Here is a 56,079-nt window from a genome sequence, read left to right on the forward strand (position 1 = left end):
GCGAGATCACGCCGCTGGTGAAGATGGTGCGGCCGCATGTTGCCGTCATCACCACGATCGAGCCGGTGCATTTGGAATTCTTCGCCGGCATCGAGGCGATCGCCGACGCCAAGGCGGAGATCTTCGCAGGCCTCGAGCCCGACGGCGCGGTCGTGCTCAACCGCGACAACGGGCAATTCGCGAGGCTGCAGAAGCAGGCGAAGAAGGCCGGCATCTCGCGTATCGTCTCGTTCGGCAGCGATAAGCGCGCCGAAGCGCGGCTGCTCGACCTCTCGCTGCATGCGACCTGCTCGGCGGTGCATGCCGATATTCTGGATCACGACATCACCTACAAGATCGGCATGCCTGGCCGGCACATGGCGATGAACTCGCTCGCGGTGCTGGCGGGGGCATCGCTGCTCGGCGCCGATATCGCGCGCGCGGCGCTGTCGCTGTCGCAGCTCGAGGCGCCGACAGGCCGCGGCTTCCGCCGCACGCTCGAGGTCGGCCATGGCGAGGCGACGCTGATCGACGAGAGCTACAACGCCAACCCGGCCTCGATGGGGGCCGCGCTCAACGTGCTCGGCCAGGCCCCGACCGGGGCGCATGGCCGGCGCATCGCCGTGCTCGGCGACATGCTCGAACTCGGGCCGACCGGGCCCGAGCTGCACCGCGGCCTCAACGAGGCCGTGACCGCCAACCGCATCGACCTCGTATATTGTTGTGGTCCGCTGATGCGGAATTTGTGGGATGCCCTTTCCACCGGCAAGCGGGGAGGCTATGCCGAGAGTTCGGCGGCGCTCGAGGCGCAGGCAGTCGGCGCGGTCCGTGCCGGTGACGTGATCATGGTGAAGGGCTCGCTGGGATCGAAGATGAAGCTCATTGTCAGCGCGCTGGAAAAGCGCTTCCCCGACAAGGCCGCGCACGAAGAAGCGGTATAGGACCCTTTGAATGTTCTACTGGTTGATCGAGCTGTCCAACACCGTTCCGGGGTTTGGGGCATTCCGTAGCGCCCTGAACGTGTTCCGCTACATCACCTTCCGCACCGGCGGTGCGATGGTGACCGGTGCGCTGTTCGTGTTCCTGTTCGGGCCGTGGATCATCGATCACTTGAGGCTGCGGCAGGGCAAGGGCCAGCCGATCCGCACCGACGGGCCGCAGTCGCATCTGATTTCCAAGAAGGGCACGCCCACGATGGGCGGGCTGATGATCCTGTCCGGGCTCGTGGTGTCGACGCTGCTCTGGGCCAACCCGCTCAACCCCTATGTCTGGATCGTGCTGGCGGTGACGCTCGGCTTCGGCTTCGTCGGCTTCTATGACGATTATTTGAAGGTCACAAAGCAGTCACACAGCGGCTTCGCCGGCAAGCTCCGCCTGCTGATCGAGGCGGTGATCGGACTCGCCGCCACCTACGCGCTGGTCCGGCTCGGGCGCGACGTGTCCTCGACCTCGCTCGTGATTCCATTCTTCAAGGACCTCGTGATCAACTTCGGCTGGTTCTTCGTGATCTTCGGTGCGTTCGTCATGGTCGGCGCCGGCAATGCGGTGAACCTGACCGACGGCCTCGACGGTCTTGCGATCGTGCCTGTCATGATCGCGGCGGCAAGCTTCGGCATGATCTCCTATCTCACCGGCAACGCGGTGTTCTCGGAATATCTGCAGATCAATTACGTCGCCGGCACCGGCGAACTGGCGGTGCTGTGCGGCGCGGTACTTGGCGCGGGCCTGGGCTTCCTCTGGTTCAACGCGCCGCCGGCCTCGATCTTCATGGGTGACACCGGCTCGCTCGCGCTCGGCGGCATGTTGGGGGCCACCGCGGTCGCGGTGAAGCACGAGATCGTGCTCGCGGTGATCGGCGGCTTGTTCGTGCTGGAGGCGGTCTCGGTGATCGTGCAGGTCACCTCGTTCAAACTCACGGGAAAACGCGTGTTCCGGATGGCGCCGCTGCACCATCATTTCGAGCAGAAGGGCTGGACCGAGCCGCAGATCGTGATCCGGTTCTGGATCATCTCGGTGATGCTGGCGCTGGCCGGCCTCTCCACCCTCAAGCTGCGCTGAGCGTCGTCATGATCCCGGTCACCTCCTTCGCAGGCAAGACGGTCGCGGTGTTCGGGCTCGGCGGCTCGGGTCTCGCGAGCTGCCACGCGCTGAAGGCCGGTGGCGCCGAGGTGATCGCGGCCGACGACAATGCCGATAACGTCGCCAGGGCGGCGCAGGCCGGCTTCACCACCGCCGATCTGCGCGCTGTGTCGTGGGCGAATTTCGCCGCGCTGATCCTGACCCCCGGCGCGCCGCTGACCCATCCGGCGCCGCACTGGAGCGTGCTGAAGGCGCGCGAGGCCGGCGTCGAGGTGATCGGCGACGTCGAATTGTTCTCCCGCGAGCGGCGGCGTCATGCGCCGAACGCGCCGTTCGTCGCCATCACCGGCACCAACGGCAAATCGACCACCACGGCGTTGATCGCGCATCTGATGAAGGTTGCCGGTTACGACACCCAGATGGGCGGCAACATCGGCACCGCGATCCTGTCGCTGGAGCCGCCGCGGATGGGCCGCGTCCATGTCATCGAGATGTCGTCCTACCAGATCGATCTCGCGCCGTCGCTCGATCCCTCGGTCGGCATCCTGATCAACATCAGCGAAGACCACATCGATCGCCACGGCACGCTGGAGCACTACGCCGCGGTGAAGGAGCGGCTGGTTGCCGGCGTGCAGCAGGGCGGCACCGCGATCACCGGCGTCGACGACATCTGGTGCCGCAACATCGCCGACCGGCTCGATCGCGCCGGCAAGCGCGTGGTGCGCATCTCGGTGAGGAACCCGCTGCCAGACGGCCTCTATGTCGAGCACGAGACCATCGTGCGTGCCTCGGGTGCGGCGCGCAGCGAGATCGCGCGTCTCGGCGGCATCGGCTCGCTGCGCGGCCTGCATAATGCGCAGAACGCCGCCTGCGCCTCGGCCTGCGCGCTCGCGATCGGCGTCGCCACCGACGTGCTGCAGAACGGCTTGCGCAGCTTCCCGGGTCTGGCGCATCGGATGGAGCAGGTCGGCCGTCGCGGCAACGTGCTGTTCGTCAACGACTCCAAGGGCACCAACGCGGATGCGGCCGCGCACGCGCTGTCGTCCTTCGCCGACATCTACTGGATCGCCGGCGGCAAGCCGAAGGCCGGCGGCATCACCAGTTTGACCGAATACTTTCCGCGCATCCGTAAGGCCTATCTGATCGGCGAGGCGGCGGCCGAATTCTCCGGCACGCTCGGTGACCGCGTGGCGCACGAGATGTCCGGCACACTCGACGTCGCGATATCAAGCGCCGCGCGCGATGCCGAGGCGTCGGGACTGAGTGAGGCCGTCGTGCTGCTGTCGCCGGCCTGCGCCTCGTTCGACCAGTACCGCAATTTCGAAATCCGCGGCACTGCCTTCCGCGACATTGTCCAGGCGCTGCCCGGCGTCAAGCCGGTGGTGTGACGACCGCCAACTCCTGGGATGGGTTTTGCTGCACTCGACCCCATCCGCAGCCAGAGCCGTGCCGCATTCTCAGCGTCGTCCCTGCGAAAGCAGGGACCCATAACCACGATCGGTTGTTGGTGGGCGGTGCTAGGACGACGAGTCCCTTCAACAATATCCGCCGCGGAGTATGGGTCCCTGCTTTCGCAGGGACGACAGCTGCGCGTGGGATCCGCGAGCCTGCCCGCACCTCCCTCAAAAGTTACCCATCCCGTTAACCCCTTGGAAACCATCCTGCGCCACGAATGGACGTTATCTCTGCCATCTGGGGACGCCCATGCTCGCCCGTGACCAACGCACCCCGTTCTCGGACTGGTGGTGGACCGTCGACAAGTTGCTGCTTGTCGCGATCGCCGCGTTGATGCTGGCCGGCGTGATCCTGTCGCTGGCGGCGAGCCCGCCGGTCGCGACCCGGATCGGGCTCGATCCGTTCCACTTCTTCAACCGCCACGTCATGTTCCTGGTGCCGTCGCTGGTCGTGCTGATCGGGGTGTCGTTCATGACGCCGCGGCAGATCCGGCGCACCGCGCTGATCGTGTTCGCGGTGTCGATCGCGCTGATCGTGCTCACGCTCCTGCTCGGGCCCGAGGTCAAGGGCTCGCGGCGCTGGATCACGCTGCTCGGCGTCAACATCCAGGCCTCTGAAGCCGCCAAGCCCTCCTTCGTGATCGTGGCGGCCTGGCTGTTTGCGGAATCGACCAAGCGGCCGGAGATGCCGGCGACCTCGATGGCGCTGGTACTCTTGATGATGCTGGTTACGCTCCTGGTGATGGAGCCCGACTTCGGTCAGACCATGCTGATCCTCACCGTGTGGGGCGCATTGTTCTTCATCGCGGGCATGCGGATGATCTGGGTGTTCGGGCTCGCCGGCGCCGCCGGCGCGGGCCTGTTCGGCGCCTATCTGCTGGTGCCGCACGTCGCCGGCCGCATCAAGCGCTTCATGAATCCCGCTTCCGGCGACACCTTCCAGGTCGACACCGCGATGGAGGCATTCTGGAACGGCGGCTGGTTCGGGCTCGGTCCGGGCGAGGGCATCGCCAAGCGCAGCCTGCCGGACAGCCACACCGACTTCGTGTTTGCGGTGGCGGCGGAGGAATTCGGCATCATCCTCTGTTTGATGCTGGTCGCGCTGTTCGGCTTCATCGTGATCCGCACGCTGACGCGCGCCTATGCCACCGAGGACATGTTCTCGCGCTTTGCGGCATCGGGGCTTGCGATCCTGTTCGGTGTGCAGGCGACGATCAACATGGCGGTCAATCTGCAACTGATCCCGGCCAAGGGCATGACGCTGCCGTTCATCTCCTATGGCGGTTCCTCGTTCGTCTCGCTCGCCTATGGCGTCGGCATGATGCTGGCGCTGACGCGGCAGCGGCCGCGGACCGAGATCGAATCGATGGAGGGCGCCAGCGCGCAGCGCGCCTACGCGTAGGTGACCCTTGTTGTCATTGCGAGGAGCGAAGCGACGACTTGTCCGCCGAAGCCTTGGCGAAGGCGGAAGCAATCCATCCATCCGTTTCGCGGCGTTATGGATTGCTTCGCTTCGCTCGCAATGACGATGTAAAAGGCGACCATGGACAACCCGCCCCTGATTCTGCTGGCGGCCGGCGGCACCGGCGGCCATTTGTTCCCCGCCGAAGCGCTCGCCGTGGAATTGATCAGGCGTGGCCTGCGGGTGCGGCTTGCGACCGACGGTCGCGCGCTGCGCTACTCCGGCCTGTTTGGCAAAGAGAGCATCGAACTCGTGCCGAGCGCGACCGTGCGCAGCCGCAACCCGATCTCGCTGGCGCGGACCGTGCTGATGCTCGGCTACGGGACGCTGGTTGCCGCCAATGTGGTGCGCCGGCTGAAGCCTGCGGCCGTGGTCGGTTTCGGCGGTTACCCGACCTTGCCGCCGCTCGTGGCGGCGCGGATGCTCGGCGTTCCCGGGATCATCCATGATGCCAATGCGGTGCTCGGCCGCGCCAACCGCTTCCTCTCCGGCCGCGTCGACGCGATCGCGACCTCGCTGCCCGGCGTGCTCGATCGCGACCCCGCGCTCGCCGGCAAGGCCACCACGGTCGGCACGCCGATGCGCCCGGCGATCCTCGCAGCGGCAGCGGTGAAATACACGGCGCCCGAGGTGAACGGACCGCTGCGCCTGCTCGTCGTCGGCGGCAGCCAGGGTGCACGGGTGATGAGCGACATCGTGCCGCCGGCGATCGAGCAGCTCGATCCCGCGCTGTGGAGCCGCCTGATCATCACCCAGCAGGTGCGCGAAGAGGATATGGACCGGGTCCGCGCGGTCTACGACCGGCTCAAGATCAATGCCGAGCTCGCACCGTTCTTCGCCGACCTGCCGGCGCGCCTGGCCTCGAGCCAGCTCGTGATCTCGCGCTCCGGCGCCGGCACCGTCGCCGAGCTCGCCGCGATCGGCCGGCCCTCGATCCTGGTGCCGCTGCCGGGCGCGATCGATCAGGACCAGTTCGCCAATGCCGGCGTGCTGTCGCAGGCGGGCGGCGCGCTGCGCATCGCGCAGAGCGACTTCACGCCGGAACGGCTCGCCGCCGAGATCTCCGCCTTCGCCGCCGCGCCCCAGAAATTGACCGCGATGGCGGAAGCCGCGCGCAGTGTCGGCAGGCTCGATGCCGCCGAGCGGCTCGCCGATCTGGTGATGAAGACGGCACGGCTGTGAGAATGTCGCATGACAGTAGATGTCACCGAGATAGAAACAATTCTGGGTCCACTCCGGGGATTTGATTCTGACACGACGCGCATGATCTCGTTGGATTCAATCGGAGGTCCCTGGGGCAGGCATCCCGATCGTGCGCGTGCCGAGGCTGCCCTGAGGTGGGCGAGTTCGATGGGCCCGCCTATCGCGAGGTGGCTCGACATTGAGCCGGATTTAGAAATTCCCCGACAAATGCGGGTGGCCGCATTCGTCGCCTTCATGACGCATGTGCCTGTACTGGCTGATGGATATCCGTGGTGTCTCATCGATCATCAGGCTGCAGGACACGCCTGCAAGCATCTTAGGTTTGTCGGGCATCGGATTTTGCTGAAGCCGGGGATAGAAGCCAAGTTCACTGAAATTGCGAAAGGCTATTACGATTCCCAGCTTGGTTGGGATATTCCATCCCTTTCAGAGCTGGTCAGATACAGATCGCAACTCCAAGAGATCGGACTTGATTGCGACGGATATGGAACCTTCCGGTACCTTATGGAGGGACTGTATCCGATTGACTTGTCCCAGTCGGTGATTGATCAGATATGCCTTAACCCCTTCCCACTGGAACACCTCCTGGGAAGCCCACGGCCATATGGAAGCATCGAACATTATGCCATTCTTGTATTCATTGCCGCGAACAGCGACTGAACTGCTCCAAGAGGAACGGCAATCATGAGACTGCCGCGCGAGATCGGACCCATTCACTTCGTCGGGATCGGCGGCATCGGCATGAGCGGCATCGCCGAGGTGCTGATCAATCTCGGTTACACCGTGCAAGGCTCCGACGCGTCGGATAATTACAACCTCGATCGGTTGCGCAAGAAGGGTGCAAAAATCTCCGTCGGCCACGCCGCCGAGAATGTCGATGGCGCCGATGTGGTCGTGGTCTCGACCGCGATCAAGCGCGACAATCCCGAATTGATGGCGGCGCGCGCGCGGCGCATTCCGGTGGTGCGGCGCGCCGAGATGCTGGCGGAATTGATGCGGCTGAAGAGCTGCGTCGCGATCGCCGGCACCCATGGCAAGACCACCACGACGACGATGGTGGCGACCTTGCTCGACGCCGGCGGGCTCGATCCGACGGTCATCAATGGCGGCATTATCAATGCCTACGGCTCCAATGCGCGGCTCGGCGCCGGCGACTGGATGGTGGTCGAGGCCGACGAGAGCGACGGCACCTTCCTCAAGCTGCCGTCCGACGTCGTCATCGTCACCAATATCGATCCCGAGCATCTCGATCACTTCAAGACCTTCGAGGCGATCCAGGATGCGTTCCGCAATTTCGTCGAGAACGTTCCGTTCTACGGCTTTGCCGTGATGTGTACCGATCACCCGGTGGTGCAAAGCCTCGTCGGCAAGATCGAGGATCGCCGCATCATCACCTACGGGCAGAACCCGCAGGCCGATGCGCAGCTCCTGGATCTGACGCCGATGGGCGGCGGCTCGAAATTCAAGGTCGCGATCCGCGATCGCAAGACCGGCGCGAAGCACGAGATCGCTGACATCATGCTGCCGATGCCGGGGCGCCACAACGCGTCCAATGCGACGGCGGCGATCGCGGTCGCGCATCAGCTCGGCGTGTCCGACGACGTCATCCGCCAGGCCATGGCCGGCTTCGGCGGCGTCAAGCGGCGCTTCACCAAGACCGGCGAGACCAATGGCATCACCGTGATCGACGACTACGGCCATCATCCGGTCGAGATCGCAGCGGTGCTGAAGGCGGCGCGGGAATCCACCAACGGCAAGATCGTCGCCGTGGTGCAGCCGCATCGCTACACCCGCCTGCAGTCGTTGTTCGAGGAATTCTGCACCTGCTTCAACGACGCCGATGCGGTCGTGGTCGCCGAGGTCTATCCGGCTGGCGAGGCGCCGATTGCCGGCATCGACCGCGATCATTTCGCCGCCGGCCTGCGCGCTCACGGCCATCGCAACGTGGTTCCGCTGCCGAACGCGGGTGAGCTTGCGAAGATCGTTCACGGCCTTGCCAAGTCCGGCGACCTCGTCGTCTGCCTCGGCGCCGGCAACATCACGCAATGGGCCTACGCACTGCCCGCCGAATTGAAGGCGCTGGGGTGATGATGGTCGTCGCCCTTCACGAACACCGCCCGTGCGGCTCACCCCTCTCCCTAACCCTCCCCCGCAAGGGGGGAGGGAACCCGTCCGCTAGTGCGTCCCTGACTTGCGCAAAGAGTCAGAGCGCAGCTGTGGCGCGATGTGAGGTGAGCACGCTCGTCAGGCTCCCTCCCCCCTTGTGGGGGAGGGGTGGGGAGAGGGGTAAGCCCCGGGCGATCGCGGAAAACGCAATGCGACGTTCTCTCAATCAAGTTCGCCGATCGACCAGCGCATCATGACCTTCCCTGACATCACGCCCGACCTGAAAGCCGCGATGCCGGAGCTGCGCGGGCGGCTGCTGGCCAATCAGTCGCTGGCGGAGCTGACCTGGTTTCGCGTCGGCGGCCCGGCGCAGGTGCTGTTCACACCGGCGGATGAAGACGATCTTGCTTACTTCCTGAAGCGGTTGCCGCAGGAGCTGCTGGTCTATGCCGTCGGCGTCGGCTCCAATCTGATCGTGCGCGACGGCGGCATGCCGGGTGTCGTGATCCGGCTGGCGCCGCGTGCCTTCGGCGAGACCAGTGCGGACGGTGATGTCGTCACCGCCGGCGCCGCCGCACTCGACAAGCGCGTCGCGGAGACGGCCGCGGCGGCAAACATTGGCGGCATGGAATTCTTCTTTGGCATCCCCGGCACGGTCGGTGGCGCGCTGCGCATGAATGCCGGCGCCAACGGCGGCGAGACCAAGGACGTGCTGATCGAGGCCACCGGCGTCAGTCGCGATGGCACCAGGCACACGTTCGGCAATGCCGACATGAAGTTCGTGTATCGCAACAGCGGCGTCGATCCGTCGGTTATCTTCACCTCGGCGCGCTTCCGCGGCAGGATTGCCGATGCGGATGCGATCCGCGCCCGCATGAACGAGGTGCAGACTCATCGCGAGACCGCGCAGCCGATCCGCGAAAAGACCGGCGGCTCGACCTTCAAGAATCCGCCCGGCAACAGCGCCTGGAAGCTGATCGACGCCGCAGGCTGCCGCGGTCTCAAGGTCGGCGGCGCGCAGGTGTCGGAGATGCACTGCAATTTCCTGATCAACACCGGCAACGCCACCGGCCATGACATCGAGAGCCTCGGTGAGACGGTGCGTGAACGGGTGAAGCAGACCAGCGGAATTGAGCTGCACTGGGAAATCAAGCGGATCGGGAACAGCTGATGCAGGTGACCATTCTGTTCGGCGGCACCAACAAGGAGCGGCTGGTTTCAGTTGCGAGCGCGCAGGCGCTGCACCGCGCGCTGCCCGACGCGGAGCTCTGGTTCTGGGACGTCGACGACACCGTGCATGCGGTGACGTCCGAACAGCTGCTCGGTCACACGCGGCCGTTCGAGGTCGACTTCAAGCCTGATAGTCCCGGCATCGCGCTCGACCAGGCGCTCGACAAAGCGGGCGCCGAGCAGCGCGTGCTCGTGCTCGGTCTGCACGGCGGCCGCGCCGAGAATGGCGAATTGCAGGCGATGTGCGAAATGCGCGGCGTCGCGTTCACCGGCTCCGGCTCGGCGTCGTCGCATCTGGCCTTCGACAAGCCGTCGGCCAAGCGCTTCGCCGCGATCGCCGGCATCAACGCACCGCAGGGGATCGCAGTCGAACAGATCGATGAGGCATTCGCGAAGTACGGCAAGCTGATCGCGAAGCCCGCCAAGGACGGATCGAGCTACGGGCTGATCTTCGTCAACGCCAAGCAGGACCTCGTCGCCGTCCGCAATGCCGCGAAGCATGAAGACTATCTGATCGAGCCGTTCGTGTCGGGCGTCGAGGCGACCTGCGGCGTGCTCGAGCAATCCGACGGCAGCGTGTTCGCGCTGCCGCCGATCGAGATCGTGCCGGCGGAGGGAGGCTTCGACTACACAGCCAAATACCTGCTGAAATCGACCCAGGAGATCTGTCCCGGTCGTTTCGCGCCGGAGGTCAGCGCCGCGATCATGGACCATGCTCTGCGGGCGCATCGGGCATTGTCCTGCACCGGCTACTCGCGCAGCGATTTCATCGTGTCGGCCAATGGCCCGGTCTACCTCGAAACCAACACGCTGCCTGGGCTCACCGCGGCGTCACTGTACCCTAAGGCCTTGAAAGCACAGGGCATCGCCTTTGCCGACTTCCTGCAGGACCAGATCGAACTCGGCCGCCGCCGCGCCAAGCGTTAAGGCCGTCTGAGCGCGGAACCCGCCCGACTCGGCCGGATGGAACCCGGCGCTGTTGCTAAAATGCTAACGGGTTCGCGGCAAAGTACTCAAAGCGTTGATCAAAATACACTCCAGGCTGAACTCATTTACCGTTTGTTTACCAGGAAGCCCGAAGGTTAACGCTGGCGGCGCATGTAGCGCTTGGCTGCCGGGGCGTGAGCTGTCGCGGATTACCGCTTCGAGGATCGCAACCAGGGAACAGGGGGCCACTCTAATCCCACCGGTCTAGCCGAGACGTGATTTGTGCCGGGACCCGCGGGGTTTGCGGGCACAACATGTGACGAGCTCGTGCAATGGATGGTGCAGGACGCCTCACTCGATCGCTGCGATCGCTGGGGCCTCAAGCTGACCTGAGAGCAGCCGCTATTGGAGCGGCGGTGCTGTTGCGCGAGTATATCGGCGCCCATCTCGCTCGCCGCCGGCGGCGTCCCGCCAAGCGGCCGCAAGTGATCGATCGCGAGCCGCCGAATCGCTACATCCAGATGGTCGAACGCTATCTGCCGCGCCGCATCGGCCTAGTCGCGACGCTGGCGATCCTGTTCGGCAGCCTGGGCTTCGGCATCGTCCGGGGCGGCCATGTCGAGGAGTTCACCACTGCGCTCAGCGACACCCGCAACGCGCTGGCCAATTCCGCAGGCTTCCGCATCACCACGGTCGGCATCAACGGCCGCAAGCAGCTGAGCCAGGACGAGGTGCTTGCGATCGGCGGCGTCAACGGCCGCTCCTCGCTGCTGTTCCTCGATGCCGATACCGTGCGCGCCAAGCTGAAGGCCAATCCCTGGATCGCGGACGCCACGATCCTCAAGCTCTATCCGGGCCGGCTGCAGATCGACATCGTCGAGCGCACCGCCTTCGCGTTGTGGCAGCAGAACGGCCGCCTGTCGGTGATCGCCTCCGACGGCGCGGTGCTCGAGCCTTACGTCACGCGCCGCTTCCTCAATCTGCCGCTGGTGGTGGGCAAGGGCGCGGACACCCGCGCCCAGGACTTCCTGGCGCTGCTCGACCGTTATCCGCAGGTGCGTTCGGTGACCAAGGCCGCGATCTTCGTCGGTGAGCGGCGCTGGAACCTGCGCCTCAAGGACGGTCTCGACGTCCGCCTGCCGGAGAATGATGTCGGCAACGCGCTCGCCGCGCTCTCCAAGCTCGACAAGGACGAGAAGCTGTTCTCGCGCGACATTGTCGCCGTCGACATGCGGCTGCCCGATCGGCTGATCGTGCAATTGTCGGAGGAAGCCGGCAAGGCGCGCGACGAGCTGTTCAAGGACAAGAAGTCCAAGAAGAAGCCGGGTGACTCCGCATGACCGGCCTCGATCGCAATCTGACCCCGAAGACCCGCCCGATGCAGAAGCGCACCGCGATGGTGGCTTCGCTCGACGTCGGCTCCAGCAAGATCGCCTGCATGATCGCACGGCTCAAGCCGTCGCCGCCGAACGAGGCGCTGCGCGGCCGCACCCATGCGGTCGAATTGATCGGCTACAGCCAGATCCAGTCGCGCGGCGTCAAGGCCGGCGCCGTCGTCGATCTCGCCGAATGCGAGAAGGCAGTGCGCCATGCCGTGGCGCTGGCCGAGCGTATGGCCAAGGTCCGTGTCGAGTCCGTCCTGCTGTCGGTCTCCGGCGGCAGGCAGCATGGCCAGCTGGTCGAAGCCGCGGCCGATATCCGCGGCGGCTCGGTGACCGCGGACGACATCAGCCGCGTCACCTCGGCCGGCATGCGTCACGCTGCCGGCGCCGGCCGCACCGTGCTGCACGCGCTGCCGGTCGGCTACGCGCTCGATGGCGTCAAGGGTATCCGCGATCCCAAGGGCATGGTGGCGCGCCAGTTCGGCGTCGACATGAACGTGGTGACGTCGGACGCGACGGTCGCCAAGAACCTGATGCTCGTGGTCGAGCGCTGCCATCTCAACGTCGAAGCCATGGCATCGAGCCCCTATGTCGCGGGCCTGTCGGTCTTGACCGACGACGAGGCCGACCTCGGCGCTGCCGTTGTCGAGATGGGCGCGGGCTCGACGACGATCGCGACCTATTCCGGCGGCCGCCTCGTGCACGCATCCGGGTTTGCGCTCGGCGGGCAACACATCACGATGGATCTTGCGCGCGGCATCGGCGCGTGCATTGCGGATGCCGAGCGAATCAAGACTTTATACGGCACGGTGCTGACCGGCGGTTCGGACTCGCGCGAGCTGATGTCCGTTCCCACTGCAGGCGATGATCGGGAGACCCCGCAAATCGTATCTCGCGCCACGATTGCGAACATTGTCCGGCATCGCGCCGAGGAGATTTTCGAAATGGTCCGTGACCGGCTCGCGGATTCCCCCTTTGCGGCAGAGCCGAGGGCGCGCGTCGTGCTCAGCGGGGGCGCGTCGCAGCTGACCGGGACCGTCGAGCTTGCCACCCGCATCCTGAACCGGCAGGTCCGCATCGGCCGGCCGCTCGGCTTCGGCCGGCTGCCGAACGAGGCGAAGGGCGCCTCGTTCTCGGTGCCGACGGGCCTGCTGGTCTATCCGCAATACGCACATCTTGAACATGTCGAACCGCGGCGCACGCGGCAGCTCAGGACAGGGACAGACGGTTACTTCGGAAAGGTCGGACGATGGCTTCGCGAGGGCTTCTGATGACCGCACCCCGGCTCATTGCATTTTCACCAGCTCCTGCGGCCAGCGGCCGGGACGAACCAACGCGCGCATAATCGAGAGAGGCAACCATGGCACTCAATCTGACACCCCCTGACATCAGCGAGCTGAAACCGCGGATCACCGTCTTCGGCGTCGGCGGCGCGGGTGGTAATGCCGTCAACAACATGATCACCGCCGGGTTGCAGGGCGTCGACTTCGTCGTCGCCAACACCGACGCGCAGGCGCTGACGATGTCGAAGGCGCAGCGCATCATCCAGATGGGCACCCAGGTCACCCAGGGCCTCGGCGCCGGTTCGCAGCCCGATGTCGGTGCCGCGGCCGCGCAGGAAGTCATGGACGAGCTTCGCGATCATCTCACCGGCGCCAACATGGTGTTCGTCACCGCCGGCATGGGTGGTGGCACCGGCACGGGCGCTGCGCCCGTGATCGCCAAGGCCGCCCGCGAGATGGGCATCCTCACCGTCGGCGTGGTGACGAAGCCGTTCCACTTCGAAGGTCAGCGCCGCATGCGCACCGCCGAGCACGGTATTTCCGAGCTCCACAAGGTGGTCGACACCCTGCTGATCATTCCGAACCAGAACCTGTTCCGGGTCGCCAACGAGAAGACCACCTTTGCCGACGCGTTCGCGATGGCCGACCAGGTGCTGTACTCGGGCGTCGCCTGCATCACCGACCTGATGGTCAAGGAAGGTCTGATCAACCTCGACTTCGCCGACGTCCGCGCCGTGATGCGTGAGATGGGCAAGGCGATGATGGGCACCGGCGAGGCAACCGGCGAGAAGCGCGCGCTGACCGCCGCCGAAGCTGCGATCGCCAACCCGCTGATCGACGATAGCTCGATGAAGGGCGCCCGCGGCCTGTTGATCTCGATCACGGGCGGCAAGGATCTCACGCTGTTCGAGGTCGACGAAGCCGCAACCCGCATCCGCGAGGAGGTCGATGCCGACGCCAACATCATCGTCGGCGCCACCTTCGACGAATCGCTCGACGGCATCATTCGCGTCTCCGTGGTCGCGACCGGCATTGAGCAGGCCGCGATCGCCTCCCGTGCCCAGGCTCCCGCGCAGCAGCCGGGCGGTTCGCCGGAGAGCCGGCTGGCCGACCTGACCGCTCGCCTGCGTGCCGACAATCAGCGCATGGCCGAACGTGCCCAGAAGCTGGAGCCGCCGACCGGCGTGACGGTTGCTCCGATTGCGGCTCAGGCTGTGGCGCACCAGCAGCGTCCGGCAGTCGAGCGCGCCGCACTCGCGGCGATCGCCGCCGCGGTTGCCCCGGACAGCGCACCGGCCGCCCAGGCGCCGATGCAGCCGGCCTCCTATGGTGACGTCACGGTCCGGCCGATTGCCCAGAAGCCGACATTGTTCCCGGATCACGAAGCGGCCCGGGCCGAGCAGCACGAGCCGATGCCGCCCGAGACCTTCATCCCGCAGGCGGCGGAGCGGTCGCCGGTCCGTGCCCCGCGGATGCCGAAGTTCGAGGATCTGCCGATGCCGGCGCAGGCCGAGATTCGCCAGGCCAGCGGTGATGGTGAGGCGGAACATCCGCAGAAGACCCGGCTGTCGCTGCTGCAGCGGCTCGCCAATGTCGGCCTCGGCCGCCGCGACGAAGAGACCGAGCCGCCGATCGCGGCCCGCGCCTCGGGTCCGGCGATGCCGACGATGCCTCCGCTGCCCGACCGCAAGCCGGCCCGCAGCGTCGCCCAGCAGATCTCGGCGAACGAGCAGCCGGTATCGGAATATGCAAAGCGCCCGGCCCCGCAGGGATTGGACGCGCATGGCCGTCAGGCCCCTGTTGCCCCGGCGCCACAGGGCGACGACCATCTTGATATCCCGGCCTTCCTGCGCCGGCAGGCAAACTGAAGTTTGTTACAACCTTGGCGATGAAGAAGGCCTCGGCGGGGAACCGCCGGGGCCTTCTCCTTTTGGCGGGCAAGCGATTGCACGCTGCAAACAAGCAACTGATTTTAAATGATTAATTATTCTTTCGGTGGTCAGATGGCCACTCGCCGAGGGCCGTTTTCGCTGCCGCAATTTGGTTAACCTTGGGCGTGAATGCGGCGGAGATGGGGTAACAATCGGTAAAGAAGCGTGAGTTGGCGCGGTTTAGGAAATCACTATGGTCTGCCGTGACTTGGGGAGCTCAAGCGAGTCGGCCTTGGGGAAGTTTGGCCACTTGAATTGAGCGAAGTCGGGTAGTGGGCATTATCGAATGAAGTTCAGCCGTCAAACAACGCTTCGGTCGCAAGCCACCGTGACTGGCGTAGGCGTTCATTCCGGTCTTCCTGCCAGTCTCACGTTGGGACCTGCACCTGTTGATGCAGGTTATATTTTTGTCCGCACCGGTCTCGACGGTGCCGACCGCGAAATCCACGCCGACGCCGATGCCGTGATCGCCACCGAGTTTTCGACGGTGCTCGGTGACCGCGAAGGGCCGCTGGTTTCGACTGCAGAACATGTGCTCGCGGCGCTGCGCGGCATGGGGATCGACAACGCCACCGTCGAAGTCGATGGACCCGAAGTTCCGATCATGGACGGCAGCTCGGCTGCCTTCGTTGCCGCCATCGAGCAGGCCGGTATCGTCACCCAACCCGCCGTGCGCCGCTTCATCCAGGTGTTGAAGCCGGTACAGGTGAAGATCGGCCAATCGGTCGGTGAGCTGCGTCCGTTTGCTGGTGGATTCCGCGCCGAGGTCGAGATCGACTTCGCCAATGCGGTGATCGGCCACCAGAGCTTCTCCTTCGACCTGTCGCCGGAAAGCTTCCGCCGCGATATCGCGCGGGCTCGGACCTTCGGCTGCATCAGCGACACCGCGCGGCTCTGGAGCGCCGGTTTCGCGCTCGGCGCGTCGTTCGACAACACGGTGGTGTTCGACGATACCCGGCTGCTCAACAGCGAAGGCCTGCGCTATAGCGACGAATGCGTCCGCCACAAGGTGCTGGACGTGATCGGCGATCTCTCGCTGGCCGGCCTGCCTCTGCTCGGCATCTATCGCTCGAAGCGGGGCGGTCACAAGCTCAACAATGCGGTGCTGAAGGCGCTGCTGGCCGACCGTAGCGCCTGGCGCGTGGTCGAATCGGAGACGGCCCGGCGGCCGGTCCGGGGCCATGTCGAAGCCGGTGCAGGCACCGTGGGCGGTCTCGTCGCCCCGGCCTACGGTCCGGACGTGTCCTGATCGCCGCCGGCGGTCAGTCCCAATTTCCGTAATAACCACAGCAGGCTGTGCACTTCGCCGGGTCGCCTTATTCCCGGCGGATTGGCTCCCTATTCGGTTGGTCGACGGTCATTTTTCGGTTAAACAGGCCCGCGGTTGCCTTGATATGGCGCCAACGGCACGTGAGATATTGCATCCATGATCGCGGTTCATGGGTGGAGTGGGGTCGCCGTTAACCGCATCAAAGGCGTCAGGTTTTACAATTCATGTCGGCAATGCGTATGGCGCTCGAACCACGCTCCTCTTCTGACGTCTCCGGCCTGACCAAGGCCGCTCGCGCGCTGCGTTTTGCGGCGGGCCTGATCGTGCTCGCACTGCCGCTCTCAGGCTGCGGCACCGGCGCGCTGTGGGACAAGTTCATGGCCAAGGACGATACGTTCGTCGATGAGCCCGCGGACAAGCTCTACAATGAGGGCTTGTACATGATGAACGAGAAGAAGGACCTGAAGGCCGCCTCGAAGAAGTTCGAGGAAGTCGACCGTCAGCATCCGTATTCGGACTGGGCGCGCAAGTCGCTCCTGATGTCGGCCTATTCGTATTACCAGGCGGGCGACTACGACAGCTGCATCGGCTCTGCGACCCGCTACGTTACGCTGCATCCCGGCAGCCCGGACGCTGCCTACGCCCAGTACCTGATCGCAGCATCGCATTTCGATCAGATCCCGGACATCTCGCGCGACCAGGGTCGTACCGAGAAGGCGATCGCGGCGCTCGAAGAGGTGGTGCGCAAATATCCGACCTCGGAATATGCGACCCAAGCCAAGAACAAGATCCAGGCGGCGCGCGACCAGCTCGCCGGCAAGGAAATGGCGGTCGGGCGCTACTACATCGAGAAGCGCGACTTCACCGCCGCGATCAACCGCTTCAAGACCGTGGTCACGCAGTACCAGACCACCCGCCACGTCGAAGAGGCGCTCTACCGGCTCACCGAGGCCTATATGGCGATCGGCATCGTCGGCGAAGCACAGACCGCGGCCGCGGTGCTCGGCCACAATTTTCCGGACAGCCGCTGGTACAAGGACGCGTATAATCTAGTAAAGTCCGGCGGTCTCGAGCCGAGCGAGAATCAGGGATCCTGGATCAGCAGGACCTTCAAGAAGATAGGTCTCGGCTAGGAATTGTCCTCGCATGCTGGCCCGTCTGTCGATCCGTGACATCGTCCTGATCGAACGGCTTGATATCGAATTTTCCCGTGGCCTGGCGGTGCTGACCGGCGAAACCGGCGCCGGAAAATCCATCCTGCTCGATGCCTTTGCGCTGGCGCTTGGCGGCCGCGGCGATGCTGGCCTCGTGCGCCATGGCGCCGAGCAGGGGCAGGTCACCGCGATGTTCGATGTCCCCAAGGGGCATCCGGCCGCCGGGATCCTCGCCGAGAACGGCCTCGACGACACCGGAGAGATGATCCTGCGCCGCGTGCAGCTCGCCGACGGCCGCACCCGCGCCTTCATCAACGATCAGGCGATCAGCGTGCAGACCCTGAAGGCGGTCGGCGCCGTCCTGGTCGAAATCCACGGTCAGCACGACGAGCGCGCGCTGGTCGACGCCTCCACCCACCGCCAGCTGCTCGACGCCTTCGCCGGTCACGAGAAGGACGTCGCGGCGCTGGAGGCGCTGTGGGATATCAGGCGGACCGCCGGCACCGCGCTCGACGAGCATCGCGCCGGCATGGAGCGTGCTGCGCGCGAGGCCGACTATCTGCGCCATGCCTCGCAGGAATTGAAGACGCTGGCGCCGAAGGACGGCGAGGAGACCGAGCTCGCCAACCGTCGCACCACCATGATGCAGGGCGAGAAGGTCGCGACCGACCTGCGCGAGGCGCAGGAGGCGATCGGCGGCTCGCATTCACCGGTGTCGGCGCTGTCGGCCGCGGTGCGGCGGCTGGAGCGGCGCGCCGCCAATGCGCCTGCGCTGATCGAGCCGGCAGTGAAAGCGATCGACATTGCGATCAACGCGCTGGAGGAGGCCGACCAGCATCTCCACGCAGCGCTTGCCGCGACCGATTTCGATCCAGCCGAGCTCGAGCGGATCGAGGAGCGGCTGTTCGCGCTGCGCGCTGCCTCACGCAAATATTCGACGCCCGTGGATTTGCTGGCCGCGTTGGCTGCGCAATATGCCGGCGACGTCGCGCTGATCGATGCCGGCGCCGACCAGCTGAAGAAGCTGGAAGCGGCCGCCGCCGAAGCCGACCAACGTTATGCGGCAGCGGCTGCAAAACTGTCGGCGGCGCGCAGCAAGGCGGCCGAGAAGCTCAACAAGGCGGTCAACGCCGAGCTCGCGCCGCTCAAGCTCGAGCGCGCGAAATTCATGACCCAGGTCGAGGCCAATGCCGCCGCGCCGGGGCCAGAGGGTATCGACCGTGTCGAATTCTGGGTGCAGACCAATCCGGGCACCAAGCCGGGGCCGATGATGAAGGTCGCCTCCGGCGGCGAGCTGTCGCGCTTCCTGCTGGCGCTGAAGGTCGTGCTGGCCGATCGCGGCTCGGCGCCGACTTTGGTGTTCGACGAAATCGACACCGGCGTCGGCGGTGCGGTGGCGGATGCGATCGGCTCGCGGCTGGCGCGCCTCGCCGGCAAGGTGCAGGTGATGGCGGTGACCCATGCGCCGCAGGTCGCTGCCCGCGCCAGCCAGCATCTTCTGATCTCCAAGGACGCGCTCGACAAGGGCAAGCGCGTCGCCACCCGCGTCAACGCGCTCGCGGCCGACCATCGCCGCGAGGAGATCGCGCGGATGCTGGCCGGTGCCGAGATCACCGCGGAGGCGAGGGCCGCCGCGGAACGTCTGCTCCGGGCGGCGGGTTAATCTCTCATTGTCATTCCGGGGCGATGCGAAGCATCGAACCCGGAATCTCGAGATTCCGGGTCTGGTCCTTCGGACCATCCCGGAATGACGACCTCAGACGCAGATCGACTCATACAAGTCATTCCATTCCGGGTTGGTCGCCGCGATTAACTGGGTCTTCCAGCTTCTCTTCCACTTCTTTAGCTCCTTCTCCCGAGCGATTGCGGAGATCGGATCGTCGTAGATTTCGAACCAAACAAGCTGCGTGATGTTGTATTTGGATGTAAAGCTTGGGACGGCCTTTATTCGGTGTTCGTAGACCCGGCGCACGAGATCGTTGGTGATCCCAACATAGATTGCTCCGTCTCGTCGACTTGCTAGAATGTAGACGTAGTACGACATGAGCCCCATTCCCTACATCGTCATTCCGAGGCGATGCGAAGCATCGAAGCCGGAATCTCGAGATTCCGGGTTCGGTCCTGACGGACCGCCCCGGAATGACGGAGAACTATAGCGCGCTCCTTGCATGGCCAAAGCAGCAAAAGAGAAATCATTTCCAGACGTCGACAAGCTCACCAAGGCCCAGGCCAAGGTCGAGTTAATGCGCCTTGCGCTCGAGCTCGAGGGCCACGACAAGCGCTACTACCAGGACGATGCGCCGAGCGTCACCGATGCCGAGTACGATGCGCTGCGGCAGCGCTACAACGCGATCGAGAAGCGCTTCCCGGAATTCGTCACCGCGGAATCACCGTCGCAGAAGGTCGGCGCCGCGCCGTCGGGGCGCTTCAAAAAGGTCCGCCACTCCGTTCCGATGCTGTCACTCGACAATGCGTTTGCGGAAGCCGACGTGGTCGACTTCGTCGGACGCATCACGCGCTTCCTGAAATTGCCGGATGACAAGATCGATTTCTCGGCCGAGCCGAAGATCGACGGTCTCTCGATGTCGCTGCGCTACGAGGGCGGTGAGCTCGTCACCGCAGCGACCCGCGGCGACGGTGCCGAAGGCGAGGACGTCACCGCGAACATCCGCACGCTGGAGGATGTGCCGCAGAAGCTGAAGGGCCGCAACGTGCCCGAGATCTGCGAGGTGCGCGGCGAAGTCTATATGACCAAGAAGGCGTTCCTCGCGCTCAACGAGCGGCAGAAGGCCGCCAGCGACACCATCTTCGCCAATCCGCGCAATTCGGCGGCCGGCTCGCTGCGGCAGAAGGATCCCGGTATCACCGCCTCGCGGCCGCTCGGCTTCTTTGCCTATGCCTGGGGCGAGATGAGCGCGATGCCGGAGGAGACCCAGACCGGCATGATCCACTGGTTCGAGCGCTGCGGTTTCAAGACCAATCCGCTGACCAAATTGTGCCACTCGGTCGAGGAGCTGATCTCCTTCCATCGCAAGATCGAGGAGCAGCGCGCCGAGCTCGACTACGATATCGACGGCGTCGTCTACAAGGTCGACCGCATCGACTGGCAGGAACGCCTCGGCTTCGTGTCGCGCACGCCGCGCTGGGCGATCGCGCACAAATTCCCGGCCGAGCGCGCCATGACTGTGCTGCGCGACATCGAGATCCAGGTCGGGCGCACCGGCTCGTTCACGCCAGTCGGCAAGCTCGAGCCGGTCGGCGTCGGCGGCGTGATCGTGCAGAACGTCACGCTGCACAATGAGGATTACATCAAGGGCATCGGCAACAAGGGCGAGGAGCTGCGCGAGGGGCGCGACATCAGGATCGGCGATACTGTCGTGATCCAGCGCGCCGGCGACGTGATCCCGCAGGTTGTCGACGTCGTGATCGACAAGCGGCCGAAGGGCGCGAAGGAATTCCATTTCCCGAAGAAATGCCCGTGCCCGCTGCACACCGACGTGGTCCGCGAGGAGACCGCGACCGGCGAGGAGGGCTCGCGGCTGCGCTGCAGCGGCGAGTTCGCCTGTCCGTTCCAGAAGATCGAGCACCTGATCCTGTTCGTGTCGCGACGGGCGTTCGACATCGACGGCCTCGGCGTGAAGCAGCTGCAATATTTCTTCGACGAGGGTTGGGTCAAGGAGCCCGCCGACATCTTCACGCTGCCGAAGCGCAACGCGAAGCTGAAGCTCGAGGACATCGAAGGCTATGGCGAAACCTCGGTGCGCAATCTGTTCGCCGCGATCGACAGCCGCCGTAGGATCGGGCTGGAGCGCTTCATCTATGCGCTCGGCATGCGCCATGTCGGCGAGACCACGGCGCTGGCGCTGGCGCGCGGCTACGGCTCGTGGGAGGCGTTCCACGAGGCCTGCCTGAAGGTCGCCAAGGGCGACGAAGATGCCATCACTGAGATGGATGCGCTCGACCAGATCGGCGACACCGTGATCAAAAGCATCGCGGACTATTTCGGCGAGAGCCATAATCGCGGCATCGTCGAGCGGTTGACCACGGAGCTCGACGAGATCGTCGACGCCGAGAAACCGAAGAGCAATTCGGTGGTGGCCGGCAAGACCGTGGTGTTCACCGGTTCGCTCGAGAAGATGACGCGCGACGAGGCCAAGGCGACCGCCGAGCGGTTAGGGGCCAAGGCTGCGGGTTCGGTGTCGAAGAAGACCGACTATGTCGTCGCGGGGCCGGGCGCCGGCTCGAAGCTTGCCGAAGCGCAGAAGCACGGCGTGCAGGTGCTGACCGAAGACGAGTGGTTGAAGTTGATCGGGGAGTAGGGCGCTGCGTCGCCGCACTCACCGCTGTCGTCCTCCGCGAAAGCGGGGGACCCAGTATTCCAGAGGCCGCAGTGATTCACCCGATAGGCTGCGGCGTACTGGATCCCCCGCTTTCGCGGGGGATGACGAGTTGAGCGTGTGGCGTTCGCGCGCGCCTCACATCATCCCCTGCTCATCCTCCTCGGCCTGCGTGATCAGTTCCTCGCTCACCACCACGTTCCGCCGCGGCACCACGAAGATCATGGTGCAGGCGCAGGCGATCGAGATCGCGAAGATCGCCGATGTCAGCGGCAATGTGGTGGTCGAATGGCCGCCGAGATAGGCGCCGAACTGCGAGATCAGCGAGCCGATGCCCTGCTGCAGGAAGCCCATCGCGCCTGAGGCGGTACCGGCGGCTTCGGGGCGGATGCTGATGGCGCCGGCAGCGGAATTGGCCATCACGAAGGCATTGGCGACCATCACGATCATCTGGGTGCCGAACAGCCAGAGCGGGGCCTGGTTCAGCCCGGTGAAACTCCAGACCAGGTTCAACAGGCTGCCGCCGAGTTGCAGCGCGAGGCCGAACCAGATCAGCCGCTCCAGCGAGTGCCGCGGCGCGAAGCGCACGCACAGGAGATTGCCGACGAAGTAGCCGAACCCCGTCATCGCGAACCAAGCGCCATACTCGGCGCTGCTGCGGCCCATCTGGGTCACCACGATGTAGGGGCCGCCGCCGGCGAAGGCGAAGATGATCTGGGACGCCAGCACCTGGCACAAGAGATAGCCGACGAAGGCGCGGCTTCGGATCAGCTTGCCGAGGTCGCCGCGGAAACTGGAGCTGTCGGTGCGATCGCGGCGGGTTTCGGGCAGCGCCAGTGCGATGAAGATCGTGGTGGTCAGCGACGCCGCAGTGATGAGATAGAGGATCGCACGCCAGCCGAACGCGGTCTCCAGCAGGCCGCCGGTCAGCGGGCTCACCATCTGTGCGATCATCAGCGCGGCGACCACGAGGCTGATCATGGCGCCGACCCGCTCGCGCGGATAGAGATCGCGGATGATGGCGCGGCTGATCACCATGCCGCTGGCGCCGCCGAGTGCCTGGAAGAAGCGCGCCGCTATCAGTTGCGGCAGGGTCTCGGCGAACACGGAGCCGATGCCGGCCACCACCATCAGGCCGAGGCCCGCAAGCAGCACCGGGCGGCGGCCGAACTTGTCGGACAACGGTCCCATGATCAACTGCGACAGCGCGATGCCGACCATGTAGAGCGACACGGTCATTTGCGCGATGGAAATGTCGCGGCCGAAATCGGTCGCCAGCACCGGCAGCGCCGGCACCAGCATGTAAAGCGAGATCGGCGCGACGCCCGTCATCACGACGAGCATCAGCAGCATGACCTTCGATGTCGCGATGTTGTCTTTAGCCGCGCCGGGCGGCTTGCCCATCACGCCGTGCATTCAGGTCCGATCCAGCATTATGCAAAGACTGTAGCGCGCCCGTTCGCGCGGAATACCGGTGTTTCGGCATACGCCCATGCGATTTCGGGAGACGCCGCGGCGATGTTTCGTCCCGCGCAATAACCTCACCGTCGTCCCGGCGAAAGCCGGGACCCATAACCACAGGCGCGCATTGTTGAGGCGCGCTGTGGCCCCAGCGTCATGCAACAGTGGGCGGCGGTGGCTATGGGTCCCGGCCTTCGCCGGGACGACATCGAACCTGGGGAGCGATGTTTGCGCCGTTACTTCAGCGCCGCCGTCGCCTCGTCGAGCCACAGCTTGGTGGCGTTGTCGTCGAGATGCGGGCGCACCGTGCGCGCGACGCGAGCATGGTAGTCGTTGAGCCAGCTCAGCTCGTCTGCGCTCAGCATGCTCACCTCGATCAGGCGACGATCGATCGGCGCCAGGGTCAGCGTCTCGAATGCGTTGACCGGCTTCTCGGCGCCGGCGATGTCGGTGCCGATCACGAGCTCGAGGTTCTCGATCCTTATGCCGTAGGCGTCGGTCTTGTAGTAGCCGGGCTCGTTGGACAGGATCATGCCGCGCTTCAGCGGTGTGGTGCCGAGCTTCGAGATCCGCGCCGGCCCTTCGTGGACGCTGAGATAGCTGCCGACGCCGTGGCCGGTGCCGTGCTCGAAATCGATCCCGGCCTGCCAGAGATATTGCCGCGCGAAGCTGTCGAGCTGCGCGCCGGTGGTGCCGTCCGGGAAGATCGCGCGGGCGATCGCGATATGGCCGCGCAGCACGCGGGTGAAGCGGTCGCGCATCTCGTCGGTCGGCTTGCCGATCGCGATGGTGCGGGTGACGTCGGTGGTGCCGTCTTCATACTGCGCGCCGGAATCGATCAGCAGCAGATCGCCGGCGGCGATGCGGCGGTTGCTCTTGCGCGTCACGCGATAATGCACGATGGCGCCGTTCGGCCCGGTGCCGGCGATGGTCGGGAACGAGACGTCTTTCAGCGCGCCGGTCTGGCGGCGGAATGTCTCCAGCGCCTCGACGGTGTCGATCTCGGTGAGGTGGCCGGAGGGCGCCTCGCGGTCGACCCAGGCGAGGAAGCGCGTCAACGCCACCGCGTCGCGCTGATGCGCCGTGCGCGTGCCCTCGATCTCGGCGATGTTCTTGACCGCCTTCAGCAGGCTGACCGGATCGTTGCCGCGCACCGGCTTGCCGCCGGCGCCCACGATCAGGCGGCTGAGGGCATCCGCCGCGGTCGCGCTATCCAGCGCGATCGCGGCGCCGCGCTTGGCGAGCTCGGTGAGCTTCGCGGTCAGCGCCGACGGTTCCTCGACATCGGCGGATTGCTCGAGATGGTCGCGCGCGGAGTTCGACAGCTTGCGGTGATCGATGAACACCAGCGGCCGGCCGTCCTTCGGCACCAGCGCGTAGGACAGCGGCAGTGGCGTGTGCGAGACGTCAGCGCCGCGGATATTGAAGGTCCAGGCCACCGCGTGGCTGTCGGAGAGCACCAGCGCATCGACGCCGAGCTTGTTGATCTCGAGCCGGATCCGCTTCAGCTTCTCGGCCTCGATCTCGCCGGAGAACTGCGCGCCGTGGATCGAAACCCGGCCGAGCGGCGGTGCCGGCCGCTCGTGCCAGATCGCATCGAGCGGATTGCCGTCGACGGCGACCAGCTCGGCACCGGCCTTGGCGCAGGCCGCCGCCAGCCGTTCGGCTGCCGCCGAAGTGTGCAGCCAGGGGTCAAATCCTAGGCGGTCGCCGGCCGCCAGGTGCCGGGTCAGCCAGTGCTCCGGCGGCAGCTCGACCAGCGGCTCGACCTGCCAGGCCTTAGCGTCGACCTGCTTGGCGGCCTGCAGCGTGTAGCGCCCGTCGACGAACAGGGCGGCTTCCCGGCCCAGCACGATCGCGAGCCCGGCCGATCCGGTGAAGCCGGTCAGCCAGGCAAGCCGCTCCTCGGATGCGGCAACATATTCATTCTGCTGCTGGTCGGCGCGCGGAACCACAAATCCGGTCAGCTTGCGCCGCGCCAGTTCCTCGCGCAGCGCGCTTAAGCGCGCAGCCAGCGCCACGCCGCCTTCGGGCTCTTCGAACGTCTGGAAATGAGCTTCGAACATCGCCTTCGCACTCTCTTCGGGTCCAGCATGATCTCCGCACAAGCGCAGTCAAGCTGACCATATTTTTGGCATAACTTATGCTTGAATCGTGGCATAGTGGAAATGACCAAACGATGTCCACTGCACGTCGTCGGTCAAGCGTGTGGGGAGTGTCCAGGAGTGTCTCAACTCAACGGTGAGGAGATGCACGATGCCTGCATTCACGTTTGAGAAGATTTCGCCGCCGGTGCCCCCCGGGCCGATCGTGCCGGTCGAGCAGAAGCCGCGTGGCGTCATCGTCCAGATGCTCGATCGCTTTGTCGAGGCGCGTGCCAGGCGTGCAGCCGCTCAGAACAAGGTCGAGACCGCCGGCCGCGATTCTGTCGCGCCCGAATAACCAGTCCGCAGATCGCACTTACTGTTCGAGGTCGGAGGCCTTCGTCACGGTCGCGTTGACGACCCTTGTGCCGTCGAGTTCGCGCACGATCCGCTCATCGGGGCCGACGATACCGAGGTCGAATTCGTGCTCCGGCGTCAGCAGCGTCATGCGCTGGCCGACGATGACGACGACGGTCATGTCGAGCGTCTCGCCGGATATCGCCCATTCCCTGAGCTCGCCCCGAAACGGCTCCCTGCGCCAGGCGTCGGGGAAGCCCGGATCGCAGCGGACCTCGAGACCGTCTTCGGACGTGGTGAGCACAAGCTTCGATCGCGAGGGCTTCCAGTGCTCCTCCAGCAGCTCGTTGACCAGCCAGACGCAGCTGAACGAGCGGCATTCCGCCGGCCGGTTCGAATAGATCCGGCAGCCGAGCCCGGGCGCGCAATGCGGACACCATACGCTGGCCGGCTTCGCCAGTTCCTCGATCGCCATCACCTTGCAGCAGAGCGTGCAGTCACCGCACTGTCTGCCGGTCGCGGTCATGTCACCTGACCGAGCGCAGCAGCAGGCTGCTCCAGCCCTCGATCTTCAGATGCCGCAGCGGCACCAGCCCGCGGGCGCGATAGGCGGCGATCACCGCCGGCGCCTGGTGGGTCAGCAGGCCCGAGAGAATGACCTGCGCTGACGACGCGAGGTGTCGTGCCATCGGTCCCGCCAGCTGGCGCAACGGATTGGCGAGGATGTTGGCGAGCACCAGATCGAACGGCCCGTCCGCGGCAAAGCGCGGCGCGGCAAAGCCGGTAGCACGGATCACGTCCACCAGATGTCCTGCGCCGTTCAGCCAGGCGTTTTCCTCGGCCACCCGCACCGAGGGCGGGTCGATGTCGCTCGCCAGCACCTTGCCATGCAGCGCCTTGGCGGCGGCAATCCCGAGCACGCCGGTCCCGGTGCCGAGATCGAGCACACGGCGGGGCTGATACGCCTTCAGGACGTGGTCGAGCAGCAAGAGGCAGCCGCGCGTGGTGCCGTGATGGCCGGTGCCGAAGGCGAGCGCCGCCTCGATCTCGATCCCGAGCTTGTTCGGCGGGATCCTGTGCCGGTCATGCTGGCCGTGGACGACAAAGCGGCCGGCCGCGACCGGGACCAGGTCCTCCAGGCTCGCTTTGACCCAATCCTTGGCCTCGATGGTGTCAAATACCAAAGTCGATGCGACATCCTGTCGCACTACCTGGCCGACCAGCTCGCGCAGCAAGGCCTGGTCGGGCGGCTCGGCAAAATGAACGGTGACGTCCCAGCGGCCGTCCGGCCGCTCAAAGGCCGCAAAAGCCGCCTGATCCTCGAAGAACAGTTCGGAAAGCGCGTCGACCACGCGTTTTGCGGTCGTTTCGTCTGTGAGGGTGACGCTGGCGCGGTGCGTGGACGGGGTCATCGGAGGCCGTTAGCGCGGTTTTTGTTAAAAATTCAACCCGGATTCAATCGAATTTCGCGAGAATTGATAGGTTCCCGATTCAGACAACCTTAGATGCCGCCGTACTAGTACGGAGGCGGAACTCGGGAATTCCCTTCGTTCCAAGGCATCACAACCAAGGGCAGGGCTGCAATGAAGGCTTTTTTCGTTAGGTTTTTGCGGGATGAATCCGGCGCAACCGCCATCGAATACGGACTGATCGCGACGGGCATCGCCATCGCTATCATCGCCGCGGTGAACGGCGTCGGCACGAACCTGAGCGGGACGTTCAGCACGATCGCCGGCTCCCTCAAGTAAATTTCGCCGACTGCGTTCTCAAGCAGGCACCGGGCAACGACGCCCGGTGTTTTCTTTTTGACTGGTTGTCCACAGCCAGCTCCGCGCAGCTTGTCAACCAGCGATCAAGCGCGTTGTCCCCGGGGTTGTCGGCCTCTGCTCCACAGGCAGTCCACCGGGATGTTCACCGGCTTTTCCCATGATGCGACACCAGGTCTGACCAAGGTCGACCCACAGTTTCTCAACAGACCTGTCCACAGCTTGCCGCGCCCCGATCGTGGTGCCTGATGCGCGCTCCGCGTCAGGCGAACAGCGCGCGATGGTCGGCCAGGACGGCCCGCGCGGCGTTGTGGCCGGGCGCGCCGGTGACCCCGCCGCCGGGATGGGCGCCGGAACCGCAATGGTAGAGACCGCGGAGCGGTCCGCGGTAGTCGGCATGGCCGAGCATGGGGCGCGCCGAGAACAACTGGTTCAGCGTCAGCGCGCCGTGAAAGATGTCGCCGCCGAGGAGGCCGAACTGCCGTTCGAGATCAAGCGGCGACAGGATCTGGCGGCCGATCACGGAGCTCGCGAAGCCGGGCGCATACCGGTCGACGGTTGCGATCATCAGGTCGGCGACCTCGTCGCGATGGTCGTCCCACGATTTGCCGCCGGGCAGTTGCGGCGCGACGTGCTGGCAGAACAGGCTCGCGACATGCTGGCCCGGCGGGCTCAAACTGTCGTCGAGCGTCGAGGGGATCAGCACCTCGACGACGGGCGCGCGGCTCCAGCCGAATTCGCGCGCATCGTGCCAAGCACGATCCATGTAGCCGAGGCTGGGCGCGATGATGATGCCCGCGGTGAGATGATCGCCGGGGCCGGGCAGTGCCGTGAACGAGGGCGGGGCGCTGAGCGCCACGTTCATCCTGAAGGTGCCGGACCCGTTCTGCCATCGCGAGATGCGCGTGCGGAATTCGTCCGCCAATGCGCCCGCCGGCACCAGGCGCGTGTAGAGGAGCTTCGGGTTGACGTTGGAGACGACATATTTGGCGCGGACCGTTTCGCCATTGTCGAGGATGACCCCAGTGGTGCGATCCTTCTCGACGATCACCTCGCGGACGGGCGCATCGGTTTCGATCTCGACGCCATGGCTGCGCGCGGTACTTGCCATCGCCTGGGTGATCGCGCCCATGCCGCCGATCGCGTGGCCCCAGACACCCTTCTTGCCGTTCACCTCGCCGAACGCATGATGCAGCATCACATAGGCCGAGCCGGCCGCGTAGGGGCTCGCATAATTGCCGACGATGGCATCGAAGCCGAACAGCGCCTTGACGAGATCGTTTTCGAAACGCTCGTCGAGCATCTCGCCGGCCGAGCGCGTGAACAGATCGAGCAGATTGCGCTGTTGCTCGAGCGACAGTCGCCGCAAGATGTTGGCGGTGCCAAGCGCGTTGAAGGCTTCGCTGATTGCGCCGATGCCAAACCCCTCGACGAGGTTCGGCGGCGCGCGCAGCACGAATTGCCGCAGCACATCGGCGATGGCTTCGAGTTCCCCTGAGAACTCGCCGATGGTGGCCGCGTCCCGCTGGCTGAGCTTTGCGACCGACTGCTGGGTGCGGCCTTCGCCGGTCAAGAGGTAGCTGCCGTCGGAGGCGGGAAGGAAGTTCTGTGCGCGGCGCTCGACGATCTTGAGGCCGTGATCGGCAAGCTTCAGGTCCGCGATGATCTGCGGGTTGAGCAGGCTCACCGTGTAGGCGGCGACCGAATTGCGGAAGCCCGGACAAAACTCTTCGGTGACGGCGGCGCCGCCGACCACCTTGCGGCGCTCGACGATCCTGACCTTCAATCCGGCCATCGCGAGATAGGCCGCGCAAGTGAGGCCGTTGTGCCCCGCACCGATGATGACGGCATCAACTTCATGATTGGACATGGCGCTTCTATAGGCCGAATGTCCGCATCTCACCACTGCCGGCCGCGGCGGGTCACAAATCCGTACCGATCCCGATACGATAGTCCGGCCGCGATTGCGCGGGCCGTGGGCCGCCAGCAGGACGAGGAGAGCGCCTCATTGGTTGTTGCCGCCAAGCAGTGGAGTGCAAAATGCCGTTTGTTTTTGATCAAACTGAAATCGAGTGGCCCGACGACGAGTCCGATCCGCCGCCGCCGCGCGCAAATCAGTTCGTTTACCTGCCGCCGCCCGAATTCGGCGGAGCGCGGGAGCCGGTCCATTTCACACTCGACATTCCGCCCGAGCCGCCGGTCCCCGGACCGGTCACGCCGGTGATCACGCGGCCGAGCCTTTGGGATCGCTTGTGGGGCCGGCGACTGCCGACCGCGCAGGTGACGCCGGCAGTCAAAACCACCGCGGAGGCGTGGGCTGCCCGCGAGGTGCTCACCCGCCAGCGGCTGATCGCGGTGACCGTACCAGCTCTGCGTGAGCTCGGCGTGCAGCGGCTCTATTGTCGCTATGACGGCGGCAACGACGAGGGATTTTCCTGGCTCGACAGCGCGACACTCCACGATGGCTCGCGTGTCGATGCCGATGCGCTCGCACAGCGATTGACCGAGCAGCGATTTCTTGACCGGCTGATTGCCGGGGGCGTGATGAACCGGATCGACGGCACCAGCGAACGTGACCAGATCGCATCCTTTGTCCGCGACTGGATGTGCACGGAGTGGGCGACGCTGCTGCTTGGCCGCGGGTACGGCACCGGCGAGTACGTCATGTACGGCGCCTTCGTCGTCGATCTCGACGCGTGCAGTGTGGTCGACGATCCCAGGGCCGACCCGGTTACAAGCAATATCGAGATCGCGAGGTAGCCTGCGATGGCGCATCCCTATCATCATGCGGTCCGTTCCGCGCGCCTGTTCGGCGGAACGCCCGAAGACTATCTCGCGATCCACGACTGGTTCGATGAGAGCAAGGCGCATCTCGCCGACGTGCGTCACCGCGCGCTGCGCCACCACAGCGAAGGTATCTTCCTGTGCGAGGCGATCTTCGGCGCCACGCTGACGAACAGCGCCGGCAAGCAGGTGCCGGTGCGCACGGTCGGCGAGCAGCATGTCAAGGACGATCTCGGCTGGATCCCCTCGGTCAAGGATTGGCTGCAGCACATCGAGCTGCAGCCATGGATGGGGCGGACGCCGTTCCGGCCACAAATGGAAACATCCGCATCGGTCGCGAGTGCGGAACACGAGGCCGGTGACATCAGGATGACGTGAACGGTTCAAGCAACCCGGTGCGCGTGTTGCCCGCTGCTTGACGCTGTGATTCAATGCAATGCATGTGCCCGGTGTTGATCTGCCGGATCGTGACCGGGAGTATTCATGACGTCTGAGCCGTCCGCATCGCGAAACCGGCTGGTGCTGGTTGTCTACACCGCGGCGATCTTCGTCAGCGCCCTGTTGCTGTTCTCGGTGCAGCCGCTGTTCACCAAGATGGTGCTGCCGCGGCTCGGCGGCTCGCCGGCGGTGTGGTCGGTGGCGATGGTGTTCTTCCAGTCGCTGCTGCTCGGCGGCTACGCCTATGCGCATCTGTTGATGAAGCTGAGCAGCCGTGTCGTTCCGGTCGCGGTGCATCTGGTGCTGCTCGCCGTCGCGCTGCTGACCTTGCCGCTGACGATCAGGAGCGGCTGGGGAGAGCCGCCGACCTCGGGCTATGCGGTCTGGCTACTCGGCCTGTTCGCGGTCTCGATCGGTCTGCCGTTCTTCGCGCTCGCCGCCAACAATCCGCTGCTGCAGGCCTGGTTCGTGCGCACCGGCCACCCAAGCGGGCCCGACCCGTACTTCCTCTACGCGTCCTCGAACATCGGCAGCTTCCTGGCGCTGCTGTCCTATCCGGTGCTGCTCGAGCCGATGTTCACATTGCGCACCCAGAACCTGATTTGGAGCGCCGGCTATGGCCTGCTGATCGTTCTGATCGCAGGTTGCGGCGTGTTGTTGCTGCGGTCGCCGGCCAATGCCGCCGCACTCAATATGCAGGTCGACGATGCCAACGCTCCGGCGCCGTCCTGGGGCTTGCGGGCGCGCTGGATCTTCCTGGCCGCGGTGCCGTCCGGCCTTTTGATCGCGGTGACGGCGCATATCTCGACCGACGTCGCGGCTGCTCCCTTGCTGTGGGTGCTGCCGCTGTCGCTGTATCTGTTGACCTGGGTGCTGGTGTTCCAGTCGCGGCCGCTGCTGCCCCACAAATGGATGCTGCTGGCGCAGCCGCTGGCGATTGCCGGCGTCGTGATCCTGCTCGCGTTCGGCGGCGAGCAGAACCTGCTGCTGACGCTCGGCGGCCATCAGTTCTGCTTCTTCATCATCGCGATGGCCTGTCATGGCGAACTTGCGCGCACCCGTCCCGCCGCGAAATACCTCACCGGCTTCTACGTCGCGTTGTCGTTCGGCGGCATGGTCGGCGGCCTGTTTGCGGGCCTGATCGCGCCGTTCACCTTCTCATGGATCGCCGAATATCCGATCCTGCTGGCGCTCGCGGCACTGTGCCGTCCGCCTGGCGGCGCGGAGCGGCTGCCGCGCTGGAGCGCCTGGTACTGGCCGTTCCTCGCGGTGCTGGCGGTGGCGCTGATCGCGCCGAGCTATTCGGCCGGCGAAATCTTCAACTGGTTCGACGACCACCGGGTGTGGGTGATCGGCGCCGTCGGCGTGCTCTCGGCGCTGCTCGCGCTCGCACTGAATGCCAATCGCTGGAAGATCTTCGCCACCGTCGTCGTCGCGCTGGTGGTGCTGCGCGCCTATCCGTCCGACGATGGCCGCGTCGAAACCGTGCGCAGCTTCTTCGGCGTGCACAAGATCGTGGTGACGCCGAACGGGCAGTTTCACGTGCTGATGCACGGCACCACGATCCATGGCGCCGAGAAGTTCAAGAACGACGACGGCACCCCGGTCACCGGAAAGCCCGAGCCGATCAGCTACTATTACAAGGACGGCGGCATCGGGCGGGCGATCACTGCAATCCGCGCGCGCAAGGGCGCGCCGCTGAAAGTGGCTGTGATCGGGCTCGGCTCGGGGACGCTGACCTGCGCCTCAGCGCCCGGCGAGGACTGGCGATTCTTCGAGATCGACCAGTCGATGGTCGATACCGCGCGCGATCCGAAATACTTCACCTACATCCAGAGCTGTGAGCCCAATCTGAAGCCTGTCATCGGCGACGCGCGGCTGACCTTCGCCAAGGAGCCGGACGGCGCCTACGATCTCATCATCGTCGACGCCTATTCGTCGGACGCGATCCCGATCCATCTCGCGACCGAAGAGGCGATGGCGATCTACAAGGAGAAGCTGGCGCCGCAGGGCGCGGTCGTGATGCACGTCTCCAACCGCCATCTCGAACTCGCCAGCGTCGTGGTCGGCATTGCGGACGCCAACGACATGAAGAGCTGGGTCTACAGCGAGGATTCCGGCCGCGACAACGAGTACATCTTCTCGACCTCGGTGGTGGTCTCCGCGCGCGAGGACGCCGATGTCGGCAAGCTCGCGTCATCAGACGTCTGGATCGAGACCGATGCCAAGGAGAAGCAGCGGGTCTGGACCGACGATTATTCGAACGTGCTGGGCGCGGTGTACCGTCGCCTGCGCGACGGCGAGCAGTAGGTCTGATCGGTCTCTAGTCCCACCGAGACGACAATCGTCGAATCTCCGTCCTGTCGCCGAAGCGATCCGCGAACGAGCCGGCTTCATCATCGGGCAAAGACGGAGCGGGCGGCGCGCCTTGGGGCGAGCCGGGTCCTCGCACGCCTTGCTGCCGCAGATATTCCTCGAGCATGCCAGGCAGTCCACGGGGCGCGGTCGCCTGACCATCGGACGACGCCGGTCGCCAGTCGCCGAAGCGTTCGGCGAACGACGTCCCGCGATCCGGTTCAGACAATCCAAACTGATGAAGCGGAGAAGCTGATATCAGCGGACCACGGTGATCTCCGAATGCCAGCGCATCGCTCGTATCATTCGGTCCGACCATTGCGCGACCCGCCGCAAGTGTCTCGTTCGGATAGTGGATAGCCGTATCGAACGTGTCCGGGTTTTCCGTATGCGGTTTGTCGACATTGAACCCAATCTTCCCGGTGCCTCCACTCTTTTTGAGTGCTTCCTGCTCCTCCTTGCTCAGCGACGGAATAGTCGAATAGTGCAAGTGGTTTCCCTCGAAAATATGCCGGTGTTGCCGACGTGACCGATAATGTCACCGGGCCAGATGCGGTCGCCCATGCGCGCCTGAGGCGGCCCGTCCATGTGTGCATAAAGTCCGTAGCCGTTCGTCGTCTTCACGATGACCGTGTTTCCGTAACCTTCGTTGAAGCCCGAATAAACGATCTCGCCGGGGGCCTGAGCTGGAATGGGTGTTCCTTGAGGCGCAGCGTAATCGACGCCCGCATGGAATCTCTCTTTATGCAGTACGGGATGTATTCTCGGCACGTAACCGGAGCTTCGTGCGAATGGGCGAGTCGGCTTTGGAGGAACGTAGGGACGATATCGATCGGTCATTTAATCACCTTGGTTAAATCCACGAGCATTCCCTGCCTGCATTTGTAAACGCTGGCGCTGCCCTCCCCGGATACGCATCCTGGTTGGTGCTCGTTGTCCCACGTCAGGATCGACCACTTTCCGGAAGGGGACACCGCAATGTGAAACGACCAAAGGCCGGTCCTGGTTGAAAGCACCTGACGTACGAGAAGTCTGGAATTGGTGTCTCTGATCTCGGCAGCGTATTTCTCCGAGATGAGGATCGAGTCGTCTTCCCGCACCGGAGGCTTGCCCAAGGGGATTACGGTGCCCACCGTTCCCCGCCCACCGATCGAGATTGACTCAATTCGCGGGCGGCTGAGGCACCTTTTTCCGGCGAGGCTACATTTGAGAACCGATCCTGGAGGCTGCTCTGTCTCCATAAAAAGCGTCAGCGCGCGTTGATCTTTTTCGAACCAACCGTCCTTGACCCATCCAGTGTTTGGTTTCGTCATGGAGACGATAGTGGCGCCGTTGCGGTCCAGAATTTCGACGGATGTTGGATAGACCACGGCTATCTCCGTGCCATTCTCGCTCCATTTGATCCACTCAGGCCGTTCCGTCTTGCCTCTTGTCTTCTTCTCTTTGACCAGAATGACCTTGAGCTGGGGCGCCTGCGGCTTTAGTTCCAGTGGACTGGAGCTTGCGACGCTCTCAAAATCTGGCGAGAACGCCACCTCACTTGGCCGTTCGTCATATGACGCAATCCATCGACTGTCGCCGCTTGCGATATCAACCAGAAAAACATGCGGTATGCTGATGTAGATCAGTTGCCGTCCGTCGCGGCTACACTGCCATGAGCGATCGGGCGAAATGGCCACTCCCGCGACCTTGGTACCGGCCTCATAGGCATTCAGTTGTCCGTTCTCGTCGAGAAGATATCGGTCATTCCGGCCACACCAGCCGTGGAAGCGCACCTTCGGTAATGCGGTGTGAGGCAGCGATTCAAATGTCGGAACGGGTGTGGGGGGCGGCGACTGACGGCTTTCCTGTGCATTCGCAGGGTCTGCTGAAGCCGGCGGCACAAACAGTGTCAGGCAAGCGACGAGATATGCAGCGTGCAGCGCTTGAGGAAAGGAACCGGACATCAACAGCAACACCAACGAAAGGGAGAGTGTGATAGAACAAATCGGGAACAATGTCAAGACTCCCCGGAGATTGCAGATCTGATTGGTTGCTAGCTGTCCGATACTAGCAGCTTCGCGATCTGCGGCTTGACGATTGCGGCAAACACTGCGGGATCGTCGAAAGCCCGCGCGGAGAGCATCGCGCCATGGACCGATGCCATCAGCATCTGGGCCTCATCTTCCGGCAGCTTGTCCAGCCGGAGCAGGCGCTGTTCTGCGCCGGCGCGCAGCACCGAGGTGAGCCATGCCGCGAGATGATGGAAATGGGCGCGGACGCGTGCGGCGACTTGTTCCGGCAACATCGGCATCTCGCCGGCGAGCATCGCACAGACGCAGAAGGGCAGTGACCCGTCTCGAATGCAGGCCTGCCAGAAGTTCACGTAGGACTGCAGCTGGTCGGCCGGGCTCGCGGATCGCTCTCGAAGCGACTTCAGGCCCTGCTCAGTCTGCTGCCTGTAGCGATCGATCAGCGCCGAAACCAGCTCGGCCTTGGTCGGGAAGTGATGGTGGATGCTCGCCTTCCTGATGCCGATCGCATCGGAAATGTCGGCATAGCTGAACCCGTTATAGCCTCCCGCCACGATGAGAGACTGCGCGACATCGAGGATCTTATCAGAGGTCGAAATCATCACATTCATGTCAGGCCTACCTTCCAGTAGGTAAATTGCCGAGATGTTTCAAGGCTTTCGTCTCACATGGGACGTGTCCGGGCGCTGATTGACTTGATTTTGCTAACTACCTACTAGTAGGAAGGTAAGCAAGGAGCCTGTCAATGCAAAGCCACTTCTGGACCCAATCCACCTGGTTGCGATTCTATTATCTCGGGCGCGCCGTATTCTCGATCGCCTGGGTTGTCGCCGCCGTCCTCTTCAGCGGGCAAGCCGGCCCGGCTGCGTTTCTGCTCGTGATCTATCCGGCATGGGACGGCGTCGCCAATCTGGCCGACGCGCGGGTCAACGGCGGGCTGATAGCCAATCCATCGCAGGCATTGAATGTCGCGGTCAGCGCAATCACCACGGTCGTCGTAATCGTGGCGATCGGCCACAGCAGCTACGCCGTTCTCGCCGTGTTCGGGGTTTGGGCGATCCTTGCGGGCGTGCTGCAATTGGTCACCGGCGCCAGACGCTGGCGTGACTATGGCGCGCAATGGGCGATGATCCTGAGTGGCGCGCAGTCGGCGCTCGCCGGCGCCTACATGATCAGCCGATCGATCGGCACCGTGGCGCCGACGATTCTAGACGTCGCTCCCTATGCGGGATTCGGTGCGTTCTATTTCCTGCTTTCGGCGCTCTGGCTCGTTGCCAGGGCCCATCGCAGCGCGCGTGCGTAAGTGCTGCCCGGCAGCACCGGAGAACGCGCGTCGGCGTCTGCGCGATCGCTATTTCTTCTCCGGTGCCGCCTCTGGTGCCGCCGCCGCGGAGGCGGGCGCCGCCGCAGCGATGAGCGGCATGGTCGGCGTGCTCTCGCCGGCGTCCTCGTCGAGGAATTGCTCCACTCCCGCCTGGATCGACGACTTCGCGCTTTCGGGTCCGCGATCGCTGAGGTCGTTGTGATGGAATTCCGTTCTGACCACCTTGATGCCGAGCCGGGCGCAGGTCTCCTCGTCAGGCACGACGCCCGGATCGGCCTTGAACACCGGATCGCGGGAACGGAACGAGAGGATCTTGATCTTGCTGTCGGTGATGAACGGGACGCGCAGATTGTCCAGCGTCACGACCTTCTTGACCAGGTCGGGATGCTGCTTGGCGAAGAACATCGAGATGTCGCCGCCGTTGGAATGACCGATCAGCGTCAGCGCGTGATAGTTCGCGTTCGGATAGAGCTTCTTGAGCTCGTCGATCGCATACGTGATGTTGAAGACGCCGCGATTGTACTGCATGCGGCGCCCGACATATTCCTCGCCCACCTTGGTCACCATCGGCGCATCGGTGTCGAGATCGTGCTGAATGCTGACCACGAGGTAGCCGCGTGATGCGAACACGTTGGTGAGGAAAGAGTACTCGGTGTTCTTGACGGTGTTGCCGTGGCTCAGGATCGCGACCGGCAGCTCGATCATCTCGGCCATGGCCTGCATTTGCCGGTCGCGGCGGACCGCCACCTCGACGGTGACGTTGCGGTCGTCGCGCAGCACGTCATGGAACGTCAGCGTGGTGTGGCTGATGGCCCATCGGTCCGTCGTGAAATAGCCGGCCATCGCCACGATGCACAGGCAAAGGACAACGAAGCCCCGTTTCATTTTGACCTCTGATACCGCCTACGTGACCCGCGCTTCTCGCCCTGATTTCACCGGGCATTCCGCTTGAATCGGCCTTCCGAGGCCAGGGCGGGCGCTATTGCCGCCGAATATCGGGCTAATTTTACAATCAGATGACGGGGTGACGACGGGCCACGGCGCAGGACGTCGCGTGCCCTTCAAGACGGTCACAAGCGGGTGAGGAGGCTTCGGGACCTGGCGGCGCGCGATGATGGCGCCGCCGGCGGCTCAGGCGCGGGTCTCAGTCCTGATAGTTGCTGCCGTAGAAGTCGCGCTGCCGCGGGTAATACGGCCGCGGCTGATAATAGCCTTGCGGTGCTGCCGCGTAGCCCTGGTTGCCGTAGTACTGCTGCTGGCCATAGGCCTGCGCGTCGTAGGCGCGGCGGCTTGACGGCGGCGCCGGGTAGCGCTGCGCGGTCGAACTGCCGTCGGCCGGATAGATGTAGCCGTCGTCGGCGCGGGCCTGCGCCGGATATTCGCGCGGCTGCGGTGTCAGGACGACAGGGTCGCCGGCGGCGGCGGTGCCGTACTGCCCGTCATACTGCTGTGGCGCCGAGCGGGCGACAGCGGTGCCGTTGCGCCCGCGCGGATTGCGCGCCAGCGCGACCTGGGACGAGCCGGTCAGCGTCACGGTGGTGTTGAGCACGCCTTCCTTCTGGACCAGCGCGTAGAGCGTCGTTGCGTTGTCGCGCGACAGCCGCACGCAGCCATGCGAGGCCGGCGTGCCCAAGCGGTTCACCGAGTCGGTGCCATGAATCGCGTGTCCGATCTTGGTGAAGAAGATCGAATGCGGCATCGGCGCATCGTCGAATTCCTTGGAGTAGTGATCCTCTTCCATCCGGAAGGCGCGGAAGCTGCCGTTCGGCGTTTCGCGCGACGGGATCCCGGTCGAGACCGGCCAGTGATAGCGCGCGACACCGTCGACCGCGACGGTCATCTGCTGGTTGTCCTTGTCGATGGTGATATCGACCTTGGCCTGCGCGGCGCCGGCCGTGAAAAGCATCACGGAAGTGAAAGCAATGAGGAACGAACGCATTTTACCTTTGGCCTCCAGGCCCGTCGCAGTAGCGGCTCTCCGTCCCCGCAACCAATATGCACGGAATCCGAATTTGGTTCCAGTCGCGGACCCGGCGCATCGTTAATCCCGCGCGCGGCGCAAACAAGGCCGAAGCCGGGCCGGCCCGTCACGGCGTGCTGACTTTTTCGCGAGCAGGACGCGACAACAGCCCCGATGAGCCGCCAACGCAACCATTTGGCCGCATGGGCGTTTCACAATCCCGCCCCGGCGACGCGACCGCGTCGCGCATCAAGGAACCCAGATGAACAACACCAAGGTTAAGACCGCGGCCGTCGCTCCCGCCGGTCTCTCCGCGCGGCTCGCGCTTGCGGCCGCAGGCCTCGCTTTGGCACTGGTGGCAGTGCCCCACGCGGGCCATGCCCAGGGTATCGTCCGTGGGGCGCATGAGGGCGCCTATGAGGGCAACCGGGTCGCCGGTCCGGTGGGCGGCGTGGTTGGCGGTGCCGTCGGCGCCGGTGTCGGTGGCGCCATGGGCGCGGTCAAAGGCGTGTTCGGCATCCCGGATCGGGGCTACCGCCGTGGCCATCGCTGCCGCGGCTATTACCGCCACGGCCATTTCCATTGCTATTGATGAGGAAAGAACCTGTAGCCCGGATGGAGCGAAGCGAAATCCGGGTTCTGCAGGCCCGGCGATAAGGCCCCGGATTGCGCTTCGCTCCATCCGGGCTACTGAATCGGGTCAGTTCTTCAGCCGGTAGCCGGTCCTGAATATCCAGGCCACGATCACCATGCAGGCGACCAGAAAGGCCGCGGTCATGCCGAGGCTGAGCCCGACGCTGACGTCGGCGATCTCGTAGAAGCTCCAGCGGAAACCGGAGATCAGATAGACCACCGGGTTGAACAGCGTGATGGTGCGCCAGCCCGACGGCAGCATGTTCACCGAGTAGAAGCTGCCGCCGAGGAAGGTGAGCGGCGTCACCACCAGCATCGGGATCATCTGCAGCTTCTCGAAGCCGTCGGCCCAGATGCCGATGATGAAACCGAACAGGCTGAAGGTGACCGCCGTCAGCACCAGGAAGGTCAGCATCCACACCGGATGCTGGATGTGCAGAGGCACGAAAAGTCCGGCGGTCGCCAGGATGATCAGGCCGAGGATGATCGACTTGGTGGCGGCGGCGCCGACATAGCCGATGACGATCTCGAAATAGGAGATCGGCGCCGACAGGATCTCGTAGATCGTGCCGGCGAATTTCGGGAAGTAGATGCCGAACGAGGCGTTGGAGATGCTCTGGGTCAGCACCGACAGCATCACGAGGCCCGGCACAATGAAGGTGCCGTAGCTGACGCCTTCGACCTCGGTGATGCGCGAGCCGATCGCGGCGCCGAACACCACGAAATACAGCGAGGTCGAGACGACAGGCGAGACGATGCTCTGCAGCAGCGTGCGCCAGGTGCGCGCCATTTCGAACAGATAGATGGCCTGGATTGCGCGGTAGTTCATGGCGCCCTCACGAGGCTGACGAAGATGTCCTCGAGCGAGGATTGCCTGGTATCGAGATCGGAGATTCGGATGCCGGCATTGCGGAGATCGTTGAGGAGGCTGGTGATCCCGGTGCGATCGCCCTTGGTGTCGTAGTCGTAGGTCACCGCATGGCCGTCGTCGGATAGTTCGAGACTGTAGGCGGCGAGCGCAGGCGGAACGGCATCGAGCTTGTTCTGCAATTGCAGCGTCAGCTGCTTCTTGCCGAGCTTCTGCATCAAGGTCGCCTTGTCCTCGATCAGGATGATCTCGCCCTTGTTGATGACGCCGATGCGGTCGGCCATCTCCTCGGCTTCCTCGATGTAGTGCGTGGTCAGGATGATGGTGACGCCGGATGCCTGCAACGTGCGGACCACTTCCCACATGCCTTTGCGCAACTCGACGTCGACGCCGGCAGTGGGTTCGTCGAGGAACAGGATCTGCGGTTCGTGCGACAACGCTTTCGCGATCATCACGCGGCGCTTCATGCCGCCGGACAGGGTGATGATCTTGTTGTCCTTCTTGTCCCACAGCGACAGGTCCTTCAGCACCTTCTCGATGTGGTCGGGGTTCTTCGGCTTGCCGAACAGGCCGCGGCTGAAGCTGACGGTCGCCCAGACCGACTCGAACGCGTCGGTGTGCAGTTCCTGCGGAACCAGCCCGATCATCGACCGCGCCGCGCGATAATCCCTGATGATGTCGTGTCCGCCGATCGAAATGCGGCCCTCGCTCGGATTGGCGATGCCGCAGATGATGCTGATCAGCGTGGTCTTGCCGGCGCCGTTCGGCCCGAGCAGCGCGAAAATCTCGCCCTTGACGATATCGAGATTGATGCCCCTCAGCGCCTTGAAGCCGGAGCCATAGGTCTTTGAAAGATTGGATACGGAGATGATCGGCGACATCGGAGATCGGAAGCGTGAGGGAAGGGTGCGCGCGGATTGGAGCCCGGGCGAGGGCGTGATGCGGGTTCAGCCCAGATAAGAACGCATATTCCGTTCTGCAATCACCCGCCGGGGCAGAAAAATCGTTCTGCGGTGTGGCGGAAAGGCCGCGCTAATGCCGCTTCGCCGGTTTTGCCGGCTTCTTGGCGGCCGCCGCCGGGGCGGGGTGTGCGGGCGGCTCGTCGGCGACCTTCGCGACCAGCAGGATCTGCACCTGGTTGTTGGCCGGCGCGTTGGGGCGGGCGGGGTCGAGCAACTGCTCTTCGCCGAGCCCGACCGACTGCAGGCGCTTGGGCGCAATCTTGAAGGTGTTGACCAGGATGTCACGGATCGCATCCGCGCGCCGCTGGCTCAGGATCACGTTGTTCTCGCGCCGGCCGGTCGATTCGATGTGACCGACGATCAGGAAGGTGTAGGGCAGCAGCGAGGCGTGGGTCAGCGCATCGGCGATGCGCCCGACGGTCTGGTAGGAATCCGGCAGCACGATCGGCGTGTCGACGTCGAACGCGATGTCGGCATTGAATGCCGGCAGGTTGTTCAGGTCGGGCGCGATCGGCGGCCGCTTCGAGGGCGGCGGCTCGTTCTTCGATCGCGACCGCGATCGCTCGAGCACCTGCTGGCGCAACGCCGGGACGTCGATCTCGGCGGCCGTCTCGAAATGGTTCAACTTGGCGATGACGTCATCGCGTGTGATGGCCGTCTGCGCATGCGCCGCCGCAAGCGGCATTGCCAGCAAGACCAGCGTGCCCAGCAGGCCGAGATCGCGCAAGCCTCGGCGCATCATTGATACCCCGCGTCATTGATCGCCTGGGCGCAATTGCGGCTGAGGCCCTTGGCGCTGACGAGGCAGGGCACCGATTTGCTGGTCTCCTTGGTCGAGCCGCCGCACACCTTGACGATCTCGCGGGTGCACGCATTGGCGACCGTCACACGCGCCGCGATCCGCTTCTGGATCGCATCGAGGGTGGAGAAATAGCTCTCCTTGCACGTCGGTGAGATCACGTCGCGGTTGCGCGACAGGCACTCCTTGAGGCGGTTGGAGTCGAGGTTGACGCCGCGGCAGTTGGCGGTGATGTCGGCGCCGCAGGCCTTGGCAAGTGCGGCTGCCGAATCGCCAAAGCTGATCGTCTCCGCGACCGCCAGCGACGGCGCAGTGAGCGCGACGACAAAAAGGAAAAACCCACCCCGGACCATGGAGCCATCTCAACCCATGAATTCAACTGGGGTCAAGGGCTACGAACAGAGAAGGCGGCCAGGGAAGGCCAGCGATGTCACGCCCGCTCCACAAAGCTGTCGACCACCTTCTTCTCGCCGGCCTTTTCAAACGCGATGGTCAGCTTGTTGCCGTCGATCTTCACCACATGGCCGTAGCCGAATTTCTGGTGAAACACCCGATCGTCCAGCGAAAATTCGGATGTCGTGCCCGTGGACTTCGCCACCAGCTCGCCCTCGATCACCATGGGACCGCGCTTGGTGCGACTGAAGCTGTCGGAGGAATAGGAGGATTGCCGCTCCTCGAAGCCGCTGCCGCCGCTACGGCCTCCGCCACCGCGAGTGCGGTTGGCCTGGGCGCGCTGCCAGCCCGGGGTCGAATAGCTCGAGCCGAATGATTCGAGGTTGTCGAAGCGCGAGGCGCCATAGCCGCCGCTGCCGCCCCAGCCCGATCCGCCCTTGGATTCGGTGATCTCGACATTGTGCGCCGGCAGCTCGTCGAGGAAGCGCGAGGGAATCGTGGTCGACCAGGTGCCATGGATGCGACGGTTGGTCGCGAAGTAGATCTTGGCGCGGCGGCGGGCACGGGTCAGCCCGACATGGGCGAGGCGGCGCTCCTCCTCGAGCCCGGCGCGGCCCTGTTCGTCCAGCGTGCGCTGGCTCGGGAACAGGCCTTCCTCCCAGCCCGGCAGGAATACGTTGTCGAATTCGAGGCCCTTGGCCGAATGCAGCGTCATCAGCGACACGGCTTCGTCGCCGGCCTCGCCGTCGCGGTCCATCACCAGCGAGATATGTTCGAGAAACCCTTGCAGGTTCTCGAATTCCTCCATCGATCGCACCAGTTCCTTGAGGTTGTCGAGGCGGCCCGCGGCGTCGGCCGAGCGGTCCTTCTGCCACATCTCGGTGTAGCCGCTCTCGTCGAGCACGATCTCGGCGAGCTCAGTGTGAGAGGTGACCTCGCGCTGCGCGCGCCAGCGGTCGAACTGCATGACGAGGTCGCGCAAGCTTCCGCGCGCCTTCGGCTTCAGCTCGTCGGTCTCGACCACGGCGCGCGCCGCCTCGAACAGCGGAATGCGGCGCTTGCGGGCATGGTCGTGCAGCAGCTGCACCGTGGCATCGCCGAGGCCGCGTTTCGGCACGTTGACGATGCGCTCGAAGGCGAGATCGTCGGCCGGTGAATTGATCGTGCGCAAATACGCCAGCGCGTCGCGGATTTCGGCGCGCTCATAGAACCGGGGGCCGCCGATCACGCGGTAGGGCAGGCCGAGCGTGACGAAGCGGTCTTCGAACTCGCGCATCTGGAACGAGGCGCGGACCAGGATGGCGACATCGTTGAGGTTCTCGCCGGCGCGCTGCAACTCCTCGAGCTCCTCGCCGATCGCGCGCGCTTCCTCTTCCGAATCCCAGGAGCCGGAGACGGTGACCTTCTCGCCGTCGACATCCTCGGTGCGCAGCGTCTTGCCGAGCCGGCCCTCATTGTGCGCGATCAGGTGCGAGGCCGCGGCCAGGATGTGGCCGGTGGAGCGGTAATTGCGCTCGAGGCGGATCACCTTGGCGCCGGGGAAATCGTGCTCGAAGCGCAGGATGTTGTCGACCTCGGCGCCGCGCCAGCCATAGATCGACTGGTCGTCGTCGCCGACGCAGCAGATGTTCTTGAGGGGTTGTTGCGTGGTGGCGCTGTCCCCGTCATTCCGGGGCGCACCGCCAGGTGCGAACCCGGAATCTCGAGCTGAGTCCTCTTCACCTCGGGATTCCGGGTTCACGCCTTCGGCGTGCCCCGGAATGACGGGAGAGTTGATTGCTCCGGGGATAATGTCGGAGAGCGCGCGGCCCGGCCGCGACGGCGCCTGCGACAAGAGCCGCAGCCACAGATACTGCGCGACGTTGGTGTCCTGATATTCGTCGACCAGGATGAACTTGAAGCGGCTCTGGTACTGCCGCAGCACGTCGGGATTTTCGCGGAACAGCCGGATGTTCTCGAGCAGCAGGTCGCCGAAATCGGCGGCGTTGAGGATCTTCAGCCGCTCCTGATAGGTCGCGTAGATCTTGCCGCCCTTGCCGTTGCCGAACGAGGCGGCTTCGCCCGCCGGCACCTGCGACGGCGACAGGCCGCGATTCTTCCAGCTGTCGATCAGCCCGGCCAGCATCCGCGCCGGCCAGCGCTTGTCGTCGATGTTCTCGGCCTGCAACAGCTGTTTCAGCAGCCGCACCTGGTCGTCGACGTCGAGCACCGTGAAATTGGATTTGAGCTGCACCAGCTCGGCATGGATGCGCAGGATGCGGCCGCCGATCGAGTGGAAGGTGCCGAGCCACGGCATGCCCTCGACCGCCTGGCCGAGCATCTGGCCGAGCCGCAGCTTCATCTCGCGCGCCGCCTTGTTGGTGAACGTCACCGACAGGATCTCCTGCGGCCGCGCGCGGCCCTGGCTCAGGATATGCGCGATGCGCGTGGTCAGCACGCGCGTCTTGCCCGTGCCGGCGCCGGCGAGCACCAGCACGGGGCCATCGAGCGTCTCGACGGCCTCGCGTTGCTCCGGATTGAGGCCGTTGAGATATTGCGGACCGGCGGCCGCCCGCGCACGCGCGGCGATGCCGCCAGCCACCGGCTGGTGCTCGGGAACGCCGTGATGGGGCAATTTGCTCGGCTCGGTCATTGGCGAATCGTCTCGGCCCCACGATGGCACCGCGGGACGGTGAAGGGGAGCCTTCTTAACAGGGATTGAAGGCCATATAGGGCCTGATTGGCCGTTTTGACAGGTTTTATCCCGCGCGGCGGGAACGGTTTTGGCAGCAGTCAACCGCCAGCTTGGTTCCTGAAATCGGCGAAAATTTCGCGGTTTCGGGCTCAGGAACCAGCGTTTCGCTGCTGGTTTGTTTCCTCAAGCTATGGCGCCGGGCGAGAGCCGGCGCGAGGAAACCAAGCAGAGGTTGGATCATGTTGAGCTGGGTCGTCACATTCCTGGTCATCGCCCTGATCGCGGGCATTTTGGGCTTTGGCGGCATCGCCGGTGCCTCGATCGAAATCGCCAAGGCAATCTTCTTCATCGCCATCATCTTGTTCCTGGTGTCGGCGGTGGTCGGATTAGCGCGCGGCCGTACAAGGGTGTAGCCGCAACGGTAGCGTGAAACTCGTCCCGATCGGAGAGGTGACGCGCTTGCGGCGAGACCCGTTCAAACAACAACCAAGGTGAATTACTTCGAGGGCATCGCCACGTTGCGGCCGATGCCCTCGGGACGCGGCACGCCCGCATAGCTCTCCACGATGGCGCGGGTGCGGGCGCGAATGTCAGGCGGAAACGGCGCCACCTTGCGCGCCTCCATATCGATATGCAGCGTGAGATTCTCCGAGGTCGCCGACAGCCAGCCCTCGGTGGCATGGCGCAGCTCCTCGAAAGTATGCAGCCGCTTCTCGTCGGCGCCGAGCAGGAACAACGAGACCTGCACGGGATCGCCCAGGTGAATTTCCCGCAAGTAGCGGACGTGGCACTCGGCGGTAAAGGTCGAGCAGTGCCGCGCCTTCATGTAGGCAGGCCCGATGCCGAGCTGCAGCCACATCTCGTCGATGGCGCGGTCGAACATCACATTGTAGTAGGCCATGTTGAGGTGGCCGTTGTAATCGATCCATTGCGGGTCGATCTGCATCACGGACGATTTGAACGGGGCTGGCGGAAGCGGCATCTCGTTCGTGGCAGTCACCGACGTCATCTTCCATCCCCGGTTCGTTGGCGTGCGAGCATGAACTTTTCTGTGACTCCCGCGACCACTTTTTCAAGTCAGGCTCTCTTGACCCCTTATACAAGCTTTGCCACGGTCGGCTAAAGCCGGGAGGAAAATTGACGTGGCGACAACGATTTCGAGCAATGTGACGCGACCTGAGCCGCAGGCCCTGAAGAGCGCGATCGACGCGCTGGCGGCGCGGTTCGGCAACCGGCTCGTCACATCGCAGGCGGTGCGCGAGCAGCACGCCCATACCACCACATGGCTGCCGAACCAGCCGCCGGACGCGGTCGTGATGGCGCAGGAAACAGCCGATATCCAGGACGTGGTGCGGATCTGCGCCGCCAACCGCGTGCCCGTGATCGCGTTCGGCACCGGAACCTCGCTGGAGGGCCAGGTCAACGCGCCGGCGGGTGGCGTCTGCATCGATCTGCGCGACATGAACAAGGTGCTGGAGGTTCATGCCGAGGACCTCGACTGCGTGATCCAGCCCGGAGTGACGCGGAAGGCGCTGAACGAGCACCTGCGCGACCAGGGCCTGTTCTTCCCGATCGATCCGGGCGCCGATGCCTCGCTCGGCGGCATGACCTCGACCCGCGCCTCCGGCACCAACGCGGTGCGCTACGGCACCATGCGCGAGAACGTACTGGCGCTGAAGGTGGTGCGCGGCGACGGCGAGATCATCACCACCGGTACGCGCGCCAAGAAGTCGTCGGCCGGTTACGACCTGACGCATCTGTTCGTCGGCGCCGAGGGCACGCTCGGCATCATTTCCGAGCTGACCATCCGCCTGCGCGGCATTCCCGACACGATCGCGGCCGCCGCCTGCTCGTTCGACACGGTGCGCGGCGCCTGCCAGGCCACCATCCTCGCGATCCAGACCGGCATCCCGGTCGCCCGGATCGAGCTGCTCAATGCCGCGCAGGTGAAGGCCTGCAACAGCTATTCCAAGCTGTCGCTGCCGGAGACGCCGCTGCTGCTGCTGGAATTCCACGGCAGCGAGGTCGAGGTCGCCGAGCAGTCGAAGAATTTCCGCGACATCGCCGCTGAATGCGGCGGTGGTGACTTCACCTGGACTACCAAGCCGGAGGACCGCACCAAACTGTGGCAGGCCCGGCATGACGCCTATTGGTCCGTCAAGGCGCTGCGCCCCGGCGACAGCATCGGCGTCGTCGCCACCGACGTCTGTGTGCCGATCTCGCGGCTTGCCGACTGCGTGACCGAGACCGAAGAGGATCTGAAGCGGCTCAATCTGCTGTCGCCGATCGTCGGCCATGTCGGCGACGGCAATTTTCACTGTTCGCTGCTCTGCGACGTCAATGACAAGGACGAGATGGCGCGCGGCGAGGAGTTCATGCACCGCCTGGTCGAGCGGGCGCAGTCGATGGATGGCACCTGCACCGGCGAGCACGGCATCGGCCAGGGCAAGCAGAAATATCTGAAGGCCGAGCTCGGCCCCGAGGCGCTCGACGCGATGCGGGCGCTGAAGCAGGCGCTCGATCCGCAGAACATTTTCAATCCCGGAAAGATCGTTCCCGCCGTCTAACCAGTCGGATATTCCTGTCACGGACCTTGCGATGTGGTTGTTCAACAAGACCAGGCGGAAGGATATCTGGGACGATCCGGTCGCGCAGCCGCTCGGCGACATCGAGGCCGCGCAGAGGATACGTGCGATCTGCCGCGACGCGGCCGGCTGCGCCGAGGCGGTCGGTTCACCCGACAAGCGTTCACCGAAGAACCGGCAGATCGAGCGCGATCGCTACGAGCGCGCCGCCAAGGTCGCGATGGAGACCGCGATGAAGATCTCCGACGAGCTGGTGCGCGATTCCGCCGTGCGCGAGATCGTCGGTCTGTGCATGAAGGCCAACAACGTCAAGACGGGGCGGGCGCTGTTCCGCGCCATCCACGCGGGCTCGATCAAGGCGGAGGTGCTGAAGGAGCATCCGACGCTGGAGGACGAGGCGGGATGAGGGGTCTGTAGCCCGGATGGAGCGCAGCGCAATCCGGGGTTCTATCGCGTGTTGATAAACTGTCCCGGATTACGCTTCGCTTCATCCGGGCTACGCAACTGCTGATCGCATCAGTCTCTAGCCCTGGCCGAGTGCGCGGACCGCTTCATCGACACTGCGGAAGACGTGGTCCCGCGGCAGGACATCGTAGAGATCAAAGCGCTCGAACGCGTACTGTGCGCGTGTGGACTCGAGCCGCGCCACCGCCACCGTCACGCCGTCATCGCGGCATTCGCGGAACAGGTCGCGGAGCGCCTGCGCTGCGGTGAAATCGATCTCGATCATGCCGCTGGCCTCGATCACCAGTAGCTGCGGCTTGGGTGTCGACGCTCCGACGGCCTTGAGCACGCCGCTCTGGAAGTCTTCCGCGTTGAGGAACGACAACGGCGCCTGCAGACCGACGACGGCAATGCCGGGCTTGCGCTCGCCGGTGACGTGCGGGCCCGCCGGCCACCAGATCGTGGTGCCGGGCACATGGACGAATTCCGCCAGCTGGCCCTGCGTCGTGGTCCAGATGCCGTGCAGCAGCGACAACGCGATGCCGATGGCAACACCTTGCTCGATCGGCAGCACGATGATCGCGGCTGCCGTCGCCACCACCAGCAGGAACTCATAGAACGACTGGCGGAAGATCTGGGCGATCTGCTTCACGCGGATGATGCGCAGCGCCACGAACAGCAGCACGCCGCCGAGCGCCGCATCGGGCACGTGCTGCAGCAGCGTCGCACCGAAGGCGAGCAGCGCGAGCACGATAGCCGCAGCAAACAGCCCCGAGAGCTGCGTGCGTCCGCCGGTCTCGGACACGATGCCGGTCCGTGGCGGACTGGCGTTTACGGGGAAAGCGCCGAACAGGCCAGCAAGCAGGCTGCCGGCACCGGCGCCGAGGAAGTCGCGATCGACGTCGGCCGGCTTGTCTGGATCTGACAGAAACGAGCGCGTCGTCGCCGCGGTCTGCACCATGACGACGACGGCGATCAGGATCGCCAGCGACAGCAATTTGATCCATCGCTCCGGCGCGATGTCCGGAAGCGATGGCTTTGGCAGCGACCCGGGCACGATGCCGACCACCTTGACGCCCTTGCTTTCGAGATGGCCGGCGATGACAGCGATGGTGGCGACGACAAGACCGATCAATGCGCCCGGAATCCGCGCGCTGATCTTCTCCGATCCGGCAACCAGCGCCAGCACGCCAAGGCCGATCGCCAGCGTATAGGCATTGGTCTGGCCGATCTTTTCTGTGAGGACCCCGAGCTTGTAGAGCGTCGGCCCGTCCGGCGTGGTCAGGCCGAGCACGCCGGGCAATTGCGAGACTAGGATGTGGACGGAAATGCCGGCGAGGAAGCCGACCGTGACCGGCGTCGACAGCAGATTGGCGATCCAGCCGAGCTTGAACAGGCCGCCGGCGATCATGATCGCGCCGACCATCAGCGCCAGGGCCATCGCCAACGACTGATAGTCGGGCGAGCCTGCGGTCGCCATCAGGGCCAGGCCGGCCGCGAAGATCGGCGTGATCGTGGAATCGGCGCCGCAGGACAGGAAGCGGTTGGCACCGAGCATCGCAAAGCCGAGCGAGCCGGCCATGAAGGCGAAGAAGCCGATCTGCGGCGAGAAGCCGCCGAGCCGCGCGGTCGCCATCTGCTCGGGGATCGCGATCGCGGCGAGGGTGAGCCCTGCTATCAAATCCCCGGGCAAATTGCTCGGCTGAAAGCCGGCCAGCGAACGGAAGATCGGCCAGCTGGCGCGTGTCGCGGGGGTTTGGGCCATCGGTCTCCGACTCATCTGGCGGCGAAGGGACCGGAATAGTCGGCCATCGCGTGGCCAAAAGCCAGCGGACGCGCGTGTGCAGGCGCGAAGAGCCTAAAGCGTTTTCGAGCGAAGTGGATACCGGTTCGCGTGAAGAAAACGCGTCAGAACAAAAACTAGAGCGCCATTCCGATTCAATCGGAACGGCGCTCTAGCCGATATTCTGCAGCGCCGGGAAGGTCTCCAGCAGCCAGACGCTGACACCAGACACCGCGCCGGTCAGGAAGCCGATGCCGGTGACGACCATCAGCACGCCCATCACGCGCTCGACGGTGTCGAGATGGCGCTTCATCCGCGCGAACAGCGAGGAGAACTGCTTGACCATGAAGGCGGCGAGCAGGAAGGGGATGCCGAGCCCGGCGGAATAGACCGCGAGCAGGCCGGCTCCCTTGGTCACCGTGGCCTGCGAGGCGGCGATCGAGAGGATCGCGGCCAGGATCGGCCCGATGCATGGCGTCCACCCGAAGGCGAATGCGAGGCCCATGACGTAGGCGCCCCACAGCCCGACCGGCTTGGGCGCGGTGAGCCGCCCTTCGCGCATCAACAGGCCGATCCGGGTGACGCCGAGGAAGTGCAGGCCCATGATGATGATGACGATGCCGGCGAGGATCGAGAGCTCGGCCGACCAGGCACGCACCAGCCCGCCGACAAACGACGCACTGGCGCCGAGCGCGACGAACACGGTGGAGAAGCCGAGCACGAACATCAGCGCCGCCGTCATCACCGCGCGCTTGGAGGCGGCGGTGTCGCCGTCCTGATTGACCTGCTCGATGGTCGCCCCGGTCAAATAGATCAGATAGGGCGGCACCAGCGGCAGCACGCAGGGCGACAGGAAGCTGACTAGGCCGGCGATCAAGGCGGCCGGGATCGAGACGTCGTGCATCAAAGGACCTTCGCAGAATAACCGTTCTGTCTTGGCGTCTACGCAGCCAACAATCCAGAAGTTTCGTCGCTAAAGCCTTCAACTATGGTCACAGGCCCGTGTCCGGCGCACTGGCGGGAACGGCACGACGGCGCGGCGCGCGAAATGCGGCCAAGGTTTGCCAGCTCGCGGAAAATGGCGCTATCGTTCGCGGATTGCGCGGCCGATCCACGGGAGAGCGGCATGAACGAGCACGATTTCGAAAGGCAATTGAAGGCCGACGGCTTCCAGGAAATCGAGCATCAGAAGCTTGATCCGCGCCCCGGCAAGGGACGGCACCGGCATCATTTCGAGATCCGCGGCCTGGTGATCTCCGGAACCTTTGTTATCAGGCAAACCGGCGAACCCGTCGCCTATCGCTCCGGGCGGGTATTTTCCGTTGCCGAGGGCGAATTGCACGATGAGTGGATCGAGGCCGGAGGCGCGCACGTTCTGGTCGGCCGGAAGTTTTCCGAGGGTAAGTCCTGAAGACCTAATGACGCGGTCGAGTGCGAACCTGCGTCCACACCACAACCGTCATCGCCCGGCTTGATCGGGCGATCCAGTACGCCGAGGCCTCTCGGCTCAAGCACTTGCTGTCTCTGGAATACTGGATCACCCGCTTTCGCGGGTGATGACACCGGTTGTTTGACATGTTGAGTCGAGAGCCCTCCTCACCGTCGTCCCGGCGAAGGCCGGGACCCATAACCCCAAATGCTGCTTGTTGTGCGATGCTGGAACGACGAGTCCCACCGGCAACATCCGCCGCGGCGTATGGGTCCCGGCTTTCGCCGGGACGACGATGTGGAGAGACAGGTGCGCTCATCACCGCTTGCGCATGCCTCCGCCCGATGTCGTCTCGAATTCCCGCCCCCGAATCCGCACCAGATCGTCGGCCGAGTTCTTCAGCAGATCCACCGTCGCCGCGCGCGCGGTCTCCGCATCTCCGGCCGCGATCGCATCCAGCACCGCGCGATGCTCGCGCAGCGCGCGCGGGCGGTGCGAGCCGGGGGCGGCGATCGTAAAACTCTGGCGCAGGGTGATCTCGAACATCTGGGCGATCGGCCAGAAGAACTCGTTGCGGGTCGCGAAATAGATCGCCTGGTGGAACGCGATGTCGGCGGCGACGAAGTCCTCGTTGGTCCTTGCCGCGTCCATGCCGTCGCATCCGGCGCGGATACGGGCGATGTCGTCTTCCCCGGCATGGGTCGCCGCCAGCGCCGCGGCTGCGGGCTCGACCGCGGAGCGCAGCTGGAACAGTTTTGCGAGATAGCGATCGATCTCCGCGGTCTCGAGGTGCCAGCGCAGCACGTCGGGATCGAGCTGATTCCATTGCTCGGGCGGCCGCACCCGCGTGCCGCTCTTGGGCCGCGACTCGATCAGGCCCTTGCCGGTGAGGGTGCGGATCGCCTCGCGCACCACGGTGCGGCTGACGTCCATCATCTCGCAGATCTGCATCTCCGGCGGCAGCGTCTCGCCGACACCGATCTCGCCGCGCACGATGCTGCTGCCGACCCGGTCGGTGACCTGGCTGTGCACGCTCCGGCGCAACGCGTTGGATGTCTGGAACATCGGATGCCTCGCTGGGGTTGGTGCCTGCGCCGCCGCCGAGCCGCGCTCTTGCACAACCGCATTTCATTTGTCATACATTATGACAAATGGCCTGCCAAGCTCGCGCCAGCCAGCGTCGCAGCCACAACAACGATCCGTTCCTGGGGAGGAGCACCATCATGACGTCGATGCGCGTGAGCCGCCGTATTGTGTTGCGGTCATCGGCCGCTGCCGCAGCGTGGCTCGTCGCCGCGCCCGCCATCATCGGCCGCGCCGAGGCTGCGACCATGAAGATGCGGTGCTCGTCGTCGCTTCCGAACGACCCCAAATACGCCAACGGCCGCGTCTACTACGACAACCTGGTCAAGAGCCTGAAGGCGAACGGGCTCGGCGAGCAGATCGAAGTCACCTTTTTCCCCGACAACCAGCTCGGCCAGGAGATCGACGTCATCAACTCGGTGAAGCTCGGGGTGATCGACCTGATGGTCTCGGGCTCGTCGATCTCAGCGAACCTCGTGCCGCTGGTCGGCACGTTCGACCTCGGCTACCTGTTCACCAGTTACCAGCAGCAGACCAAGGCGTTCGACGCCGGCGCGGCGAAGCCGATCGAGGATGCGCTGCTCAAGGGCGCCAGCATCCACATCATCGCCTGGGCCTATAATTTCGGTGCACGCAGCGTGCTGGCGAAGAAGCCGGTGAAGACGCCGGAAGATCTTGCCGGCCTGAAGATCCGCACGCTGCCCAACCCGATCATCACTGAATGCCTACGGTTGATGGGTGCGGCGGCGACGCCGCTGGCGTTCGGCGAGATTTACACGGCGCTGCAAGCCGGCGTGCTCGACGGTCTCGAGCACGATCCGCCGACCATCCTGGCCAGCAAGTTCTACGAGACGGCGAAGCACTACGCGCTGACCCAGCATATCTTCTCGCCGCTCGCGGTCTATTTCAGCGACACCACCTTCAACCGCATGGCCCCCAAGCTGCGCGAAGGCTTCCTTGATGCGGCGAAGACGGCCGCGGCCGATACCCGCGCGCATGGGCTCGCGGTGGAGAAGGAGGCGCTGGCGAGCCTGGTAGAGAAGGGCGTCACGGTGGTCGAATGCGACAAGGAGGCATTCCGCAAGCGCGTGCTGCCGCAGACCGACAATTTCATCAAGGCGCGGCCGGAGGCGAAGGCCGTCGTCGATCTGATCCGCGCCACCCAGGCCTGAGGTCGGCGCATGTCGGTCGCCGCGATTGCGACGAGAAGCAGCACTGATCGGATCACCGCGCCGCTGCTCGCCGTCAGTGACGCGATCGCCGCGATCCTGCTCGCCGCCGATCTCGTGGTGGTCTGCGTCTCGGTGCTGGCCCGCTTCCTGTTCAATGCGCCGGTCGAATGGTCCGACGACGTCGCCCGCGGCCTGATGGTCGGGTCGAGTTTCTTCGGCGCGGCCAGTGCGCTCGCACGCAGCGAGAATCTCGGCGTCGCCTTATTCGTCAACATGCTGCCGCCGGGCGTGCGACAGGTCGTCGACGCCGTCGGTGCGCTGCTGGTCACCATCATCGCCGGCACTGTTGCGTTCAACGCGATCAAGATGGGCTGGCTGACCACCGGGCAGACCTCCGGCTCCGGCCTGCCGCTGGAATGGACGTTCTATCCGATGGGCGTCGGTGCCGCGTTCATGACGGTGTTCGCGTTCGAGACGTTCTGCGGCCGGCCGTTGCGCGACATGGTGGCTGGCATCATCACGACGGCCGTCATCGTCGGTTTCTATCTGGCCTGGGACGCATTTGCGCCATCGTCGGTGCCGTCGTCGCAGACGCTGATGCTGATCGGCTTCTTCCTCACTTTGTTCGGCGGATTGCCGATCGGCTTTGCGCTGGCTCTGGCGGCGCTGATCTTCATCTGGGTCGAGGGCACGCTGCCGGGCGTGATCTTCGCCCAGCAGATGGCGCGCGGCATCGACAATTTCGTGTTGCTGGCGATCCCGTTCTTCATCCTGGTCGGCTATTTGATGGAAGCCAACGGCATGTCGGTGCGGCTGATCGAGCTGTTGCAGCGCGCGGTCGGGCGGATGCGCGGCGGGCTCAACGTCGTGATGGTGATGTCGATGGTGCTGTTCTCCGGCATCTCCGGCTCCAAGATGGCCGACGTCGCAGCGGTCGGCTCGGTGCTGATCCCGGCGGCGCGCCGCTCGCGGCAGAATCCGGGCGGCGCCGTGGCGCTGCTCGCGGCCTCCGCGGTGATGGCGGAAACCATTCCGCCCTGCATCAACCTGATCATTCTCGGCTTCGTCGCCAATCTCTCGATCGGCGGCCTGTTCGTCGCCGGCATGCTGCCGGCCGCGCTGATGGCGCTGGCCCTGATCGCGGTGTCGATCGTCTTCGGCAAGCGCCCGGAGGCAAGCGTCGAACCCGAGCCACGCGCCGCAGTATCTGGCCTGTGGACTGGCGCGATCGCCTCGTTCGGGCTGATCTTCATGATCTTCTTCGGCTTCAAGAGCGGCTTCGCCACCGCAACCGAGATCTCGGCCTTTGCCGCGGTCTACGCGATTGCCGTCGGCAGCCTCTTGTTCCGCGAACTCGGCGTGAAGAGCCTCGCGCATTGCTTCGTGCAATCGGCCGTTCGCTCGGGGCTGGTGCTGTTCATCGTTGCCGCCGCGCAATCGCTCGCCTTCATCCTGACGCTGCAGCAGGTGCCGCACGCAGTCGGCGAGCTCATGCTGGCGATATCGGGCAGCCATGGCATCTGGCTGTTCATGCTGCTGTCGATCCTGGTGCTGGTGGTGATGGGTTCGGTGCTCGAGGGCGCCGCAGCGCTGATTATCTTCGGCCCGCTGCTGCTGCCGGTCGCGGTCAAGCTCGGCATCGATCCGCTGCATTTCGGCGTCGTGCTCGTGATCGCGATGGGGCTCGGCTTGTTCGCGCCGCCGCTCGGGCTCGGTCTCTACGGCGCCTGCCTGATCGGCAATGTGCCGATCGAACAGACCATCAAGCCGATCGCGGGGTATCTCGGCCTGCTGCTGTTGTGCCTCTTGGTGATTGCCTTCGTGCCGGCGATCAGCACGGCGCTGCCGCATGCGCTTGGCTATTAGGGGAGACACTCATGAAGGTGCTGCTTGCCCATACCCCGCAGATGCGCCGCGACTGTTGCGGGCGCCCGTGACGCGTCGCTTTCACCAATCTGTCAGCCAAAGGTTGTATTTTTGCGATGAGTACTGTCGGTCGTGATGCGCCTGGTCAGGTCGTCCGGGATGGCGGTCTCGATGTGATCATCGCAGAAAAGGGATCAATTGACATGCGCACGATCGTGGCCGCTCTCGTGGCCTGGCTGACACTCACGCCTGCCTTTGCCGCGCAATATGACTGGAGCAACATGTGCTCCACATGGCATTTCAATCCGCAGAACGTTCGCGACCCGACGATCGTTTTCAACAATACCAGCCTGCCAAACTACGGTGTGTGCCCCGGCTACGATAACACTCCTTATGCTTTCACCCCGTGCAACTTCGCGCCCAATACTACGCCGGCGATGTGCTCGAACGGAACGGGACCGACCGATGCCTGCGCGTCGGTCTGGACGCAGATTCCGCTCGCGCAATTCGGTGTGCCTGCAACCGCAAAAGAGGTCCTGTTGACCGGTAATGCGTCGATCGCGGGACCGAACCAATGGACGGGGACCATCTACGCATGGTTTCGCAAGCCGGGATCGACATGGGCGCTGTCTCCGATCTTCGACGGTGGATACCGTTCGTCGCTTACAGTTCATGCGCCGGTTGGCCTCGTGAACGGCCTGCCGATGATTGAAATGGCATGGCGCGGCGAGGGGTTGACGCTGGCACCGGCACCCAATTACGACACTGCGACGCTCAATCTGATCCTCTCGGGGTGGTGCGAGTGATGATGCCGAAGCCGCCATGTCCTCGGGACAAACAGCCGTGAAAGTGCTGCTCGCCCATACCCCGCAGATGCGCCGCGATTATTACGGTGAGCGCAGCCTTAACGGCTTGCGCGCGGTCGCCGACGTCAGGCTGCACGAGGGGGACGGGGCGCTCGACGCGGCGGCACTGGTCGAGGCCGCCGCCGATGTCGACATCATCGTCGCCGATCGCATGACGCAGGGGCCGGGCCAAATCTTTCCCAAG

The 56,079-nt window shown here is 64.7% G+C and carries 52 protein-coding genes and 1 pseudogene (2 of these 53 cut by a window edge); 32 read left to right on the forward strand and 21 right to left on the reverse strand.

Going from position 1 to position 56,079, the window contains the following annotated elements:
• From QMZ05_RS05725 to recN, 16 genes and pseudogenes are all read left to right on the forward strand, one after another.
• Nucleotides 1–920, forward strand: the 3' portion of a protein-coding gene (locus tag QMZ05_RS05725) for a UDP-N-acetylmuramoylalanyl-D-glutamyl-2,6-diaminopimelate--D-alanyl-D-alanine ligase (RefSeq protein ID WP_353699894.1). 514 nt of this gene lie to the left of the window's left edge; 920 of the gene's 1,434 nt are visible here — the last part of the coding sequence; the start codon falls outside the window, past its left edge; its stop codon occupies nt 918–920.
• Nucleotides 921–930: 10 nt separating this feature from the next.
• On the forward strand, nt 931–2,037 hold the full coding sequence (gene mraY / locus QMZ05_RS05730) for a phospho-N-acetylmuramoyl-pentapeptide-transferase (protein ID WP_021077241.1): 1,107 nt from the start codon (nt 931–933) through the stop codon (nt 2,035–2,037).
• 8 nt (nt 2,038–2,045) lie between these two features.
• Nucleotides 2,046–3,446: a UDP-N-acetylmuramoyl-L-alanine--D-glutamate ligase gene (gene murD, locus QMZ05_RS05735; RefSeq protein WP_353699895.1), complete on the forward strand. Its 1,401-nt coding sequence runs from the start codon at nt 2,046–2,048 to the stop codon at nt 3,444–3,446.
• A 316-nt stretch (nt 3,447–3,762) separates the two neighbouring features.
• Nucleotides 3,763–4,914, forward strand: a complete 1,152-nt coding sequence (ftsW, locus tag QMZ05_RS05740; protein ID WP_353699896.1) for a putative lipid II flippase FtsW — start codon at nt 3,763–3,765, stop codon at nt 4,912–4,914.
• A 141-nt stretch (nt 4,915–5,055) separates the two neighbouring features.
• Nucleotides 5,056–6,156: an undecaprenyldiphospho-muramoylpentapeptide beta-N-acetylglucosaminyltransferase gene (gene murG, locus QMZ05_RS05745; RefSeq protein WP_353699897.1), complete on the forward strand. Its 1,101-nt coding sequence runs from the start codon at nt 5,056–5,058 to the stop codon at nt 6,154–6,156.
• A gap of 9 nt (nt 6,157–6,165) precedes the next feature.
• A complete protein-coding gene (locus QMZ05_RS05750; protein WP_353699898.1) occupies nt 6,166–6,837 on the forward strand; it encodes a hypothetical protein in 672 nt (223 codons plus the stop codon).
• Between the two features lie 24 nt (nt 6,838–6,861).
• The gene (gene murC / locus QMZ05_RS05755) at nt 6,862–8,265 is read left to right on the forward strand and encodes a UDP-N-acetylmuramate--L-alanine ligase (protein WP_353699899.1); all 1,404 of its coding nucleotides are present in this window, start codon (nt 6,862–6,864) and stop codon (nt 8,263–8,265) included.
• A 271-nt stretch (nt 8,266–8,536) separates the two neighbouring features.
• The gene (murB, locus tag QMZ05_RS05760) at nt 8,537–9,454 is read left to right on the forward strand and encodes a UDP-N-acetylmuramate dehydrogenase (RefSeq protein WP_353699900.1); all 918 of its coding nucleotides are present in this window, start codon (nt 8,537–8,539) and stop codon (nt 9,452–9,454) included.
• Nucleotides 9,454–10,440, forward strand: a complete 987-nt coding sequence (locus QMZ05_RS05765; RefSeq protein WP_353699901.1) for a D-alanine--D-alanine ligase — start codon at nt 9,454–9,456, stop codon at nt 10,438–10,440. The genes murB and QMZ05_RS05765 overlap by 1 nt, the downstream gene beginning before the upstream one ends.
• A 71-nt stretch (nt 10,441–10,511) precedes the next feature.
• Nucleotides 10,512–10,833 (forward strand): annotated as a pseudogene (locus QMZ05_RS05770) (D-alanine--D-alanine ligase); the annotation flags it as partial.
• Nucleotides 10,773–11,780: a cell division protein FtsQ/DivIB gene (locus QMZ05_RS05775; RefSeq protein ID WP_353699902.1), complete on the forward strand. Its 1,008-nt coding sequence runs from the start codon at nt 10,773–10,775 to the stop codon at nt 11,778–11,780. The pseudogene QMZ05_RS05770 and the gene QMZ05_RS05775, both read left to right, overlap by 61 nt.
• On the forward strand, nt 11,777–13,093 hold the full coding sequence (ftsA, locus tag QMZ05_RS05780) for a cell division protein FtsA (protein WP_353699903.1): 1,317 nt from the start codon (nt 11,777–11,779) through the stop codon (nt 13,091–13,093). The genes QMZ05_RS05775 and ftsA overlap by 4 nt, the downstream gene beginning before the upstream one ends.
• 89 nt (nt 13,094–13,182) lie before the next feature.
• Entirely contained in the window at nt 13,183–14,973 is a 1,791-nt protein-coding gene (gene ftsZ, locus QMZ05_RS05785; protein WP_353699904.1) for a cell division protein FtsZ, read from the forward strand.
• A gap of 349 nt (nt 14,974–15,322) precedes the next feature.
• The gene (gene lpxC / locus QMZ05_RS05790) at nt 15,323–16,285 is read left to right on the forward strand and encodes a UDP-3-O-acyl-N-acetylglucosamine deacetylase (RefSeq protein ID WP_353699905.1); all 963 of its coding nucleotides are present in this window, start codon (nt 15,323–15,325) and stop codon (nt 16,283–16,285) included.
• A 260-nt stretch (nt 16,286–16,545) separates the two neighbouring features.
• Nucleotides 16,546–17,439 (forward strand): outer membrane protein assembly factor BamD, encoded by an 894-nt coding sequence (gene bamD, locus QMZ05_RS05795; protein ID WP_353699906.1) that lies wholly within the window; start codon nt 16,546–16,548, stop codon nt 17,437–17,439.
• 13 nt (nt 17,440–17,452) lie between these two features.
• Entirely contained in the window at nt 17,453–19,123 is a 1,671-nt protein-coding gene (gene recN, locus QMZ05_RS05800) for a DNA repair protein RecN (RefSeq protein WP_353699907.1), read from the forward strand.
• 93 nt (nt 19,124–19,216) lie between these two features.
• Here recN and QMZ05_RS05805 read toward each other — a convergent pair whose 3' ends face one another.
• Nucleotides 19,217–19,504 carry a GIY-YIG nuclease family protein gene (locus tag QMZ05_RS05805; protein ID WP_353699908.1) on the reverse strand — a complete coding sequence of 96 codons (288 nt, stop codon included), beginning with the start codon at nt 19,502–19,504 and terminating at the stop codon, nt 19,217–19,219.
• 124 nt (nt 19,505–19,628) lie between these two features.
• On the opposite strand from QMZ05_RS05805, the gene ligA reads away from it, so the two are divergent.
• Nucleotides 19,629–21,779, forward strand: coding sequence for an NAD-dependent DNA ligase LigA (gene ligA, locus QMZ05_RS05810; protein ID WP_353699909.1), 2,151 nt, complete (start codon nt 19,629–19,631; stop codon nt 21,777–21,779).
• Between the two features lie 156 nt (nt 21,780–21,935).
• Here ligA and QMZ05_RS05815 read toward each other — a convergent pair whose 3' ends face one another.
• Nucleotides 21,936–23,213 (reverse strand): multidrug effflux MFS transporter, encoded by a 1,278-nt coding sequence (locus QMZ05_RS05815; RefSeq protein ID WP_353699910.1) that lies wholly within the window; start codon nt 23,211–23,213, stop codon nt 21,936–21,938.
• A gap of 281 nt (nt 23,214–23,494) precedes the next feature.
• Nucleotides 23,495–25,324 carry an aminopeptidase P family protein gene (locus tag QMZ05_RS05820; protein WP_353699911.1) on the reverse strand — a complete coding sequence of 610 codons (1,830 nt, stop codon included), beginning with the start codon at nt 25,322–25,324 and terminating at the stop codon, nt 23,495–23,497.
• A gap of 190 nt (nt 25,325–25,514) precedes the next feature.
• Here QMZ05_RS05820 and QMZ05_RS05825 point away from each other — a divergent pair, with 190 nt between their 5' ends.
• Complete coding sequence (locus QMZ05_RS05825) at nt 25,515–25,700, forward strand: hypothetical protein (protein ID WP_353699912.1); 186 nt, start codon at nt 25,515–25,517, stop codon at nt 25,698–25,700.
• An 18-nt stretch (nt 25,701–25,718) separates the two neighbouring features.
• Here QMZ05_RS05825 and QMZ05_RS05830 read toward each other — a convergent pair whose 3' ends face one another.
• Both QMZ05_RS05830 and QMZ05_RS05835 read right to left on the reverse strand, forming a co-directional pair.
• Nucleotides 25,719–26,225, reverse strand: a complete 507-nt coding sequence (locus tag QMZ05_RS05830) for a hypothetical protein (RefSeq protein WP_353699913.1) — start codon at nt 26,223–26,225, stop codon at nt 25,719–25,721.
• Nucleotide 26,226: 1 nt separating this feature from the next.
• On the reverse strand, nt 26,227–27,111 hold the full coding sequence (locus QMZ05_RS05835) for a 50S ribosomal protein L11 methyltransferase (protein ID WP_353699914.1): 885 nt from the start codon (nt 27,109–27,111) through the stop codon (nt 26,227–26,229).
• A gap of 171 nt (nt 27,112–27,282) precedes the next feature.
• On the opposite strand from QMZ05_RS05835, the gene QMZ05_RS05840 reads away from it, so the two are divergent.
• Entirely contained in the window at nt 27,283–27,447 is a 165-nt protein-coding gene (locus QMZ05_RS05840; protein ID WP_146990615.1) for a Flp family type IVb pilin, read from the forward strand.
• A 280-nt stretch (nt 27,448–27,727) separates the two neighbouring features.
• Here QMZ05_RS05840 and QMZ05_RS05845 read toward each other — a convergent pair whose 3' ends face one another.
• Entirely contained in the window at nt 27,728–29,335 is a 1,608-nt protein-coding gene (locus tag QMZ05_RS05845; RefSeq protein WP_353699915.1) for an NAD(P)/FAD-dependent oxidoreductase, read from the reverse strand.
• 170 nt (nt 29,336–29,505) lie between these two features.
• Between QMZ05_RS05845 and QMZ05_RS05850 the strand changes: the two genes are divergently transcribed.
• From QMZ05_RS05850 to QMZ05_RS05860, 3 genes are all read left to right on the forward strand, one after another.
• Nucleotides 29,506–30,225: a hypothetical protein gene (locus QMZ05_RS05850; RefSeq protein ID WP_353699916.1), complete on the forward strand. Its 720-nt coding sequence runs from the start codon at nt 29,506–29,508 to the stop codon at nt 30,223–30,225.
• Between the two features lie 6 nt (nt 30,226–30,231).
• Complete coding sequence (locus tag QMZ05_RS05855; RefSeq protein WP_353699917.1) at nt 30,232–30,627, forward strand: hypothetical protein; 396 nt, start codon at nt 30,232–30,234, stop codon at nt 30,625–30,627.
• Between the two features lie 105 nt (nt 30,628–30,732).
• Nucleotides 30,733–32,997, forward strand: coding sequence for a fused MFS/spermidine synthase (locus QMZ05_RS05860; protein ID WP_353699918.1), 2,265 nt, complete (start codon nt 30,733–30,735; stop codon nt 32,995–32,997).
• A 13-nt stretch (nt 32,998–33,010) separates the two neighbouring features.
• Here the strand turns inward: QMZ05_RS05860 and QMZ05_RS05865 are convergent, their stop codons facing one another.
• The 4 genes from QMZ05_RS05865 to QMZ05_RS05880 form a co-directional block, all read right to left on the reverse strand.
• On the reverse strand, nt 33,011–33,532 hold the full coding sequence (locus QMZ05_RS05865) for a hypothetical protein (protein WP_353699919.1): 522 nt from the start codon (nt 33,530–33,532) through the stop codon (nt 33,011–33,013).
• The gene (locus QMZ05_RS05870) at nt 33,505–33,882 is read right to left on the reverse strand and encodes a M23 family metallopeptidase (protein WP_353699920.1); all 378 of its coding nucleotides are present in this window, start codon (nt 33,880–33,882) and stop codon (nt 33,505–33,507) included. Before QMZ05_RS05870 ends, QMZ05_RS05865 begins: the two co-directional genes overlap by 28 nt.
• Nucleotides 33,879–34,988 carry a hypothetical protein gene (locus tag QMZ05_RS05875; protein ID WP_353699921.1) on the reverse strand — a complete coding sequence of 370 codons (1,110 nt, stop codon included), beginning with the start codon at nt 34,986–34,988 and terminating at the stop codon, nt 33,879–33,881. The genes QMZ05_RS05870 and QMZ05_RS05875 overlap by 4 nt, the downstream gene beginning before the upstream one ends.
• Nucleotides 34,989–35,077: 89 nt before the next feature.
• The gene (locus tag QMZ05_RS05880; RefSeq protein WP_353699922.1) at nt 35,078–35,665 is read right to left on the reverse strand and encodes a TetR/AcrR family transcriptional regulator; all 588 of its coding nucleotides are present in this window, start codon (nt 35,663–35,665) and stop codon (nt 35,078–35,080) included.
• A gap of 134 nt (nt 35,666–35,799) precedes the next feature.
• Here QMZ05_RS05880 and QMZ05_RS05885 point away from each other — a divergent pair, with 134 nt between their 5' ends.
• On the forward strand, nt 35,800–36,357 hold the full coding sequence (locus QMZ05_RS05885) for a DUF308 domain-containing protein (protein WP_353699923.1): 558 nt from the start codon (nt 35,800–35,802) through the stop codon (nt 36,355–36,357).
• A gap of 48 nt (nt 36,358–36,405) precedes the next feature.
• Here the strand turns inward: QMZ05_RS05885 and QMZ05_RS05890 are convergent, their stop codons facing one another.
• Both QMZ05_RS05890 and QMZ05_RS05895 read right to left on the reverse strand, forming a co-directional pair.
• Nucleotides 36,406–37,263 (reverse strand): alpha/beta hydrolase, encoded by an 858-nt coding sequence (locus QMZ05_RS05890; protein ID WP_353699924.1) that lies wholly within the window; start codon nt 37,261–37,263, stop codon nt 36,406–36,408.
• Between the two features lie 259 nt (nt 37,264–37,522).
• Nucleotides 37,523–38,317 carry a L,D-transpeptidase gene (locus QMZ05_RS05895; RefSeq protein WP_353699925.1) on the reverse strand — a complete coding sequence of 265 codons (795 nt, stop codon included), beginning with the start codon at nt 38,315–38,317 and terminating at the stop codon, nt 37,523–37,525.
• A gap of 283 nt (nt 38,318–38,600) precedes the next feature.
• Between QMZ05_RS05895 and QMZ05_RS05900 the strand changes: the two genes are divergently transcribed.
• Nucleotides 38,601–38,930, forward strand: coding sequence for a hypothetical protein (locus tag QMZ05_RS05900; RefSeq protein ID WP_074128773.1), 330 nt, complete (start codon nt 38,601–38,603; stop codon nt 38,928–38,930).
• A 108-nt stretch (nt 38,931–39,038) separates the two neighbouring features.
• On the opposite strand, the gene QMZ05_RS05905 is transcribed toward QMZ05_RS05900, so the two are convergent.
• From QMZ05_RS05905 to QMZ05_RS05925, 5 genes are all read right to left on the reverse strand, one after another.
• A complete protein-coding gene (locus tag QMZ05_RS05905) occupies nt 39,039–39,800 on the reverse strand; it encodes an ABC transporter permease (protein WP_050421015.1) in 762 nt (253 codons plus the stop codon).
• Entirely contained in the window at nt 39,797–40,720 is a 924-nt protein-coding gene (locus QMZ05_RS05910) for an ABC transporter ATP-binding protein (RefSeq protein ID WP_353699926.1), read from the reverse strand. Before QMZ05_RS05910 ends, QMZ05_RS05905 begins: the two co-directional genes overlap by 4 nt.
• Nucleotides 40,721–40,871: 151 nt before the next feature.
• The gene (locus QMZ05_RS05915) at nt 40,872–41,543 is read right to left on the reverse strand and encodes an OmpA family protein (protein WP_353699927.1); all 672 of its coding nucleotides are present in this window, start codon (nt 41,541–41,543) and stop codon (nt 40,872–40,874) included.
• Entirely contained in the window at nt 41,540–41,953 is a 414-nt protein-coding gene (locus QMZ05_RS05920; protein WP_353699928.1) for a hypothetical protein, read from the reverse strand. The genes QMZ05_RS05915 and QMZ05_RS05920 overlap by 4 nt, the downstream gene beginning before the upstream one ends.
• A 77-nt stretch (nt 41,954–42,030) precedes the next feature.
• The gene (locus tag QMZ05_RS05925; protein ID WP_353699929.1) at nt 42,031–44,625 is read right to left on the reverse strand and encodes a UvrD-helicase domain-containing protein; all 2,595 of its coding nucleotides are present in this window, start codon (nt 44,623–44,625) and stop codon (nt 42,031–42,033) included.
• A 281-nt stretch (nt 44,626–44,906) separates the two neighbouring features.
• On the opposite strand from QMZ05_RS05925, the gene QMZ05_RS05930 reads away from it, so the two are divergent.
• Nucleotides 44,907–45,080, forward strand: a complete 174-nt coding sequence (locus tag QMZ05_RS05930; RefSeq protein ID WP_021077209.1) for a DUF1328 domain-containing protein — start codon at nt 44,907–44,909, stop codon at nt 45,078–45,080.
• Between the two features lie 83 nt (nt 45,081–45,163).
• Here the strand turns inward: QMZ05_RS05930 and QMZ05_RS05935 are convergent, their stop codons facing one another.
• A complete protein-coding gene (locus QMZ05_RS05935; protein ID WP_353699953.1) occupies nt 45,164–45,649 on the reverse strand; it encodes a thioesterase family protein in 486 nt (161 codons plus the stop codon).
• 160 nt (nt 45,650–45,809) lie between these two features.
• Here QMZ05_RS05935 and QMZ05_RS05940 point away from each other — a divergent pair, with 160 nt between their 5' ends.
• Both QMZ05_RS05940 and QMZ05_RS05945 read left to right on the forward strand, forming a co-directional pair.
• Nucleotides 45,810–47,234, forward strand: coding sequence for an FAD-linked oxidase C-terminal domain-containing protein (locus tag QMZ05_RS05940; RefSeq protein WP_353699930.1), 1,425 nt, complete (start codon nt 45,810–45,812; stop codon nt 47,232–47,234).
• A 31-nt stretch (nt 47,235–47,265) separates the two neighbouring features.
• Entirely contained in the window at nt 47,266–47,658 is a 393-nt protein-coding gene (locus tag QMZ05_RS05945) for a hypothetical protein (RefSeq protein WP_353699931.1), read from the forward strand.
• Between the two features lie 117 nt (nt 47,659–47,775).
• Here the strand turns inward: QMZ05_RS05945 and QMZ05_RS05950 are convergent, their stop codons facing one another.
• Both QMZ05_RS05950 and QMZ05_RS05955 read right to left on the reverse strand, forming a co-directional pair.
• Nucleotides 47,776–49,461 (reverse strand): SulP family inorganic anion transporter, encoded by a 1,686-nt coding sequence (locus QMZ05_RS05950; RefSeq protein WP_353699932.1) that lies wholly within the window; start codon nt 49,459–49,461, stop codon nt 47,776–47,778.
• Nucleotides 49,462–49,651: 190 nt separating this feature from the next.
• Nucleotides 49,652–50,383, reverse strand: a complete 732-nt coding sequence (locus tag QMZ05_RS05955; RefSeq protein ID WP_146990579.1) for a cytochrome c biogenesis protein CcdA — start codon at nt 50,381–50,383, stop codon at nt 49,652–49,654.
• Nucleotides 50,384–50,605: 222 nt separating this feature from the next.
• On the opposite strand from QMZ05_RS05955, the gene QMZ05_RS05960 reads away from it, so the two are divergent.
• A complete protein-coding gene (locus QMZ05_RS05960) occupies nt 50,606–50,890 on the forward strand; it encodes a hypothetical protein (RefSeq protein WP_353699933.1) in 285 nt (94 codons plus the stop codon).
• Nucleotides 50,891–51,226: 336 nt separating this feature from the next.
• Here the strand turns inward: QMZ05_RS05960 and QMZ05_RS05965 are convergent, their stop codons facing one another.
• The gene (locus QMZ05_RS05965; RefSeq protein ID WP_353699934.1) at nt 51,227–51,973 is read right to left on the reverse strand and encodes a FadR/GntR family transcriptional regulator; all 747 of its coding nucleotides are present in this window, start codon (nt 51,971–51,973) and stop codon (nt 51,227–51,229) included.
• 158 nt (nt 51,974–52,131) lie between these two features.
• Between QMZ05_RS05965 and QMZ05_RS05970 the strand changes: the two genes are divergently transcribed.
• The 4 genes from QMZ05_RS05970 to QMZ05_RS05985 all read left to right on the forward strand — a co-directional run.
• Nucleotides 52,132–53,163 carry a TRAP transporter substrate-binding protein gene (locus tag QMZ05_RS05970; RefSeq protein ID WP_353699935.1) on the forward strand — a complete coding sequence of 344 codons (1,032 nt, stop codon included), beginning with the start codon at nt 52,132–52,134 and terminating at the stop codon, nt 53,161–53,163.
• Nucleotides 53,164–53,172: 9 nt separating this feature from the next.
• Complete coding sequence (locus QMZ05_RS05975) at nt 53,173–55,029, forward strand: TRAP transporter large permease subunit (RefSeq protein ID WP_353699936.1); 1,857 nt, start codon at nt 53,173–53,175, stop codon at nt 55,027–55,029.
• Between the two features lie 116 nt (nt 55,030–55,145).
• Nucleotides 55,146–55,835, forward strand: a complete 690-nt coding sequence (locus tag QMZ05_RS05980; protein ID WP_353699937.1) for a hypothetical protein — start codon at nt 55,146–55,148, stop codon at nt 55,833–55,835.
• 37 nt (nt 55,836–55,872) lie between these two features.
• On the forward strand, nt 55,873–56,079 hold the start of the coding sequence (locus QMZ05_RS05985) for an NAD(P)-dependent oxidoreductase (RefSeq protein WP_353699938.1). The gene runs 777 nt beyond the window's last position; 207 of the gene's 984 nt are visible here — the first part of the coding sequence; it begins with the start codon at nt 55,873–55,875; its stop codon lies off the right edge, out of view.

The sequence above is a fragment of the Bradyrhizobium sp. INPA03-11B genome (assembly GCF_040446015.1).
Taxonomy (GTDB): Bacteria; Pseudomonadota; Alphaproteobacteria; order Rhizobiales; family Xanthobacteraceae; genus Bradyrhizobium; species Bradyrhizobium macuxiense_A.

Excerpts from the sequence above, each read along its gene's own strand:
- mraY (WP_021077241.1), top strand. The coding sequence starts at position 931 with ATGTTCTACTGGTTGATCGAGCTGTCCAACACCGTTCCGGGGTTTGGG.
- murD (WP_353699895.1), top strand. The coding sequence starts at position 2,046 with ATGATCCCGGTCACCTCCTTCGCAGGCAAGACGGTCGCGGTGTTCGGG.
- ftsW (WP_353699896.1), top strand. The coding sequence starts at position 3,763 with ATGCTCGCCCGTGACCAACGCACCCCGTTCTCGGACTGGTGGTGGACC.
- murG (WP_353699897.1), top strand. The coding sequence starts at position 5,056 with ATGGACAACCCGCCCCTGATTCTGCTGGCGGCCGGCGGCACCGGCGGC.
- QMZ05_RS05750 (WP_353699898.1), top strand. The coding sequence starts at position 6,166 with ATGACAGTAGATGTCACCGAGATAGAAACAATTCTGGGTCCACTCCGG.
- murC (WP_353699899.1), top strand. The coding sequence starts at position 6,862 with ATGAGACTGCCGCGCGAGATCGGACCCATTCACTTCGTCGGGATCGGC.
- murB (WP_353699900.1), top strand. The coding sequence starts at position 8,537 with ATGACCTTCCCTGACATCACGCCCGACCTGAAAGCCGCGATGCCGGAG.
- QMZ05_RS05765 (WP_353699901.1), top strand. The coding sequence starts at position 9,454 with ATGCAGGTGACCATTCTGTTCGGCGGCACCAACAAGGAGCGGCTGGTT.
- QMZ05_RS05775 (WP_353699902.1), top strand. The coding sequence starts at position 10,773 with ATGGATGGTGCAGGACGCCTCACTCGATCGCTGCGATCGCTGGGGCCT.
- ftsA (WP_353699903.1), top strand. The coding sequence starts at position 11,777 with ATGACCGGCCTCGATCGCAATCTGACCCCGAAGACCCGCCCGATGCAG.
- ftsZ (WP_353699904.1), top strand. The coding sequence starts at position 13,183 with ATGGCACTCAATCTGACACCCCCTGACATCAGCGAGCTGAAACCGCGG.
- lpxC (WP_353699905.1), top strand. The coding sequence starts at position 15,323 with ATGAAGTTCAGCCGTCAAACAACGCTTCGGTCGCAAGCCACCGTGACT.
- bamD (WP_353699906.1), top strand. The coding sequence starts at position 16,546 with ATGGCGCTCGAACCACGCTCCTCTTCTGACGTCTCCGGCCTGACCAAG.
- recN (WP_353699907.1), top strand. The coding sequence starts at position 17,453 with ATGCTGGCCCGTCTGTCGATCCGTGACATCGTCCTGATCGAACGGCTT.
- QMZ05_RS05805 (WP_353699908.1), bottom strand. The coding sequence starts at position 19,504 with ATGTCGTACTACGTCTACATTCTAGCAAGTCGACGAGACGGAGCAATC.
- ligA (WP_353699909.1), top strand. The coding sequence starts at position 19,629 with ATGGCCAAAGCAGCAAAAGAGAAATCATTTCCAGACGTCGACAAGCTC.
- QMZ05_RS05815 (WP_353699910.1), bottom strand. The coding sequence starts at position 23,213 with ATGCACGGCGTGATGGGCAAGCCGCCCGGCGCGGCTAAAGACAACATC.
- QMZ05_RS05820 (WP_353699911.1), bottom strand. The coding sequence starts at position 25,324 with ATGTTCGAAGCTCATTTCCAGACGTTCGAAGAGCCCGAAGGCGGCGTG.
- QMZ05_RS05825 (WP_353699912.1), top strand. The coding sequence starts at position 25,515 with ATGCCTGCATTCACGTTTGAGAAGATTTCGCCGCCGGTGCCCCCCGGG.
- QMZ05_RS05830 (WP_353699913.1), bottom strand. The coding sequence starts at position 26,225 with ATGACCGCGACCGGCAGACAGTGCGGTGACTGCACGCTCTGCTGCAAG.
- QMZ05_RS05835 (WP_353699914.1), bottom strand. The coding sequence starts at position 27,111 with ATGACCCCGTCCACGCACCGCGCCAGCGTCACCCTCACAGACGAAACG.
- QMZ05_RS05840 (WP_146990615.1), top strand. The coding sequence starts at position 27,283 with ATGAAGGCTTTTTTCGTTAGGTTTTTGCGGGATGAATCCGGCGCAACC.
- QMZ05_RS05845 (WP_353699915.1), bottom strand. The coding sequence starts at position 29,335 with ATGTCCAATCATGAAGTTGATGCCGTCATCATCGGTGCGGGGCACAAC.
- QMZ05_RS05850 (WP_353699916.1), top strand. The coding sequence starts at position 29,506 with ATGCCGTTTGTTTTTGATCAAACTGAAATCGAGTGGCCCGACGACGAG.
- QMZ05_RS05855 (WP_353699917.1), top strand. The coding sequence starts at position 30,232 with ATGGCGCATCCCTATCATCATGCGGTCCGTTCCGCGCGCCTGTTCGGC.
- QMZ05_RS05860 (WP_353699918.1), top strand. The coding sequence starts at position 30,733 with ATGACGTCTGAGCCGTCCGCATCGCGAAACCGGCTGGTGCTGGTTGTC.
- QMZ05_RS05870 (WP_353699920.1), bottom strand. The coding sequence starts at position 33,882 with ATGACCGATCGATATCGTCCCTACGTTCCTCCAAAGCCGACTCGCCCA.
- QMZ05_RS05875 (WP_353699921.1), bottom strand. The coding sequence starts at position 34,988 with ATGTCCGGTTCCTTTCCTCAAGCGCTGCACGCTGCATATCTCGTCGCT.
- QMZ05_RS05880 (WP_353699922.1), bottom strand. The coding sequence starts at position 35,665 with ATGAATGTGATGATTTCGACCTCTGATAAGATCCTCGATGTCGCGCAG.
- QMZ05_RS05885 (WP_353699923.1), top strand. The coding sequence starts at position 35,800 with ATGCAAAGCCACTTCTGGACCCAATCCACCTGGTTGCGATTCTATTAT.
- QMZ05_RS05890 (WP_353699924.1), bottom strand. The coding sequence starts at position 37,263 with ATGAAACGGGGCTTCGTTGTCCTTTGCCTGTGCATCGTGGCGATGGCC.
- QMZ05_RS05895 (WP_353699925.1), bottom strand. The coding sequence starts at position 38,317 with ATGCGTTCGTTCCTCATTGCTTTCACTTCCGTGATGCTTTTCACGGCC.
- QMZ05_RS05900 (WP_074128773.1), top strand. The coding sequence starts at position 38,601 with ATGAACAACACCAAGGTTAAGACCGCGGCCGTCGCTCCCGCCGGTCTC.
- QMZ05_RS05905 (WP_050421015.1), bottom strand. The coding sequence starts at position 39,800 with ATGAACTACCGCGCAATCCAGGCCATCTATCTGTTCGAAATGGCGCGC.
- QMZ05_RS05910 (WP_353699926.1), bottom strand. The coding sequence starts at position 40,720 with ATGTCGCCGATCATCTCCGTATCCAATCTTTCAAAGACCTATGGCTCC.
- QMZ05_RS05915 (WP_353699927.1), bottom strand. The coding sequence starts at position 41,543 with ATGATGCGCCGAGGCTTGCGCGATCTCGGCCTGCTGGGCACGCTGGTC.
- QMZ05_RS05920 (WP_353699928.1), bottom strand. The coding sequence starts at position 41,953 with ATGGTCCGGGGTGGGTTTTTCCTTTTTGTCGTCGCGCTCACTGCGCCG.
- QMZ05_RS05925 (WP_353699929.1), bottom strand. The coding sequence starts at position 44,625 with ATGACCGAGCCGAGCAAATTGCCCCATCACGGCGTTCCCGAGCACCAG.
- QMZ05_RS05930 (WP_021077209.1), top strand. The coding sequence starts at position 44,907 with ATGTTGAGCTGGGTCGTCACATTCCTGGTCATCGCCCTGATCGCGGGC.
- QMZ05_RS05935 (WP_353699953.1), bottom strand. The coding sequence starts at position 45,649 with ATGCCGCTTCCGCCAGCCCCGTTCAAATCGTCCGTGATGCAGATCGAC.
- QMZ05_RS05945 (WP_353699931.1), top strand. The coding sequence starts at position 47,266 with ATGTGGTTGTTCAACAAGACCAGGCGGAAGGATATCTGGGACGATCCG.
- QMZ05_RS05950 (WP_353699932.1), bottom strand. The coding sequence starts at position 49,461 with ATGGCCCAAACCCCCGCGACACGCGCCAGCTGGCCGATCTTCCGTTCG.
- QMZ05_RS05955 (WP_146990579.1), bottom strand. The coding sequence starts at position 50,383 with ATGCACGACGTCTCGATCCCGGCCGCCTTGATCGCCGGCCTAGTCAGC.
- QMZ05_RS05960 (WP_353699933.1), top strand. The coding sequence starts at position 50,606 with ATGAACGAGCACGATTTCGAAAGGCAATTGAAGGCCGACGGCTTCCAG.
- QMZ05_RS05965 (WP_353699934.1), bottom strand. The coding sequence starts at position 51,973 with ATGTTCCAGACATCCAACGCGTTGCGCCGGAGCGTGCACAGCCAGGTC.
- QMZ05_RS05970 (WP_353699935.1), top strand. The coding sequence starts at position 52,132 with ATGACGTCGATGCGCGTGAGCCGCCGTATTGTGTTGCGGTCATCGGCC.
- QMZ05_RS05975 (WP_353699936.1), top strand. The coding sequence starts at position 53,173 with ATGTCGGTCGCCGCGATTGCGACGAGAAGCAGCACTGATCGGATCACC.
- QMZ05_RS05980 (WP_353699937.1), top strand. The coding sequence starts at position 55,146 with ATGAGTACTGTCGGTCGTGATGCGCCTGGTCAGGTCGTCCGGGATGGC.